Source organism: Pantoea sp. EABMAA-21 (assembly GCF_030053335.1).
Classification (GTDB): Bacteria; Pseudomonadota; Gammaproteobacteria; order Enterobacterales; family Enterobacteriaceae; genus Pantoea; species Pantoea communis.
Genome location: NZ_JASGBX010000006.1, coordinates 1 through 56,790 on the forward strand (window position 1 = coordinate 1; position 56,790 = coordinate 56,790).

General features: G+C 52.8%; 54 protein-coding genes, 3 tRNA genes and 1 other RNA gene (1 of these 58 only partly in view). 28 read left to right on the forward strand and 30 right to left on the reverse strand.

All coding sequences use genetic code 11. The features are described from left to right. The coding region (locus QMZ65_RS10360; protein ID WP_283215948.1) for a contractile injection system protein, VgrG/Pvc8 family at positions 1 to 411 on the reverse strand (411 nt) is incomplete at its 3' end. A 1,252-nt stretch (positions 412 to 1,663) separates the two neighbouring features. Between QMZ65_RS10360 and QMZ65_RS10365 the strand changes: the two genes are divergently transcribed. Then, positions 1,664 to 2,623 carry a zinc-dependent alcohol dehydrogenase family protein gene (locus QMZ65_RS10365; RefSeq protein ID WP_176505797.1) on the forward strand — a complete coding sequence of 320 codons (960 nt, stop codon included), beginning with the start codon at positions 1,664 to 1,666 and terminating at the stop codon, positions 2,621 to 2,623. Positions 2,624 to 2,655: 32 nt separating this feature from the next. Here the strand turns inward: QMZ65_RS10365 and QMZ65_RS10370 are convergent, their stop codons facing one another. Next, positions 2,656 to 3,345 (reverse strand): CTP synthase C-terminal region-related (seleno)protein, encoded by a 690-nt coding sequence (locus QMZ65_RS10370; protein ID WP_097119289.1) that lies wholly within the window; start codon positions 3,343 to 3,345, stop codon positions 2,656 to 2,658. A 652-nt stretch (positions 3,346 to 3,997) separates the two neighbouring features. On the opposite strand from QMZ65_RS10370, the gene dtpA reads away from it, so the two are divergent. The 3 genes from dtpA (at position 3,998) to gstA (ending at position 7,251) form a co-directional block, all read left to right on the forward strand. Further along, positions 3,998 to 5,506, forward strand: a complete 1,509-nt coding sequence (gene dtpA / locus QMZ65_RS10375; protein WP_097119288.1) for a dipeptide/tripeptide permease DtpA — start codon at positions 3,998 to 4,000, stop codon at positions 5,504 to 5,506. Positions 5,507 to 5,662: 156 nt separating this feature from the next. Next, positions 5,663 to 6,571 (forward strand): LysR family transcriptional regulator, encoded by a 909-nt coding sequence (locus QMZ65_RS10380; protein WP_097119287.1) that lies wholly within the window; start codon positions 5,663 to 5,665, stop codon positions 6,569 to 6,571. Between the two features lie 74 nt (positions 6,572 to 6,645). After that, positions 6,646 to 7,251 carry a glutathione transferase GstA gene (gene gstA / locus QMZ65_RS10385; RefSeq protein ID WP_283216027.1) on the forward strand — a complete coding sequence of 202 codons (606 nt, stop codon included), beginning with the start codon at positions 6,646 to 6,648 and terminating at the stop codon, positions 7,249 to 7,251. A gap of 81 nt (positions 7,252 to 7,332) precedes the next feature. On the opposite strand, the gene pdxY is transcribed toward gstA, so the two are convergent. The 5 genes from pdxY to anmK all read right to left on the reverse strand — a co-directional run bounded on the left by pdxY (position 7,333) and on the right by anmK (position 11,794). Continuing rightward, positions 7,333 to 8,193 carry a pyridoxal kinase PdxY gene (pdxY, locus tag QMZ65_RS10390; protein WP_097119285.1) on the reverse strand — a complete coding sequence of 287 codons (861 nt, stop codon included), beginning with the start codon at positions 8,191 to 8,193 and terminating at the stop codon, positions 7,333 to 7,335. A gap of 54 nt (positions 8,194 to 8,247) precedes the next feature. Further along, positions 8,248 to 9,522 carry a tyrosine--tRNA ligase gene (gene tyrS, locus QMZ65_RS10395; RefSeq protein WP_034821575.1) on the reverse strand — a complete coding sequence of 425 codons (1,275 nt, stop codon included), beginning with the start codon at positions 9,520 to 9,522 and terminating at the stop codon, positions 8,248 to 8,250. Positions 9,523 to 9,661: 139 nt separating this feature from the next. After that, a complete protein-coding gene (gene pdxH, locus QMZ65_RS10400; protein ID WP_045834198.1) occupies positions 9,662 to 10,318 on the reverse strand; it encodes a pyridoxamine 5'-phosphate oxidase in 657 nt (218 codons plus the stop codon). Positions 10,319 to 10,332: 14 nt separating this feature from the next. After that, positions 10,333 to 10,662, reverse strand: a complete 330-nt coding sequence (locus QMZ65_RS10405; protein ID WP_058959764.1) for an MliC family protein — start codon at positions 10,660 to 10,662, stop codon at positions 10,333 to 10,335. 10 nt (positions 10,663 to 10,672) lie between these two features. Then, entirely contained in the window at positions 10,673 to 11,794 is a 1,122-nt protein-coding gene (gene anmK / locus QMZ65_RS10410; protein ID WP_097119284.1) for an anhydro-N-acetylmuramic acid kinase, read from the reverse strand. 285 nt (positions 11,795 to 12,079) lie between these two features. Here anmK and slyB point away from each other — a divergent pair, with 285 nt between their 5' ends. Then, positions 12,080 to 12,547 (forward strand): outer membrane lipoprotein SlyB, encoded by a 468-nt coding sequence (gene slyB / locus QMZ65_RS10415; protein WP_034821586.1) that lies wholly within the window; start codon positions 12,080 to 12,082, stop codon positions 12,545 to 12,547. Positions 12,548 to 12,588: 41 nt separating this feature from the next. Here slyB and slyA read toward each other — a convergent pair whose 3' ends face one another. Further along, positions 12,589 to 13,026: a transcriptional regulator SlyA gene (slyA, locus tag QMZ65_RS10420; protein WP_034821588.1), complete on the reverse strand. Its 438-nt coding sequence runs from the start codon at positions 13,024 to 13,026 to the stop codon at positions 12,589 to 12,591. Positions 13,027 to 13,178: 152 nt separating this feature from the next. Here slyA and QMZ65_RS10425 point away from each other — a divergent pair, with 152 nt between their 5' ends. The 3 genes from QMZ65_RS10425 to QMZ65_RS10435 are packed head-to-tail and all read left to right on the forward strand — an operon-like array spanning position 13,179 to position 16,287. Next, complete coding sequence (locus QMZ65_RS10425) at positions 13,179 to 13,415, forward strand: DUF1656 domain-containing protein (protein ID WP_038647264.1); 237 nt, start codon at positions 13,179 to 13,181, stop codon at positions 13,413 to 13,415. A gap of 6 nt (positions 13,416 to 13,421) precedes the next feature. After that, entirely contained in the window at positions 13,422 to 14,279 is an 858-nt protein-coding gene (locus QMZ65_RS10430; RefSeq protein WP_058959762.1) for an efflux RND transporter periplasmic adaptor subunit, read from the forward strand. Positions 14,280 to 14,286: 7 nt separating this feature from the next. Continuing rightward, the gene (locus tag QMZ65_RS10435; protein ID WP_283215950.1) at positions 14,287 to 16,287 is read left to right on the forward strand and encodes an FUSC family protein; all 2,001 of its coding nucleotides are present in this window, start codon (positions 14,287 to 14,289) and stop codon (positions 16,285 to 16,287) included. On the opposite strand, the gene QMZ65_RS10440 is transcribed toward QMZ65_RS10435, so the two are convergent. From QMZ65_RS10440 to QMZ65_RS10455, 4 genes are all read right to left on the reverse strand, one after another. Further along, the gene (locus tag QMZ65_RS10440; RefSeq protein ID WP_034821596.1) at positions 16,288 to 16,755 is read right to left on the reverse strand and encodes a hypothetical protein; all 468 of its coding nucleotides are present in this window, start codon (positions 16,753 to 16,755) and stop codon (positions 16,288 to 16,290) included. 134 nt (positions 16,756 to 16,889) lie between these two features. Next, the gene (gene sodC / locus QMZ65_RS10445) at positions 16,890 to 17,408 is read right to left on the reverse strand and encodes a superoxide dismutase family protein (RefSeq protein ID WP_058959760.1); all 519 of its coding nucleotides are present in this window, start codon (positions 17,406 to 17,408) and stop codon (positions 16,890 to 16,892) included. An 81-nt stretch (positions 17,409 to 17,489) separates the two neighbouring features. Beyond that, on the reverse strand, positions 17,490 to 18,386 hold the full coding sequence (locus QMZ65_RS10450; protein WP_200578605.1) for an aldo/keto reductase: 897 nt from the start codon (positions 18,384 to 18,386) through the stop codon (positions 17,490 to 17,492). A 72-nt stretch (positions 18,387 to 18,458) separates the two neighbouring features. Then, positions 18,459 to 18,698: a DUF1289 domain-containing protein gene (locus tag QMZ65_RS10455; RefSeq protein WP_034821614.1), complete on the reverse strand. Its 240-nt coding sequence runs from the start codon at positions 18,696 to 18,698 to the stop codon at positions 18,459 to 18,461. 227 nt (positions 18,699 to 18,925) lie between these two features. Between QMZ65_RS10455 and eptA the strand changes: the two genes are divergently transcribed. The 5 genes from eptA (at position 18,926) to rnt (ending at position 23,641) form a co-directional block, all read left to right on the forward strand. Continuing rightward, entirely contained in the window at positions 18,926 to 20,563 is a 1,638-nt protein-coding gene (gene eptA, locus QMZ65_RS10460) for a phosphoethanolamine transferase EptA (protein WP_283215951.1), read from the forward strand. A 39-nt stretch (positions 20,564 to 20,602) separates the two neighbouring features. Further along, positions 20,603 to 21,199, forward strand: a complete 597-nt coding sequence (locus QMZ65_RS10465) for a TetR/AcrR family transcriptional regulator (RefSeq protein ID WP_058959757.1) — start codon at positions 20,603 to 20,605, stop codon at positions 21,197 to 21,199. Between the two features lie 50 nt (positions 21,200 to 21,249). Continuing rightward, positions 21,250 to 22,347, forward strand: coding sequence for an alkene reductase (locus tag QMZ65_RS10470; RefSeq protein WP_058959756.1), 1,098 nt, complete (start codon positions 21,250 to 21,252; stop codon positions 22,345 to 22,347). 109 nt (positions 22,348 to 22,456) lie between these two features. Beyond that, positions 22,457 to 22,864: a lactoylglutathione lyase gene (gene gloA / locus QMZ65_RS10475; protein ID WP_034821634.1), complete on the forward strand. Its 408-nt coding sequence runs from the start codon at positions 22,457 to 22,459 to the stop codon at positions 22,862 to 22,864. A 108-nt stretch (positions 22,865 to 22,972) separates the two neighbouring features. After that, positions 22,973 to 23,641, forward strand: coding sequence for a ribonuclease T (gene rnt, locus QMZ65_RS10480; RefSeq protein WP_160834601.1), 669 nt, complete (start codon positions 22,973 to 22,975; stop codon positions 23,639 to 23,641). A 74-nt stretch (positions 23,642 to 23,715) separates the two neighbouring features. On the opposite strand, the gene QMZ65_RS10485 is transcribed toward rnt, so the two are convergent. Continuing rightward, positions 23,716 to 24,051 (reverse strand): Grx4 family monothiol glutaredoxin, encoded by a 336-nt coding sequence (locus tag QMZ65_RS10485; RefSeq protein WP_176505800.1) that lies wholly within the window; start codon positions 24,049 to 24,051, stop codon positions 23,716 to 23,718. A gap of 364 nt (positions 24,052 to 24,415) precedes the next feature. On the opposite strand from QMZ65_RS10485, the gene QMZ65_RS10490 reads away from it, so the two are divergent. After that, positions 24,416 to 25,201 carry a C40 family peptidase gene (locus QMZ65_RS10490; protein WP_045834204.1) on the forward strand — a complete coding sequence of 262 codons (786 nt, stop codon included), beginning with the start codon at positions 24,416 to 24,418 and terminating at the stop codon, positions 25,199 to 25,201. A gap of 85 nt (positions 25,202 to 25,286) precedes the next feature. Here the strand turns inward: QMZ65_RS10490 and cydH are convergent, their stop codons facing one another. Continuing rightward, a complete protein-coding gene (gene cydH / locus QMZ65_RS10495; protein ID WP_097119278.1) occupies positions 25,287 to 25,376 on the reverse strand; it encodes a cytochrome bd-I oxidase subunit CydH in 90 nt (29 codons plus the stop codon). A 274-nt stretch (positions 25,377 to 25,650) separates the two neighbouring features. On the opposite strand from cydH, the gene purR reads away from it, so the two are divergent. Further along, the gene (purR, locus tag QMZ65_RS10500) at positions 25,651 to 26,676 is read left to right on the forward strand and encodes an HTH-type transcriptional repressor PurR (protein WP_283215952.1); all 1,026 of its coding nucleotides are present in this window, start codon (positions 25,651 to 25,653) and stop codon (positions 26,674 to 26,676) included. Here the strand turns inward: purR and punR are convergent. Then, positions 26,673 to 27,584, reverse strand: coding sequence for a DNA-binding transcriptional activator PunR (gene punR / locus QMZ65_RS10505; RefSeq protein WP_160834600.1), 912 nt, complete (start codon positions 27,582 to 27,584; stop codon positions 26,673 to 26,675). The two genes, purR and punR, sit on opposite strands and share 4 nt — an antisense overlap. Positions 27,585 to 27,692: 108 nt before the next feature. On the opposite strand from punR, the gene punC reads away from it, so the two are divergent. Both punC and cfa read left to right on the forward strand, forming a co-directional pair. Continuing rightward, positions 27,693 to 28,895 (forward strand): purine nucleoside transporter PunC, encoded by a 1,203-nt coding sequence (gene punC / locus QMZ65_RS10510; RefSeq protein WP_283215953.1) that lies wholly within the window; start codon positions 27,693 to 27,695, stop codon positions 28,893 to 28,895. Positions 28,896 to 29,203: 308 nt separating this feature from the next. Then, complete coding sequence (gene cfa / locus QMZ65_RS10515) at positions 29,204 to 30,352, forward strand: cyclopropane fatty acyl phospholipid synthase (RefSeq protein ID WP_034821653.1); 1,149 nt, start codon at positions 29,204 to 29,206, stop codon at positions 30,350 to 30,352. 48 nt (positions 30,353 to 30,400) lie between these two features. Here cfa and QMZ65_RS10520 read toward each other — a convergent pair whose 3' ends face one another. Beyond that, on the reverse strand, positions 30,401 to 31,051 hold the full coding sequence (locus QMZ65_RS10520; RefSeq protein ID WP_034821656.1) for a riboflavin synthase: 651 nt from the start codon (positions 31,049 to 31,051) through the stop codon (positions 30,401 to 30,403). 198 nt (positions 31,052 to 31,249) lie between these two features. On the opposite strand from QMZ65_RS10520, the gene QMZ65_RS10525 reads away from it, so the two are divergent. The 6 genes from QMZ65_RS10525 to QMZ65_RS10550 all read left to right on the forward strand — a co-directional run bounded on the left by QMZ65_RS10525 (position 31,250) and on the right by QMZ65_RS10550 (position 35,322). After that, the gene (locus tag QMZ65_RS10525) at positions 31,250 to 32,623 is read left to right on the forward strand and encodes an MATE family efflux transporter (protein ID WP_058959751.1); all 1,374 of its coding nucleotides are present in this window, start codon (positions 31,250 to 31,252) and stop codon (positions 32,621 to 32,623) included. A gap of 154 nt (positions 32,624 to 32,777) precedes the next feature. Beyond that, a tRNA-Val gene (locus QMZ65_RS10530) sits at positions 32,778 to 32,854 on the forward strand. Between the two features lie 3 nt (positions 32,855 to 32,857). Then, positions 32,858 to 32,934: transfer RNA gene (locus QMZ65_RS10535), tRNA-Val, on the forward strand. 12 nt (positions 32,935 to 32,946) lie between these two features. Then, positions 32,947 to 33,023, forward strand: a tRNA-Val gene (locus QMZ65_RS10540). 344 nt (positions 33,024 to 33,367) lie between these two features. Continuing rightward, positions 33,368 to 34,780: a pyruvate kinase PykF gene (gene pykF, locus QMZ65_RS10545; RefSeq protein WP_034821670.1), complete on the forward strand. Its 1,413-nt coding sequence runs from the start codon at positions 33,368 to 33,370 to the stop codon at positions 34,778 to 34,780. A 305-nt stretch (positions 34,781 to 35,085) separates the two neighbouring features. After that, on the forward strand, positions 35,086 to 35,322 hold the full coding sequence (locus tag QMZ65_RS10550; protein ID WP_007374746.1) for a major outer membrane lipoprotein: 237 nt from the start codon (positions 35,086 to 35,088) through the stop codon (positions 35,320 to 35,322). A gap of 65 nt (positions 35,323 to 35,387) precedes the next feature. Here the strand turns inward: QMZ65_RS10550 and QMZ65_RS10555 are convergent, their stop codons facing one another. The 7 genes from QMZ65_RS10555 to sufA form a co-directional block, all read right to left on the reverse strand. After that, the gene (locus QMZ65_RS10555) at positions 35,388 to 36,425 is read right to left on the reverse strand and encodes a L,D-transpeptidase family protein (RefSeq protein WP_160868156.1); all 1,038 of its coding nucleotides are present in this window, start codon (positions 36,423 to 36,425) and stop codon (positions 35,388 to 35,390) included. A gap of 61 nt (positions 36,426 to 36,486) precedes the next feature. Further along, positions 36,487 to 36,903, reverse strand: a complete 417-nt coding sequence (gene sufE, locus QMZ65_RS10560; RefSeq protein WP_038647304.1) for a cysteine desulfuration protein SufE — start codon at positions 36,901 to 36,903, stop codon at positions 36,487 to 36,489. 20 nt (positions 36,904 to 36,923) lie between these two features. Then, positions 36,924 to 38,147, reverse strand: coding sequence for a cysteine desulfurase SufS (gene sufS, locus QMZ65_RS10565; RefSeq protein WP_283215954.1), 1,224 nt, complete (start codon positions 38,145 to 38,147; stop codon positions 36,924 to 36,926). Beyond that, positions 38,144 to 39,421 (reverse strand): Fe-S cluster assembly protein SufD, encoded by a 1,278-nt coding sequence (gene sufD, locus QMZ65_RS10570; protein WP_283215955.1) that lies wholly within the window; start codon positions 39,419 to 39,421, stop codon positions 38,144 to 38,146. The genes sufS and sufD overlap by 4 nt, the downstream gene beginning before the upstream one ends. Beyond that, positions 39,396 to 40,142, reverse strand: a complete 747-nt coding sequence (gene sufC, locus QMZ65_RS10575) for a Fe-S cluster assembly ATPase SufC (protein ID WP_283215956.1) — start codon at positions 40,140 to 40,142, stop codon at positions 39,396 to 39,398. Before sufC ends, sufD begins: the two co-directional genes overlap by 26 nt. 39 nt (positions 40,143 to 40,181) lie before the next feature. Beyond that, a complete protein-coding gene (sufB, locus tag QMZ65_RS10580) occupies positions 40,182 to 41,675 on the reverse strand; it encodes a Fe-S cluster assembly protein SufB (protein ID WP_038647310.1) in 1,494 nt (497 codons plus the stop codon). 5 nt (positions 41,676 to 41,680) lie between these two features. Next, positions 41,681 to 42,055, reverse strand: a complete 375-nt coding sequence (gene sufA, locus QMZ65_RS10585; protein ID WP_038647312.1) for a Fe-S cluster assembly scaffold SufA — start codon at positions 42,053 to 42,055, stop codon at positions 41,681 to 41,683. A 390-nt stretch (positions 42,056 to 42,445) separates the two neighbouring features. Here sufA and QMZ65_RS10590 point away from each other — a divergent pair, with 390 nt between their 5' ends. Further along, positions 42,446 to 42,850: a hypothetical protein gene (locus tag QMZ65_RS10590; RefSeq protein ID WP_045813973.1), complete on the forward strand. Its 405-nt coding sequence runs from the start codon at positions 42,446 to 42,448 to the stop codon at positions 42,848 to 42,850. Positions 42,851 to 42,880: 30 nt separating this feature from the next. On the opposite strand, the gene ydiJ is transcribed toward QMZ65_RS10590, so the two are convergent. Next, positions 42,881 to 45,934, reverse strand: a complete 3,054-nt coding sequence (gene ydiJ, locus QMZ65_RS10595) for a D-2-hydroxyglutarate dehydrogenase YdiJ (protein WP_283215957.1) — start codon at positions 45,932 to 45,934, stop codon at positions 42,881 to 42,883. 206 nt (positions 45,935 to 46,140) lie between these two features. Here ydiJ and ydiK point away from each other — a divergent pair, with 206 nt between their 5' ends. Both ydiK and rprA read left to right on the forward strand, forming a co-directional pair. Beyond that, a complete protein-coding gene (gene ydiK, locus QMZ65_RS10600) occupies positions 46,141 to 47,253 on the forward strand; it encodes an AI-2E family transporter YdiK (protein WP_283215958.1) in 1,113 nt (370 codons plus the stop codon). Positions 47,254 to 47,569: 316 nt separating this feature from the next. Then, an RNA gene (rprA, locus tag QMZ65_RS10605) (antisense sRNA RprA) lies at positions 47,570 to 47,677 on the forward strand. Positions 47,678 to 47,775: 98 nt separating this feature from the next. Here the strand turns inward: rprA and ppsA are convergent. Then, positions 47,776 to 50,163, reverse strand: a complete 2,388-nt coding sequence (gene ppsA, locus QMZ65_RS10610) for a phosphoenolpyruvate synthase (RefSeq protein WP_283215959.1) — start codon at positions 50,161 to 50,163, stop codon at positions 47,776 to 47,778. A gap of 449 nt (positions 50,164 to 50,612) precedes the next feature. Between ppsA and ppsR the strand changes: the two genes are divergently transcribed. Both ppsR and QMZ65_RS10620 read left to right on the forward strand, forming a co-directional pair. Further along, a complete protein-coding gene (gene ppsR / locus QMZ65_RS10615; protein WP_058959746.1) occupies positions 50,613 to 51,440 on the forward strand; it encodes a posphoenolpyruvate synthetase regulatory kinase/phosphorylase PpsR in 828 nt (275 codons plus the stop codon). Between the two features lie 148 nt (positions 51,441 to 51,588). Beyond that, a complete protein-coding gene (locus QMZ65_RS10620) occupies positions 51,589 to 52,635 on the forward strand; it encodes a 3-deoxy-7-phosphoheptulonate synthase (RefSeq protein ID WP_097119269.1) in 1,047 nt (348 codons plus the stop codon). A gap of 5 nt (positions 52,636 to 52,640) precedes the next feature. On the opposite strand, the gene QMZ65_RS10625 is transcribed toward QMZ65_RS10620, so the two are convergent. The 5 genes from QMZ65_RS10625 to QMZ65_RS10645 all read right to left on the reverse strand — a co-directional run. After that, entirely contained in the window at positions 52,641 to 54,080 is a 1,440-nt protein-coding gene (locus QMZ65_RS10625) for a protein adenylyltransferase SelO (protein WP_097119268.1), read from the reverse strand. Between the two features lie 97 nt (positions 54,081 to 54,177). After that, a complete protein-coding gene (locus tag QMZ65_RS10630; protein WP_097119291.1) occupies positions 54,178 to 54,921 on the reverse strand; it encodes an EAL domain-containing protein in 744 nt (247 codons plus the stop codon). Positions 54,922 to 55,232: 311 nt separating this feature from the next. Beyond that, the gene (locus QMZ65_RS10635; protein ID WP_097119267.1) at positions 55,233 to 55,694 is read right to left on the reverse strand and encodes an NlpC/P60 family protein; all 462 of its coding nucleotides are present in this window, start codon (positions 55,692 to 55,694) and stop codon (positions 55,233 to 55,235) included. 68 nt (positions 55,695 to 55,762) lie between these two features. After that, positions 55,763 to 56,509, reverse strand: a complete 747-nt coding sequence (btuD, locus tag QMZ65_RS10640) for a vitamin B12 ABC transporter ATP-binding protein BtuD (RefSeq protein WP_211727838.1) — start codon at positions 56,507 to 56,509, stop codon at positions 55,763 to 55,765. Further along, positions 56,510 to 56,790 carry the 3' portion of a glutathione peroxidase gene (locus tag QMZ65_RS10645; protein ID WP_160834583.1) on the reverse strand. The gene runs 265 nt beyond the window's last position, so the window shows 281 of its 546 coding nt (coding positions 266–546); its start codon lies beyond the right edge, outside the window; it ends in the stop codon at positions 56,510 to 56,512.

Genomic DNA, 56,790 nt, shown 5'->3' on the forward strand with positions numbered 1-56,790 from the left:
TTCCGGAACGGATTTATTCACAAAGAAACGGTGTGAGCGGAATTGTTTATCCAGAAGCGCAAAGCGGGGTTCAATAATAATGAGATAACTAACCTGGTCTGCGGAACCCGTCAGACGGCGGAAATCGGTGATATAACCGTGAACAATCTTCTGCGATTCGAATTTCTGCAGAGGTCCAATGCCCATAATCAGCGTCACCGCTTTGCGCAGCATCCGGTCTGGTGAGATGTCATTATCCGGGCTGGTGAACATCACGCTGTAAAGGTAGTTCTCGCTCAGCGCTTCCATGCCCGTAAGATTTTCCACATCAATCGGAGAATTACAGGCTGGAATCAATAAAGAATATCGATTGAGCGTAGAGGAAATTACCGATGCTGTTTTTTCTATTAGGCCAGAGGGGATCATTGTCATTCTCTCCTTGATGACGAATTGTTATGTCTCCCACTAATTGCAGAGAGAATAACGTCAGTAATATTTTTATTTCTTGATTGCCGATAATGACTTCTTTGTCAAGCTATCAGGGATTAACGTCACCGATATCGCATGCTTTTCCATAGGGAAAAACCGCCCCCAGTGATTGTTATACGGCTGCTGCGACTACTAAATTTGATAAATTCTCACTCTGTTTCAGGCACGCTACCGCCCCTGGCCGTTAACCGAGGCCTATAAGGTTTGAGGCATCTGTAAATCGGTGTATTTTCAGAGGCGTATCTGCGCGCAGGCGAACCTCTGAAAAAGCGGACAGTGAACCACCCACACGGGCTTACGCGAAGGCGCGTTCGTGCAATGAATTGGAATGAATGATTTTGACATCCTTGTAAGTCCAGGTTTTTACTCGCTGCGCAATTCAATCTGCTTCAGGTAGTTGCGCTTCTTTTTATAAGTGCCCTTGATGTCGTGCATCACAGAGTTAACCTTCACCACCCTTGCGTTCTCCTTATGAACGAGAGAGGAAGCTCGATTGACTTATGCGCCCCTGCGGTGTGCAGGCACTGGCGTAAATTGGAACGGACTTTCAAAGCCCCTGTTTGATAATCCACACTTATGATTCAATCGTATAAATAGTGGAGAAAAGCATTAAGACCCGACTTTTCCTGTAAGTCCGTGCACGAATATAAAGTAATCAATGGACCTAAAGCAACAGCCTGACACGATCTCTTATTGCTGATTTATATAAGGAAATTCTTAAATTTGGCTTTAAGTCATTGTTAGATGGCTCATAATTTAGCCAGAAATATCTGAAAAAAATTTTTGAGAAAATTTATTCTCAGGCGGTCACTTCATTCAAATGAGGAAAAACCAGTAAGAAAATATAACAACTTTCTCCGAGGGATTATTTTGGAGGGGCGATTGCCGTGATCGTTGCGCCCGGTACACATTGCCGAGGTTGAGGGTGGGGTGAAAGCGCCACCGCTATCTCTGTTTCACAAATAGCACTCAGTTTGGGACACATTTTCCTCTCTATCAGAGATGCCGGCAGATCTGGGCTTTAACCGAAAGGATATAATCCATTGCATTAGCGGGTTGCTATTAATGGAAAAAAGCAAAAGTGGTCATGTAGAATTATAAGAAATCGTCCTTAAGCTAAAACCTCATGACATTAAATAATGGTTATTTAGGACTTCACCATCCTAATTCGACGCCAAAACCGAAGTCTGAGTCCATGCCGATAACGGATCGCAATCTCGCGCTCTGGTATCGGCAGTTTGGCGATCCTGTTGATGTACTGACGCTGGAATCCTCCTCTTTAGCCCCTTGTTCCGCTGGCCTGCTGCGCGTGCAAATGCACTATGCGCCAGTGAACGCGTCTGATCTGATCCCGATTACCGGTGCTTATCGTCACCGTGTCGCGCCGCCACAGGTCGCTGGTTACGAAGGCGTGGGCACCGTGATCTCCGCGCCCTCTGCTTACTCACATTTAGTGGGGCAACGCGTGTTACCACTGCGTGGCGTGGGCTGCTGGCAACATTATGTGGATATCGATCCACAGCTCGCTATTCCGGTACCAGAGGATATTAAGAGTACGCTGGCTGCGCGCGCCTATATCAATCCGCTAGCCGCTTTGCTGATGCTGCAGCAATGGCCGGTCAGCGGTAAAAATGTCCTGATCACTGCCGGTGGTTCCGCCTGCGCACTGTTGCTGGCCCAGTGGGCTAAGCTGCGCGGTGCACGACGCGTGGTGATGGTGTATCGCTCGTCAGCACATGCAGAAAAGTTGCACGCCCTCGGCCTGAGTGCGTTGCAGGAGACTGCGCGGGACGCGATTGAAGCAGTGAGTGCGCAAACCGATATCGTGTTTGATGCGGTCGGCGGCGATGTGGGGCAGTTGATCTGGCGAACGCTACCTGAGCACGCGCACTTTGTGGCTTACGGGGTATTAAGCGGCGCGCCGGTAAAAGTGAATGCCGCCCGTCCAGCACTGCACTGGTTTCATGTGCGGCACACCTTGGGCGATATTGGCGCGGCACCGTGGCAACAGCTTTTCTCAAAGATCTGGCCGTTGCTGCGCGACAGCGAGTGTGGTGAGGTGGAAATTTTCCCATTGAAAGAGTGGCGCGCGGCAATCGAAAGTTATCACCAGTCGGGTCGTGCGCGTAAACCCCTGCTGTGTCTGGACGAGTAAAGAGAGGCGAAGCAGCCTCTCTGTTCAATCAATTATTTAGCCGCAGCCTGCAGCCAGGCGACCACCAGCGGGGATAGCCGATTTTGCAGCGCCGCCCGTTCTGACTGGAACAGCGTCGCGACAAAGAACGGATGATCGGTCAGTTCAACACCGCGTACGTCACGATCCAAATCCCATGAAGTAATCTTCAGATTATTGGTTGCCAGCGCGTCACTGAATTCCGGGTTCACGCCGAAATTACAATGATACCCTTCATCACTTTCCAGCGCGCCGTAAGCTTGTGCAATCTTTGAACCCGCTTCGAAAGTCACCGTGCCACGCTGTTCCACCAGCGAACAGGTCAGCGGCGCAATCACCCAGCGCCCACTTTCATCGGTTTCCGCATGCCCGGCATCTTCCCAACCCAGCACATTGCGGGCGTACTCTACCACCGCATACTGGAAACCGCCACACGAACCGAGGAACGGTTTGTGGTTTTCACGCGCCCAGCGGATCGTTGCAAACACAGCTTCGTCGTTGAGATACGGGCTGCCTGGCACGACCCAAATGGCATCGTAATCGTTCCAGTTGTGTTGATGGATGTCGGGAGTGGCGATCCAGTCGGCGGTAACGTCGAGCGAGAGGGATTTTGCGGCAAACTGTACAGCAGGAGGAATGGCTTGATGTGCAACAGCATTGGCACGGAAATCGCCAACAAGGGCGACACGAACTGACTGCGTCATGGCTACGTCCTTTTAGGGAAAAAACGAGGTTACAGCAAACATCTCGACCTGTCTAAGCGCATTTCAGCGCGATATCACTCACTTTCGTTTGCGCGCATTTTGGTTATAGCCTGCTGTTTATACGGCTAAACATTCCTCTTTGTGGTGATTAACTCGACGGATGTTGACCACGCAATCGTTTACTTCTTTTACGGTTTTAATTAATTCGTAATTTTGTGCGCAGGATCAACAAATTAGCCATTTGGAAACTTTAGTCAGCCTATTACGCTCAACTATCAAGCAATTGTGCTTGGTAAATGTACATTCACGGTCTTTATATTGGTATAAATTATCATCTATAGCGTTATGTTCTGTAAAATACACCTCAAGCGGTTTATATCAGGAAAATGATCCTAAGGATCTCCAGTTAGCACGATTATTCTGATATAATGCCACACAGCAATATTTAACACTGATTTACAACTTCTTATAACGGCATTAACCCTACCTGTTACAAGTATTTCAGCGTGCAAAAAATGCTTGCCCTGTTGGCCTGATTCAGCCAAATTAGGCGCCGTTTTTCCTTTCTAATAACAATGTTGCGCGGGATTACTCAGCCCGACGCAGACTTAATTCCTGTCGTAAAACAGGCTATGTATAAACTGAGGTACACGTGTCAACTGCAAACAAACACACTGACGAGGCAGTAAGCCTCAACGCGTTCAAGCAACCGAAAGCGTTTTATCTGATCTTCTCCATCGAACTGTGGGAGCGTTTCGGCTACTACGGTCTGCAAGCCATCATGGCCGTTTACCTGGTGAAACAGCTGGGCATGTCCGAAGCGGACTCCATTACCCTGTTCACCTCGTTCAGCGCCCTGGTTTACGGCATGGTCGCGATTGGCGGCTGGCTGGGCGATAAAGTATTGGGTACCAAACGCGTGATTGTGCTCGGCGTGATCGTGCTGGCGCTCGGCTATGCGCTGATCGCCTTCTCAGGCCATGACACTGCGATGGTGTACGTCGGCATGGCAACTATCGCCGTGGGTAGTGGCTTATTTAAAGCCAACCCCTCTTCTCTGCTGTCTACCTGCTACGAGAAAGATGATCCGCGCATCGACGGTGCGTTCACCATGTTCTATATGTCGATCAACATCGGTTCTCTGTTCTCGATGATGCTGACACCGTGGTTGGCTGCACATTACGGCTGGGGCGCAGCGTTCTCGCTCTCCGTGGTGGGTCTGGTGATTACCTTACTGAACTTCCTGTTCTGCCAGCGCCTGGTGAAAAACTACGGTTCTAAACCGGACTTTGCGCCACTGAATGTCAGCAAATTGCTGATGACGCTGGTAGGTGTGGTGGCGCTGGTTGCCATTGCCGCCTGGTTGTTGCATCACCAAAGCATTGCGCGTATGGCACTGGGCGTGATTGCCGTCGGCATCGTGCTGGTGTTCGCGAAAGAAGCCTTTGCCCTGCAGGGTGCAGCACGCCGTAAAATGATTGTCGCCTTCCTGCTGATGCTCGAAGCGATTGTGTTCTTCGTGCTCTACATGCAGATGCCAACCTCACTGAACTTCTTTGCTATTCGTAACGTTGAGCATGCCATTCTGGGCATTACCTTCGAACCAGAACAGTTCCAGGCACTGAACCCTTTCTGGATCATGCTGGCCAGCCCGATTCTGGCAGCGGTTTACAACAAGCTGGGCGACAAACTGCCTATGCCACACAAGTTCGCGATTGGTATGGTGCTGTGCTCTGCTGCATTCCTGGTGCTGCCATTTGGTGCCAGGTTCGCTAATGATGCCGGTATTGTGTCTGTGAACTGGTTGATCATCAGCTATGCACTGCAGAGTGTGGGCGAACTGATGATTTCCGGTCTTGGCCTGGCAATGGTGGCACAGTTAGTCCCACAGCGTCTGATGGGCTTCATCATGGGTTCCTGGTTCCTGACCACGGCGGGTGCTGCAATGATTGCCGGTAAAGTGGCGAATCTGATGGCCGTACCGAATGATGTGACCGATCCGCATGCTTCACTGGAAGTTTACAGCCATGTGTTCCAGCAGATTGGTATTGCAACCGGTGTGATCGCTATCCTGATGTTGATCACCGCGCCACTGCTGAACCGTATGACGCAGAGTGATGCTTCACAGCCTGAACTGAAAAGCGCTAACGCCAATCAGTAATGCAGGTGATGTGAATAAGCCGGGCAAACGCCCGGCATTTTTATTTCCTATTACTCATTTCTTTCCACCGCTTTAACGTTTCCTGCTGCCAAAGCTTCGCTTTTTATCCACTTCCCCGCATGATGACGGCTTCCTGTTAAACGTGCTGGAATCATCATGGATAAATTTGAAGAACTTCAGGTATTTGTTGCGGTGATTCAGCAAGGCAGCCTGGCCAGTGCTGCACGTTTTTTACAGCGCTCCCCTCCCGTTATTACCCGCACATTGAATGCCCTCGAGTCCCGGTTGGGCACGACCCTGATTGAACGCACCACTCGTCAACTGGCGCCCACAGAAGCGGGCTGGCAGCTGTTCGAACGGGCTCAGCAAATATTAGGTGATTATCAGCACGCGCTCGATAGCGCGCATCACAGTGGCCTGCAGGGGCTGCTGCGCATCACCGCACCCGTGCCTTTCGGCCGCCGCCATATCATGCCGCTGGTGAATGCATTCTTACAGCAACATCCCGAGATGCAAATCGAAGTGGTGCTGAGTGACAGCTATCAGGATTTAATTGAGAACGGGTTGGATATCGCGCTGCGCATTGGCGAATTACAGGATTCTTCAATGGTGGCACGCAAAGTAGGCAGCGTGCGTTCGACGTTGGTGGCGAGCCCGGAATATCTTCGGCTTGCAGGTGCTCCCGCCCATCCGGCAGAGCTGCAGCAACATACGGTGATCACCAGTTTGCGTCACACACGTGAATGGCGCTTTGCCCAGGATTTACGCGTGCGCATTTTGCCTCGTCTGCGCGTAAACGATATTGAAAGCCAGCTGGAAACGCTGCGTGGCGGTCAGGGGATTGGACGTTTGCTGTCGTACCAGGTGCTGGATGATATTCGTGATGGCAAACTGATCCGTTTATTACCCGAGTGGGAGCCTGTCCCCTTGCCGGTACAACTGGTCACACAGCGGGTTAAAAACATGACGCCTAAGGTGCGGCAGTTCTGGGACTATGCGCTGGAACAATTGCCTGCGCTACCTTGTTTTACGCAGGAAAAGTTTAAAGCGGACCGTAATTCCTGATCGCGGTCACTGGTAAAAAATTTTCGCAGATTTATGCTAATTCGATCACAACCACACTTCCAGGAGAAGCCATGATGAAACTCTATTGCAAACCCGGTGCCTGTTCGTTGTCACCGCATATTGTTGCGCGTGAATGCGGGCTGGACTTTACCCAGGTCAATGTCGATCTGCAGAAAAAGGTCACCGAGCAGGGAGAAGATTACTGGCAGATTAACCCCAAAGGACAGGTTCCGGCGCTGCAGTTTGATGACGGCAGCTTGTTAACCGAAGGCGTTGCCATTGTGCAGTATCTGGCGGATCTGAAGCCGGATCGCAATTTACTGGCACCGACCGGCAGCCTGACGCGCTACCACACCCTTGAATGGCTGAGCTTTGTCAGCAGTGAACTGCATAAAACCTTCTCGCCGCTGTTCCGTCCGGACACGCCGGAAGAGTACAAAGCGATTGTGCGGGCGCAGCTAGAGAAAAAATATCAGGCGGTGAATGAAGCGCTGCAGGATAAGCAGTGGCTGATGGGATTGCGTTTCACCGTGGCCGATGTCTACCTGTTTGTGGTCACGCGTTGGGCAAAAGCCATCAAGCTGGATTTGAGCGGGTTAACGGCGCTTGAATCCTGGTTTGATCGCGTGGCGGATCGCCCTGCGGTGCAGGCAGCATTGAAGGCGGAAGGTTTGGTTTAAGCCGATTCAGGCGCACCCTGTGCGCCTGTTTTGCATCGTGTCTGCAGGCTACCGGGTGGTCACCTGCAGATTTCGCAGCCGTTACAGCTTCTCAGCAGCAAAGTGCTGAGTCGGTTGCGCAATCGCGTCCTGCGCTGCCACCAGTTGCAACTCGTACTCGCCCATCTCGTGAGTTTTCAGCATCACTTCATACACTGCAGCGGTCACGTGTTCCAGTGCATCCTGTAACGATTTGCCGTGCAGCAGATCGACCAGCAGCAAACCACTGGTGAGATCGCCCACGCCCACCGGCTGACGAACCCCGAAATCCACCAGCGGACGGCTGATATGCCAGCACTCGTCAGCGGTGACCAGCAGCATCTCGAAGCGATCGCTGCGACGTCCGGCACGCGCCAGATGTTTCACCAGCACCACTTTCGGTCCCTGCGCCACTAATGCGCGTGCCGCCACTACCGCCTGCTCAATATTCGCCACTTCGTGGCCGCTGAGCATTTCCAGCTCCAGCAGGTTCGGCGCGATGATATCGCTGGCTGGCATCGCCATCTTGCAATGAAACTCCGCGACGCCAGGCGCCACAATGCAGCCCTTTTCAGGGTGGCCCATCACCGGATCGCAGAAGAACCAGGCGTTGGGGTTAGCGGCTTTCACCTGACGCACGATCTCCAGAATCTGCTCGCCCTGCTCAGCAGACCCTAAATAGCCGCTCAGCACCGCATCACAGGTCTTCAGACGGTCAATCGCCGCAATGCCTTTGACGATGTCGGTCAAATGGGTCGCTGGCATCACGGTGCCGGTCCAGTGACCGTATTGCGTGTGATTAGAGAACTGTACGGTGTTTAACGGCCAAACGTTTGCGCCCATACGGCGCATGGGGAATTCGGCGGCGCTGTTACCGGCGTGGCCGTAAACCACATGAGACTGGATTGCGAGGATATTTTTCATTATTGCCCTGTACTGCCTTGCCATAAAAAAGGGCCGGAAACCGGCCCTCGAACCTTACTGCCAGTTAATCAGGCAGTAGTGTTTTTTACCGCGACGCAACAGCGTGAAGCGACCAAATAGTTTGTCGCTGTCGCTGAAACGATACTCGGCGTCAGATTGTTTTTCACCGTTGAGAGAAACGGCGTTGGAACCGATCATGGTACGCGCCTGACCGCGCGAAGGTACCAGTTCAGCCGCCACCAGCGCCTGCTGCAGATCGTCTTCCGCTTTCAGGTTAATCACTGGCATACCGTCCTGCGCTAACTGCTCGAAGTCCGCTTCGGTCATCTCGGTCAGGCTGCCTGAGAACAGGCTGTCGGTAATACGTTTTGCCGCCGTCAGACCCGCTTCGCCGTGCACCAGACGTGTTACCTGCTCTGCCAGCACGTATTGGGCGCGTGGCGCTTTACCGCTGTTCTTGTCTTCTTCTTCCAGCGCATTGATCTCTTCAATGCTCATAAAGGTGAAGAACTTCAGGAAGCGATACACGTCTGAGTCAGCAGTGTTAATCCAGAACTGGTAGAACTTGTATGGGCTGGTTTTCTTCGCATCGAGCCACACTGCGCCACCTTCGGTTTTACCGAATTTGGTGCCATCGGATTTGGTGATCAGCGGAACGGTCAAGCCCCACGCCTGCTGCTGATGCAGACGGCGCGTCAGATCGATACCTGACGTGATGTTGCCCCACTGGTCAGAACCGCCAATCTGCAGCACCACATCGTGACGCTTGTTCAGTTCCGCAAAGTCGTAACCCTGCAGCAGGTTGTAGGAGAACTCGGTGTAAGAAATACCCTGATCTTCACGGTTCAGACGCTGCTTCACCGCTTCGCGGTTGATCATCTGGTTCACCGAGAAGTGCTTACCGATGTCACGCAGGAAAGTCAGCACGTTCATGCCGCCAAACCAGTCGTAGTTGTTCGCTGCGATAGCACTATTATCACCGCAGTCGAAGCTGAGGAAAGGCGCCACCTGGTTGCGGATCTTCTCAACCCATTCGCCCACGGTATCCGCGGTGTTAAGTTTACGTTCTGCTGCTTTAAAGCTGGGATCGCCAATCAGACCGGTGGCACCACCCACCAGCGCGACCGGCTTGTGTCCGGCGTCCTGAAAACGTTTCAGGCAGAGCAGCGGCACCAGATGGCCCAAATGCAAGCTATCAGCGGTCGGATCGAAGCCGCAATAGAGTGCAATTGGCCCTTGCGCCAGTCGCTCTGCTAACGCTTCCTCGTCCGTTACCTGGGCGACTAAGCCCCTTTCTTGCAATTGTTGTATCAGGTTACTGCTGGTCATCACTGACTCCAAATTGATCAGACTGCACCTAGGCTGGTACACAGCTTTCCGCTGAGATGCGGATACGAAAAAAATGAGGGCTATAGCATAAAGCGCTGACGCCAACTGCGCCAGCGTTGAAAGGGGGTAAAACGCAGTTTTACGGCGCTAAACGGTCAATCGTCCAGCCGTTGCCTTCACGTTGGTAGAGGAAGCGGTCGTGCAGGCGATGTTCGCCGCCCTGCCAGAACTCCACGGTATGGAATTTGACGCGATATCCGCCCCAGAAACTGGGTAAAGGCACTTCGCCTTGCTGGAATTTTTGCTTAAGTTCAAGGAACTTGCCTTCCAGCACACCACGCGCCGAAATACGGCTTGATTGCTTTGACACCCAGGCACCGATCTGGCTGTCCCGTGGGCGGCTGCTAAAGTATTTCAGCACTTCCAGTGGCGACAGTTTTTCCACTTCTCCTAATACCATCACCTGGCGTTCAAGGAAGTGCCATGGGAAATGCAGCGAGATGCGCGGATTGTCCGCCAACTGCAGCGCTTTGCGGCTGCCCAGATTGGTGTAAAACACCATGCCTTGTTCATCGTAATGCTTCAGCAACACAATACGCTGATAAGGCTGGCCGCTGCTGTCAACGGTGGCGACGGTCATTGCTGTAGGATCGGGCAATTGGGCATCGCACGCCTGCTTGAGCCAGTGTTCAAACAACGCCAGCGGATTGTCTGGCAGATCGTTACGTCTAAGCCCGCCGCGAGTGTACTCACGGCGCAAATGGGCAATGTTTTGCAAGCTGTCACTGTCGCTCATGCTGATTCTCTTCGTTACTGGGCGGACGTATCCGCATTTTGCAATTCACAGTCATTAATCACGATTTTGTCATTACGCTCAACAAAAGCGCCATTGCCTTTCGACCAGAAGACATAAGTGCCGTCGCTGTAGCGCGCGCCGGAAGCTGATACGGTTTGGGTTAAGGTGAGCGGTTTACCATCCAGAATAAAGCTCACCTGCTGCTTCGGATTGTCCAGTGTCACCGTTAACGGTAATGTGCCGCACTGATAGCGCAATGTCTGTGGTGTAGGCTGCTCTTTGTGCATCATGCCGCAGCCACTCATCGTGACGACACAGCTCAACAGAATAACGATTTTTTTCATCTTTCACTCCTTAATGTGTCAATCGGGCATTCGCCGGATAAATGGCGCCCAATACACTCATTTCCCGTGCACCGGTGACGGCAGGCAAATTGCCTGGCAAACCGGACAAGGTGCGAAACGCCAGCCAGGCGAAGGCCAACGCTTCCATATCATCACCACTGATCCCGGCGTCATCCGTCGTCCCCACTTCAGTACCCGGCAAATGGGCCGCCAGCCGCGCCATCAGCAACGGATTACGACTGCCGCCACCACACACCAGCAGGCGATCGCAACCATCGTTGAGCTGAACTTGCTGAGCAATGGTCAATGCGGTGAGTTCGCTGAGTGTGGCCTGCACATCCTGCGGTGCCAGTGCCGGGAAACGCTGTAGTTGCCGCTCAACCCAGCCGAGATTGAAGTATTCACGACCGGTACTTTTCGGTGGTGGCAGCGCGAACCAGGGGTCGTTGAGCATTTCCTCCAGCAGTGCAGGCACCACCTGACCACTGCGCGCCCAGCTAGCATCCTTATCATAGGGCACGCCCTTATGACGCCAAATCCAGGCATCAATCAACATATTGCCAGGCCCGGTATCAAAGCCACGCACAGGCTGACCGGGGATCAATAATGACAGATTGGCAATACCGCCAATGTTGAGCACCATGCGCCGTTCAACGCTGTCCATCAGCAGCGCCTGATGGAACGCGGGAACCAGTGGCGCGCCTTGTCCGCCTAAGGCCATGTCGCGACGACGAAAATCGGCCACCACGGTAATTCCCGTGGCGGCGGCGATTTGATTGCTGTCCCCAATCTGTAGCGTATTCGGGGTGTCGCTCTGCGGCTCATGCCACACGGTCTGACCATGACAACCTATTGCCATGATGTCGCTGGCTTCCAGCGATTGCTGCTGCATTAGCGTTAACACCGCTTCGGCAAATAGCTTGCCCAGCCGTGTATCCAGTTGGCCGAGTTGCGACAGCGTCAGCGATTGCCCCTGACAGATTGCCAGCACCTGTTGCCGAATCTCCTGCGGCATCGGGTGACAATAGCTGGCCTGCTGCGCGACCATATGATTATCAATCACCGCCAGTACCACATCGACACCGTCGAGGCTGGTGCCGGACATCACACCAATATAGCGTCCTGATTTCATAGCGGTTCCTTACTCACGCGCGAGTCTTCAATTCGATTCTGTTTAGCCTGGCAAATATCAGCGGCTAATTCTATGATAAAATTCCGCTTTTCAACCGCACCGCACACGGCATTTCAGCGATAAAATATTTTCAGCACGAAATTGAATTTTTGTTGAGGGGCAATGGTCTATCCTTCGCCTCAGCCGCGTATTATTTGGACATAGAGTCAATTGCCAGCTTTCTGTCTTATACTCTTGCTGTAGAGGACGAGAACATGGCGTTTTTTTGCATTAAGGAGCTTTCTGATGATTAAGCGTTTTGTAGCCGTGGCACTGACCGGCCTGACGCTGGCAGGTTGTGTCAGCAATGACACCCTTTCCGGTGATGTGTATAGCGCCAATGAAGCCAAACAAGTACAAAGTGTCTCATACGGTACTCTGGTGTCGGTTCGCCCGGTTAAAATCCAGGGTGGCGATGAAAATAACGTGATTGGCGCGATTGGTGGTGCGGTGCTGGGTGGTTTCCTCGGTAACACCATTGGTGGTGGCACCGGTCGCAGCCTGGCCACAGCAGGCGGTGCGGTACTTGGCGGCGTAGCAGGCCAGGGCGTGCAGGGTGCGGTCAACAAGTCTGACGGTGTTGAGCTGGAAATCCGTAAAGACGACGGCAACACCATTATGGTGGTGCAGAAGCAGGCCGCAACCCGTTACTCAGTGGGTCAGCGCGTCGTCATGGCGTCGAATGGCAGCCAGGTGACCGTTTCACCACGCTAAGCGAGCAGATAAAAAAAACCGACGCCAGCGCGTCGGTTTTTTTATTTCTCGCGGTTTTGGAACTCGAGAATGTTTTTTTCCAGTCGAGCAATCAGCGTGACCATTTGATTAATCTCTTCGAGGCTGATGCCCGAAAGGATGTCATCGCGGGTCGCATCAATCACATTTTCAACCTGCTCGATAATCGGCTCGGCCTGCTTCGTCAACTTAATGCGTTTGGCACGACGGTCGTTAGCACAGGTGGCACGCGTGATGAGTCCCTTCTCTTCCAACTGATCCAGCGTACGCACCAGCGAAGGTTGTTCAATACCAATGGCTTTGGCCAGCTGGATCTGCGACTGCTCTGGCGGAAGTTGATGAATATTGTGTAACGTCACCCAATGCGTTTGTGTCAACTCAAGCGGCTTCAAACGCTGGTCAATCAAGGCACGCCAGATGCGTACCAGCCGAGACAGGTCTGTACCGAGGGGCGTATCCATTTCATCTCCTTATAATTAGCTTGCTAGCTATCAAGCCAGATTTTACACTATTCTGCGAGTTTACAGGACAAATTACAAATCCCAGGCCAGACGGCACGCTCTCTTCTACGCTAGTTTGAGAGAGAACCTGGGACAATGAAGGATGAAGACACGTGTCCATTACCGCACTTTCCGCCACCGCTCCGCTTACCGACCTGGTATTTGGTGCCTCGCTGTTCTTTCCGCCGCTGTTTAAAGCTGTGCTGCTGGGTTTCTTTTTCTGGTTACTGATTCACCCGTTGCTGCGCGGCTGGATGTACTCCGGCGACATCTGGCATCCCACCTTAATGGATCTTTCCCTGTTTGTTCTGTGCGTCACTGGCGCACTGTGGATACTGAGCCTCGGATAAATCACCATGAAATTCAACCCTTTTAAATACTTTTCAACACTGGTGGTGTTTGCCCTGGCCCTGATTGCCGGCTGGTGGATGTGGAACTACTACATGCAGTCACCGTGGACACGTGATGGCAAAGTGCGCGCTGAGCTGGTGGATATCACACCGGAAGTATCGGGCCGCATCATTGATCTCAAGGTGCATGACAACCAGTTTGTGCATAAAGGGGACATCCTTTTAAAGATCGATCCCGTGCCCTGGCAAATTGCGCTGGATAATGCGGATGCTCAACTGGCGAAGGCGCAATCCGATTTGGCCAAAGCCCAACACGAAGCCAATCGTCGTGCCAGCCTGCCACGTAATGTGATCTCAGCAGAAGATATGGATGCCGCACGACTGACAGCAAACGCCGCCGCAGCAACGGCTAAAGCGGCACAGGCGAGTCTGGATCAGGCGCGCTGGAATCTGCAACAAACCACGCTTACCGCGCCCACCGACGGTTGGATCAGCAACCTGACGCTGCGTCCCGGCAACTACGCCACCGCCGGAACACCGTTGTTCGCCCTGGTGGATAGCCACTCCTATTATGTGATGGGCTATTTCGAAGAGACCAAACTGCGTCACATTCAGCCCGGCGCCGACGCGCAAATCGTACTCTACAGTAATGGCACTCGCTTGCAGGGAAAAGTGGAGAGCATCGGGCGCGCTATTTACGATCAGAGCGTTTCAACCGATGGCGGTTTAGTGCCAGACATCAAACCCAACGTGCCTTGGGTGCGCTTGGCACAGCGTGTGCCGGTACGCATTCGTTTGGATGCGATTCCGGATGATGTTCCGCTGGTGGCGGGCACCACCTGTACGATTTCCATCGCACATTGAGGCCGTCATGAATCTGCAGTGGCTGGCCTGGCAAAATCTGCCGTGGATTAAAGCAACCGGCGGCGAATGGCGCTATGCCTTGCGTAATGCGATTGCGATGTGTCTGGCGCTTACCATCGCCTATGCGCTGCAACTGGATGAACCCTATTGGGCGATGACCTCCGCCGCCGTGGTGAGTTTTCCCACCGTGGGCGGTGCGATCAGTAAAAGTCTGGGGCGTATTGTCGGCAGCCTGCTCGGTGCCACCGCCGCGCTGCTGATTGCCGGGCATACGCTCAACGAACCCTGGCTATTTGCCTTTTTTATGGCCGGCTGGCTGGCGTTTTGTACCTGGATCGCCAACCACTATCAAAACAATGTCGCCTACGCATTCTCTCTGGCCGGGTACACCGCAGCGATCATTGCCTTTAGCAGCGTCAATATTACCGATGTGACCCAATTGTGGGTTATCACTCAGGCGCGCGTTTGCGAGGTGATTTCAGGCATTTTATGTGCCGGACTGATGATGATGGTTTTGCCCAGCACGTCGGACGGCAACACCTTGATGAATTCGCTGCGGCAAATGCACGCCCGTCTGCTCGACCATGCGGTTTTACTGCTGCAACAAAGCAGTACTGATAACGTGCGCACCGCGCATGAGAATGTCATCAGCCAGATTCTCACCATGAACTTACTGCGCATTCAGGCCTTCTGGAGCCATTACCGCTATCGCCGTCAGAACAACGTGCTTAACTATGTTTTGCACCAGCAGTTGCGCCTGACCAGCGTTCTCTCCAGCCTGCGCCGCATGCTGCTGAACTGGCCGGATGCACCACCGGAACTCTACACCGCTATTCAACAATTGTTACACGAACTCGCATTGCCGCAGTGTGATAAGTATCGTCTGGCGCGCATACTGCGCAGTGTGACACCGGACGCCACCGGCGATTATCGTCAGCGCGCGTTTGTTCAACGTTTACGTTATTTCTGCTGGGTTTACCTCAACGTTAATCGCTGGATACGTTTGATTGAGCGCGCAGACGCCGATACGCGCTTTCAACCGCCAAAAGTGCCCTCTCTGGCACGTGAAAGTGACAGCGCTGAAGCCGGCTGGAGTGCGTTGCGCACCTTTAGCGTGATCATGCTGGGCTGTGCTTTCTGGATTGGCACACAATGGGATGCAGGTGCAGCAGCCCTGACGCTGACCGCGATTGCCTGCGTGCTCTACTCTTCCGCTCCCTCCCCCAGTGGCAGCGTGTCACTGTTGCTGAAAACCCTGCTATGGCTGTCGGTGTTTAGTTTTCTGCTGCAATACGGTTTGATGGTACAAATCAGCGCCCTGTGGCAATTTCTGCTGGTGCTGTTTCCGCTGCTGATCACCTTGCAACTGTTTAAGCTGCAGCAGAAAAAACGCGCGGGGATGTGGGGACAATTTATTGTGTTTATGGGTTCATTTATTGCCGTCACCAACCCGCCAGACTGGGATTACCAAAGCTTTCTCAACGATAATCTGGCCAAAGTGTATGGCGTGCTGCTGGCATGGATGGCTTTTCAGGTACTGCGCCCCAGCTCCGATGCGCGCCGTAGCCGCAGGCATATTCGCGCGTTACGCCATGCATTTCTTGACCAGCTGCGACGCCATCCACGTCTCAGCGAGAGCCACTTTGAATCGCAGATTTACCATCACATCAGCCAACTGAGTAGTAGCCGCGATGAACAAGCGCGTGTCTGGTTGCTGCGCTGGGGCGTGGTGCTGCTCAACTGTTCCCATATTGTCTGGCAATTACGCGAATGGCGGCCAGCCTCAGCCACTTTGGCGCAAATGCGCGATAGCAGTTTGCAGGATCTGCAACGGATTATGAGCCTGCGCGGCGTGCGTCATACTTCGTTGCAGGCCACGCTGGATGAGCTGGAAGGGATGATTGCGCAACTGCAGCAGCAGCCTGATAGCGAAGCCAATACGCTGGCGGGCATTTTATGGCGCCTGCGCTGTTCGTTAGCACAGTTAAGTCAGGCGGTGCCGGATTAATTACTGGCAATATTGTGTGGTCTGGCGGTTAAAATCGTCCTGCAACTGCTGCAAGGTTTTATGTCCTTCAAAACGGGTTTTGTCTTGCTCGGTCATCGGTTCAATCACCAGGTATCGCTCCTCATACGAATAGATAAAGCGACGATCGAGAAACGTGCCGGTGAAACTTTTCCCCCGGATTGAGCCGCAAACCGTGGTTAACGTGCGGTGAAAAAACTCGGTGTGCAGGAAATTGGTTTCGGTGGCGCTGCGCAGCACATTCTGACAGCCCTGTGCCTGTAACTGTTCGAGCGTGTGCGGGGTAAGCCACTCCCGTCCGCGAGCGATATCTTCACAACTTGCACGCAGCGGGTTGGTATCAATGGTGCGCTGTAACTGGCGGCTGGTGTCTAACCTCAACTGCGTTTCGTTAGGTTGATCACATCCCGCGAGTAATACACATAACAGCAAAATCCCACGCGTTTTCATTCCTGCCCCTGAGAGGTTTTATTCCTGAATCAACATCATAGGACGGATAGCGTGCGGAGTGTAGCGGGAAAGTGGGTCAGAATTTTTCCGGCAGTGAAAAGATGCAGACGGCAGATTGCCTGCCGCCTGAGAGTTTAAATCACACCGCAGGCAAATCGCGCACCGCCTCCCCCTAACGGCTGCGGATGATCTGCATGATTATCGCCACCCACATGAACCATTAACGCCTTCCCTTTCACTTCGCTCAGCGATTTTATACGCGGCGCCACCACCGGGTAATCGGCCTTGCCATCGTCAGTGACATACAGAGCAGGCAGATCGCCCAAGTGACCCTCTGCGTAAGGCCCGAGATGTTTGCCGGTGTTTTGTGGATCCAGATGTCCACCCGCTGCGCCGGCCGCAACAGTTTTGCCATCCGATTGACCAGGCTCACAACTGCCTTTTGCATGCACGTGGAAGCCGTGAACACCCGGTTTCAGGCCGGTTAGCGCGGGGGCGAACTGCAAACCATATGGCGTTTCACTGATGGTGACTTTGCCAATGGCGGCGCCGATACCCTGTGCGGTGACCTCATGCAATGTCACCTCTTCAGAGGCGGCCTGAGCGCCAGCAGCACAGACCAGCGCCAGTGTGGCGATGAGAATTTTTTTCATAACGTCTCCTTACGGTTGAAATGCCCTGTAAGCCTGGACCGGAATAGGCCAGGCTGCCGTAATTTGACGTAGTTTTACGCTTCAGGGCACATCAAAACCGAGTGCCGCTTTGCGAATGCGGAACCACTGCTGACGATCGAGCGTCAGTTGGCAAGCGCCTGCCGCTTCGCTGACGCGCGTGGCTTTACCGGATCCGATGATTGGCAGTGGGCGGCTTGGCAATTTCATCACCCACGCATACACCACCTGTTCAATGCTGCTCGCGCCGATTTCCTGTTTTACCTGCTCAAGCTCATCACGCAGCGGCTGATAATGCGCATCGTTAAACAGACGTCCACCGCCTAAACAGGACCATGCCATCGGCCGGATGCGCACCTGCTGACACTGATCAAGCGTGCCATCGAGCAGCGTTGACTGTTCCAGCGGTGAGATTTCCAGTTGGTTGGTCACCAGGCTAAACGGCAGGCGAGATTGCAGCAGCGTGAACTGGGAAGCGGTAAAGTTTGACACGCCGAAGTGACGCACTTTGCCGCTCTGATGCAGTGCCATAAAGGCTTCGGCCATTTCATCTGCATCCATTAAAGGATCCGGGCGATGAATCAGCAGCAGATCGAGATAATCGGTGTTGAAGTAGCGCAGGGAATTTTCCGCACTGTGCAGGATGTGGCTGGCCTCGGTAATGTAATGGCCAATTTTATGTTCCGGTTTGGCGCGTGTTGCAATGCCGCATTTGGTGACAATCTGCAGTTTTTCACGCAGCCCCGGTGCCAGACGCAGCGCCTCGCCAAAAGCGGCTTCACAACCGTAGTTACCATAAATATCGGCGTGATCGACCGTGGTGATGCCCAATGACAGATGATGCTCGATAAAAGCCACTAACTGCTGCGGCGTCATGCCCCACTCCAGCAGGCGCCAGTAGCCAACGATCAGCGGTGAGAATTGAGGTCCCTGCGGGGCGATAGTTTGCGGTTGTAACATCGGTAAACTCCCTTGAACGCGAAAGCGGAAAGCGAAGCTGGGAGTATAACGGAAAGGCAAATCATCGTTTTCTTAAAACAGTGAGGGTTGTTCCGGATCATGATTCTCATCGACTTTTTGTTGTCGATGCAGGCGCAGCCAGCGTTGGCGACATAACCGCAACACATCACGTTTTTGCGCATCGGTAAACTTCATCCAGTTAAAGCGTTCCTCACGGCTACGCAGACAGCCGCGACAATAGCCGCGCGCATCACTCTGACAGATGCCGCGACACGGGCTGGGAACAGGAAAGAACTCTAATTGCTCGGCCACATCCACTCCGGTTTAACAATAAGCTTTATATTGATAACAGCTTAGTAACATTGTGCAAAGCGTATACGTAGTTCGCCCAGATTTCATCCAGCCATCACCACGGAAATGGATATTTACCATTGTTCTCAGCGCAAGAACCTTTGGTTGGGTACTGTTTAATAAGCGTTAAGGTTTTCCTCATATTGAATTCATACGATTGTCACATTCCATCCTGCTACTGAGTTTTCATGAAATTCCCGAACAAGTTACAGTGCCATGCCAGCAGTTTTAATCTGATTGCCGCCCTGTTTTTTACCCTCGTGCTCAACGCCCTGTTTCTACTGCGGGCGTGGGAAATTATCCCTTACGATCGCCTTCACGATTACCTGTTTGCTGCCAGCATTCCGGTGGTGCTGGCCTCAGCGTTCTATCTGATTTTCTCGTTGCTGGCATGGCCCTATGTTCGCAAGCCGCTGCTTATTCTGTTGGTGCTGGCCAGCGCCGCCGCTAACTACTTTATGCACAGCTTCGGTACGGTGATCGACACCAACATGATCGAAAACGTGTTTGAGTCGGATGCTCAGGAAGCTGGAGCACTGATCAGCAGTGGTTATGTGGTGTGGATGATTTTGATGGGGTTGGTGCCCGTCGCCGCCATCTGCATGGTGCGCATTAAAACGGGCCAACGCTGGTGGTGGAGCCTGCTGCAACGCCTGGCCGGGGCGCTGGGTGCGATTTTGCTGATTCTGCTGATGGCGGTGCTGTTCTACAAAGATTACGCTTCGCTGATTCGCAACAATAAAGGGCTGGTGAAGATGATCACCCCGGCCAATATTGTCAGCGGCACCGGTCATTACGTTGATCAGCGTTATCTGCAAGGCAGCCAGGCGCTGGTCAAAATTGGCCTGGATGCCAAAAAAGGCCCGCTGATCACCGCGGAACCGAAGAAAACGCTGGTGGTATTAGTGGTCGGCGAAACCGGACGTGCTGAGAACTTCTCTCTTGGCGGCTATGCGCGTGAAACCAATCCTGAACTGAAAAAACAGCAGGTTATCTACTATCCCGACGCCAGTTCCTGTGGCACGGAGACCGCCATTTCAGTGCCCTGCATGTTCTCCAACATGCCGCGAGAGCATTACGACGCCAACCTGGCGCATCATCAGGAAGGCGTGTTAGATATTCTCGCCCACGCCGGGGTCAGTGTGTTATGGCGCGAAAACGATGGCGGCTGTAAAGGCGCCTGCGATCGCATGCCGCACACCGATATGACGCAGTGGAATTTATCGCAATATTGCCACGATGGTTTCTGTCTCGATGATGTTCTGCTGCATCGTTTTGATAACTATGTGGACAGTCTGCACAATGACGGGATTATCGTGTTACATCAAATGGGCAGCCACGGTCCGGCCTATTATCAGCGTTATCCGGCGGAATTCCGTCGCTTCACGCCAACCTGCGATAGCAACCAGATTCAGGATTGCGATCATCAGGCGTTGGTGAATACCTATGATAACTCTCTGTTGTACACCGACGATATGGTGAGCCGCACCATTGATAAACTTAAAGCTTTGAGCGATCGCTTCAACGTAGCGCTGGTCTATCTCTCAGACCACGGTGAATCACTGGGTGAACACGGTATGTATCTGCACGGTGCGCCTTATATGTTTGCGCCCTCACAGCAGACACATATCCCACTGTTGATGTGGATGTCACCAGGCTATGCGTCGGCGTTCCACATTAACGAGACCTGTTTACGCCAGCAGGCCGCGAGTGAGAAAGTGTCGCAAGACAATCTTTTCCATACGGTTTTGGGCATGTTCAACATCCAAACGCAAGAGTACCAACCGCAACTGGACATGATCAGATCGTGCCAAAATGCCGGATAAGGTTTGCATTAGACCGACTGGTCTAATACTGTGTGGCCCATGAACAAGACTGTGCAACGCAACGAAACCCGTGAACATCTGCTCGCTACTGGCGAGCAGGTTTGTCTGCAACGCGGTTTTACCGGCATGGGCCTGAGCGAAATGCTGGCGCTGGCGGAAGTGCCCAAAGGATCGTTTTACCACTACTTCCGCTCCAAAGAAGCTTTTGGCGTGGCGTTGCTGGAACGCTATTTCGTTAACTACCTGCAGCAGGTCGATCAACAGTTAAATCAGCCGGGCTTGTCAGCACGGGAACGTTTGCTGGCCCACTTCCGCTATGGCGCCACGCTATTTATTGAGCAAGGCCATATCGTGGGCTGTTTGGGTGTGAAGTTATCGGCGGAAGTCTGCGATTTATCAGAACCGATGCGTGATGCCTTGCAGCATGGTGCCAGCGCTATGATCGCGACTTATGCCCGCTGTTTGAGCGAAGTCGCCGCTGAACAGCCGCTGCCGTATGGACAAACGCCCGAGCAACTGGCACAGCGCTGTTACCTGTTATGGTTAGGCGCCAGTTTGCAAAGCAAAATTTCGCGAGAGTCAGGCCCGATTACCCTGGCACTTGAAACCATTGAACAGTGGCTGAATGGCCGCTGATTTTTAAAAACCGCAGTTTCTAGACGACCGGTCTACTTATAGGAGTCATCATGGCGAGTAAACAGCTGTTTTCCCCACTCAAAGTGGGCGCGATTACCGTACCTAACCGTGTATTTATGGCACCGCTGACGCGTCTGCGCAGCATTGAGCCGGGCGACATCCCAACCCCGCTGATGGCGGAATATTATCAGCAGCGCGCCAGCGCCGGTCTGATCATTACTGAAGCAACGCAGATCTCTTTCCAGGCGAAAGGTTATGCTGGTGCACCGGGTTTGCATACTCAGCAGCAAATTGCCGCGTGGAAAGTGATCAACGAAAGCATTCATGCGGCGAAAGGTCACAGCGCGGTGCAACTGTGGCACACCGGCCGTATCTCGCATAACAGCGTTCAGCCGGAAGGCAAAGCGCCTGTTGCACCCTCAGCTCTGGCTGCGGGCACGCGTACCTCATTGCGTGCTGAAGATGGCACTGTTTACCGTGAAGATACCTCCCTGCCGCGTGAATTGAGCGTGGCGGAAATTCAGCAGATCGTAAAAGATTTCGGTCAGGCGGCGGCAAACGCGCGTGAAGCCGATTTCGACCTGCTGGAGCTGCATTCTGCCCACGGCTACCTGATGCACCAGTTCCTGGCACCGGGTTCCAACCAGCGTACCGATGAATACGGTGGTTCGATTGAGAAACGCGGTCGATTCGCGCTGGAAGTGGTGGATGCGGCGATTGCTAACTGGTCTGCCGATCGTATCGGCATTCGCATCTCGCCAATCGGAGCCTTCCAGAATCTGGAAAATGGTGCCGATGAAGAAGCTGCCGCGTTGTGGTACATCTCCGAGCTGGGCCAGCGTGGTCTCGCGTATCTGCACCTGTCTGAACCAGACTGGGCCGGTGGCCAGCCTTACAGCGATGCTTTCCGTGCAAAAGTTCGTGCGCTGTTCCCAGGCGTAATCATCGGTGCGGGTGCTTACAGCGTTGAGAAAGCTGACGACCTGATTGCACGTGGCTTGATTGATGCCGTGGCCTTTGGTCGCGACTTTATTGCTAACCCGGATCTGGTTGAGCGTCTGCAGCAAGACGCACCGCTGAATCCACAGCGTCCGGAAAGCTTCTACGGCGGCGGCGCTGAAGGCTATACGGATTATCCAAGCCTGTAAGAATCAAGCTGCCGCACCGGATGTGCGGCAGTGCTGTTTCTTCAGGGCATTAACTGGCTATACTTGCTAGTCTTTGTCATTCCCTGATGACTTTTCAAAAGAGGATGTTATGCGTTTACTTCACACCATGTTACGCGTTGGCGATCTGCAACGTTCTATCGATTTTTATACCCGTGTGCTGGGCATGCGCGTACTGCGTCAGAGCGAAAACACCGAATACAAATACACCCTGGCTTTCGTGGGTTACACCGAAGAGAGTGAAGGCGCGGTGATCGAACTGACCTACAACTGGGGCGTGGACAAGTACGACCTCGGTAATGCTTATGGTCATATCGCGCTGGGCGTCGATAACGTCGCTGAGACCTGCGAGCGCATCCGCAGTGTCGGTGGCAACGTGACGCGTGAAGCCGGTCCGGTAAAAGGCGGCACCACCATTATTGCCTTTGTTGAAGATCCCGATGGCTACAAAATCGAGCTGATCGAAAACAAACACGCTGGTCACGGCCTCGGTCACTGATGCCGTTAGTCAGTCTGCTAATTTGCAGGCTGACTTCCCTCTCCTGCTGCACCCTCCTGTAATTTTTGCCATAATGCGCGCTGCCCCATTTCTTGCTATGAGATCCTGATGTCTGAATCGAACGCCTTAAACGCTCTTCATCAACGCTTCCGTGGTTTTTATCCTGTGGTTATTGACGTCGAAACCGCCGGCTTTAACGCGCAAACCGATGCACTGCTGGAAATTGCGGCCACCACGCTCAAGATGGATGAGGACGGTTGGTTACACCGTGATGAAACCCTGCACTTTCACGTTGAGCCGTTCGAAGGCGCGATCCTGAATCCTGCGGCGCTGGCGTTTACCGGTATCGATCCCTCCAACCCTTTACGCGGCGCGGTGAGCGAATACGAAGCGCTGCATGCTATCTTCAAGATGGTGCGCAAAGGCACCAAAGATCATGGCTGTAATCGCGCCATTATCGTGGCGCACAATGCAACTTTCGATTTGAACTTTGTGATGGCCGCCGCCGAACGCGCCAGCCTGAAGCGTAATCCCTTCCATCCGTTTGCGACCTTTGATACCGCGGCACTGAGCGGTTTGGTGTTGGGACAGACGGTATTGGCAAAAGCCTGCAAAGCGGCGGGGATGGAGTTTGATAGCACGCAGGCGCACTCCGCGCTGTACGACACCGAGCAAACGGCCACGCTGTTCTGTGAGTTGGTGAATCGCTGGAAACGTTTGGGGGGTTGGCCACTGGCTTTCAGTGAAGAACAGGCTGAAGACGATGCCTCTGCCTGATTGGCTGATTGGCTGATTGGCTGATTTCCGGATGAGTACGCAAAGAAAAGGCCGACATGTGTCGGCCTTCGCAATTATTCCGCTTCTTTATACTTCTCAGCGGTTTCTTTCACCAGCGGCTGCAATTCGCCACGCTGGAACATCTCAACGATAATGTCGCAACCGCCGACCAGCTCGCCATCCACCCACAATTGCGGGAAAGTCGGCCAGTTAGCGTATTTTGGCAATTCTGCACGGATATCCGGGTTTTGCAGAATATCCACATACGCGAAGCGCTCACCACAGGCAGAAAGCGCCTGCACAGCCTGTGCAGAGAAACCGCAGCTTGGCAGTTTCGGGGAACCTTTCATGTATAACAGAATCGGGTTTTCTGCGATCTGGCGCTGAATTTTTTCAACAGTACTCATTATTGCCTTCCTTAATCCTTCACTTCGTGTTTGTTTATTGTAGCGACTTCAGCCCCGCACTGAAAACGGGATTTTGCGTTACCGACCGGCTGATCGCCATGTTTGTTAAGTGCTGAGTGTACAGATAACATTTTCCTATCATTAGTAAGCATGAACAAATTAATAATTAGCAATAATTTCGCTGCGTTAAACAGCTGAAATCGCTCAATTTAGCGACATTATTTGCCTGGTAACAGATTAATAGAAAAAGGCCTTACCTTTTAGAAAAAAAGTGGATTAGAATTGCTTCGGCGCTGATCGTTGATCAGATTTCTCTTACTCTGCCGCAGCCTGCTTTTTGCCAGACTGCTTAACCTGTAACCGGACTATGCGTTTACTGATTACGCTTTTCATACTGGCTTTTGCCCAACTGTTCTTTAACGTGGCTTCTGCTTCTCAGCATGCCCCGATTAATGCCAGTTTGCATAATGCTGAGAAAAAAAGTGCGCGTGAAGATGAGCGCCGCAAGCGACGCCCGGTTAAAACAACGGCTAAAAAGTCTCGCCTGACCACCGTGCAGAAGCTCAAGCTGAAAAAGCAGAGTAAAACCGAAACCGCCTTAAACAAATCCAGCCGCAAAAAATCCCTGCTGAAGTCGCCATTGAAAAAGTATGGCCATCAACGCCTCGCGAAAAAGTCCCCAGATGTGGACGATGAAGTTCAGGGACTCACTGGCATCAAGATGAGCAAATCCCACCGCCTGCGCTACCAAAAGGCACGCGAAACCGCGATGACGAAGTTGATGGGACAACTGGGCAAGCCTTACCAGTGGGGTGGCACCTCACCCCATACCGGTTTCGATTGCAGTGGTTTGGTCTGGTATGCCTATAAAGATCTCGTCAAATACAAATTCCCACGCACGGCGAATGAGATGTATCACCTGCACGATGCCGCGCCCATTAAGCGTGAGATGCTGGAGAAAGGGGATTTGGTATTCTTCCGCATCAATAATCGCGGGACTGCCGATCATGTGGGTGTTTACCTCGGCAACGGTAAATTCATTCAGTCACCCCGCACCGGTAAAGACATTCAGATTAGCGCATTGGGCGAAGACTACTGGCAGAAACACTATGTCGGTGCGCGCCGTATGATGACTCCAAAAACTATTCGCTAATTGTTGCGCAACATCCTGTGGCTCTCGCCACAAAAAAAGCCGGACGCTTAATCAGTGCCGGCTTTTTTTATTGATGCGCTTTGAATTAATGAAGAATGGCGGTGAAGCTAAACGCAATAATCATCAACAGTGCGCCAACCGTGGTCATTAGCGCCAGCTTTAAATCTGTACTCATCACTACTCCTTAGTCACACATTTATTAGGGTTAAAACAATTTTCGCACAGCGGTGGGCAAAAATCTCGTCTTATCCGCGCTGGCTTGCTAGAATCGCCGCCTTTCGTTGCGCAACTGATTTTGCGCATGCTGTATTTACAGCCTGCTGAAGTGATTTTCCCTGCCTGAAACGGCAGATTTGCCCCCCCTTTTAGGGCATAAAACCCTTCGCAGACGCAAACGTTTAACAATATACTTATCAGTAAGTTGCGATAAGCCGGGGAGTACCTTTTTCATGGCAACAATTAAAGATGTAGCGAAACGCGCGGGTGTATCTACCACCACCGTTTCGCATGTCATCAACAAAACGCGTTTTGTTGCAGAGGAAACGCGTAACGCCGTATGGGAAGCGATTAAAGAGCTGCACTATTCGCCGAGCGCCGTTGCGCGTAGTTTGAAGGTGAATCACACCAAAACGCTGGGACTGTTAGCCACTTCCAGCGAAGCGCCCTACTTTGCCGAAATTATCGAAGCGGTTGAGAACCACTGTTTCGAACGCGGCTATACCTTGATTCTGGGCAACGCACATAACGATTTGCAAAAGCAGCGCGCTTACCTGTCGATGATGGCGCAAAAGCGTGTGGATGGTCTGTTAGTCATGTGCTCCGAGTATCCTGACGATTTGCTGCAGATGCTGGAAGACAACCGCAACATTCCGATGGTCGTGATGGACTGGGGCGCATCTCGCGGCGACTTCACCGATACCGTACAGGATAACGCCTTCCAGGGGGGTTACCTGGCTGGACGCTACCTTATCGAGCGCGGTCACCGAGATATCGGTGCGATTCCGGGTCAAATGGAGCGCAACACCGGCGGCGGGCGCCATGCGGGCTTCCTGCAGGCGATGAGCGAAGGCGGTGTGACCGTGCGGTCTGAATGGGTTGTTCAGGGCGACTTCGAGCCAGAATCGGGTTATCAGGCGATGCAGCAGATCCTTAATCAGAAACAGCGTCCGACCGCCGTGTTCTGCGGGGGCGATATCATGGCGATGGGCGCGATCTGTGCCGCCGATGAGATGGGACTGCGCGTGCCGCAGGACATCTCCGTGATTGGCTATGATAACGTGCGCAACGCGCGCTACTTCACCCCTGCGCTCACCACAGTTCACCAGCCGAAAGCGGAGTTGGGCAAAAAAGCGCTGGAAATGCTGCTGGATCGCATCACCAGCAAACGCGAAGAGCCGCAAACCATTGAGGTCCAGCCTACACTGATTGAGCGGCGCTCCGTGGCGGACGGCCCGTTCCGTGATTACCGCCGTTAAAGCTGATTTTCGCTGAGCCACTCGTGGTTCAGCGTTTCAGCATCGCCAAGATAGACGAGTAACCACTCCAGCGCGGGTGACGCACGCTGTTCTGACCAACTGACGCAGCAGGGACTTTCCGGAAACGGCTGCGGCAGTGATAGCTCGACCAACGCACCCTTATCCAATAATGGCCGCGCCAGGTGGCCTGGCACCATGCCCACGCACAATCCCGCCTGCAAACAATCCATCCCTGTTTCCCACTCTGGCACCACCAGACGTCGCTGATTATCCAGCGTCCAGGTCATGCGTCTCGGTAATGCGCGGGACGTATCTTCCAGCACCAGCGATGGCCAGGCACGCAACACTTCTTCATTGAGGTCGGTACTCGCGGCCAGAGGATGGTCGGGACTGACCACACAACGCCAGTTGAGGGCACCCATATCCTGAAAGGCAAAACGTCCACCCACCGGAATCGCCTGGGTGGCGCCAATCGCCACATCGACCCGCCCGTCCGCTAAGGCATCCCATACACCGTTAAATACCTCGTAGCTGATGATCAATTCCATATCCGGGAAATGACGGTAAAAATCCTTTACCAGTTGTCGGGTACGCTGGGGTTTTACAATGCAATCCACGGCAATACTTAGCTGTCCGCGCCAGCCATTCGCCAGTTGCTGGCATTGCCTGCGGGTTGCCAGCATTTTTTTGATAACAGATCGCCCTTCACGCACAAAATGCTCGCCTGCAGGGGTTAACACCACCTCACGGTGCTGACGCTCAAATAACGGCACGGCCAGCCAGGTTTCCAGCTGACGCACCGTATAGCTGACGGCAGAGGGCACGCGATGTAATTCCTGCGCCGCTGCGCTGAAACTGCCATTGCGCGCGACGGCGTCCACTACTTCCAGCGCATACTCAGACCACATACTTTTGCCTTCAAAAATTTTAACAGCACTGCGCAAATATTAGCGTTTCACAAAGAATGACGCACTCTTTTACACTCCCCGACGTTCAATCTGCCAATGAGAATTACTATGTTGTCGTCAAAAGGATTTATGCCCTATCTTGCCGTGCTCAGCATGCTCGGCTTCCTCGCTACGGATATGTATCTGCCTGCTTTTGGCGATATGCAGCGTGACTTCGCCACCGCGCCGGGCACCATCAGCGCCAGCCTCAGTCTATTTCTCGGTGGTTTTGCCTGCGCCCAGGTATTCTGGGGACCGTTGTCAGATCGCTTTGGACGTAAACCCATTTTATTGGCAGGTTTGACGATTTTTGCCCTGGGTTGCCTGGGGATGTTATGGGTGACGGACGTCAATATGATGCTGGCACTGCGCTTTGTGCAGGCGGTTGGCGTGTGCGCCGCCGCGGTCAGCTGGCAGGCACTGGTGGTCGATCGCTACCCCAAAGCCCAGGCCAATAAAGTTTTTGCTACCATAATGCCACTGGTTGCCCTTTCTCCTGCGCTGGCACCTTTGTTAGGTGCATGGCTGATGGGCCATTTCCACTGGCGCAGTATCTTTGTCGTGCTGACGATCATTGCCGTGCTGCTGGTCATCGGCACGCTGCAGCTTGCTGCGCCTAAAAAAGCCAAAGCAGATAATGCTCCGCAACCCGGCTGGCTGAATCTGCTCTCCACACGTGTCTACAGCGGCAACGTGCTGATCTACTCTGCCTGTTCTGCCAGTTTCTTTGCCTGGCTAACCGGTTCGCCGTTTATCCTGGCGTCTGCGGGTTTAACTCCCGCCGATATTGGTCTGAGCTATATTCCGCAAACCATCGCGTTTTTGATTGGTGGCTTTGGTTGCCGCGCGATGCTGAGCCGATATCAAGGATCGCAACTGCTGCCGTGGCTGTTGGTGCTTTACAGCCTGAGCATATTAAGTCTGTTTGTCGTCGCGATGCTGCCTGCGCCTTCGTTGATTGCTCTGCTGCTGCCTTTCTGTGGCATGGCACTGGCCAATGGCGCCATTTACCCGATTGTGGTTTCCAGCGCATTAGCGCCTTTTCCGCACGCCACGGGCAAAGCCGCAGGTTTGCAAAATCTGCTGCAACTGGGTTTGTGCTTTATCGCCAGCCTGTTGGTCTCTGCCGGATTACAACACGCGCTATATAACACCACACTGGTGATGGTCGCCACTGTCGTGCTGGCCTGGGCTGGCTTCATCTGGCAACGCAGCTTAAACGCACAAAGTGATATTGCTCACACCTCCCGTCCCTGCGAAGATAATCACTGATGCAACGATTATCGTTAGCAAACTAACGATAACCCGTTGAATATTGACCCACGTGAGCATATACTCAGTGGGTCAGCATTTCTGCAACAAATCAATAACATAATTGCATTAATTTTAAGCGACCCTGTCGCTGGGATGGCGTCTGCACGATCTCCTCTCCTGATTGGTGCCAGACATTTCTATTCAGATTCATGCCTCTGTAAAACGTCGGATATCTGGCGCACGGATTTTCCGTGAGTTCTCTCACAGGCCTTAGGAAATTGACTATTATTTCCACAGGTTCAAATCGGAAGGGTGATGGAGAAGCTATGAGTTCATCGTGTATAGAAGAAGTGAGCCTTGAAGAAAACCACTGGTTTCGCATCGTCAACGAATTACTGGAACGCGCTGATGTTGCAGTCAATGGCACACGCCCCTGGGATATTCAGGTCAAGCATCCGGATTTTTTTAAACGTGTTTTGCAGGAAGGATCGCTAGGTCTGGGTGAAAGTTATATGGATGGCTGGTGGGATTGCGAACAATTGGATGTCTTTTTCCATCGCGTTCTGCAACAACATCTGGATAAACAACTCCCACGTCATTTTAAAGATACCTTGCGTATTGCGGCCGCGCGTTTAACCAATTTACAGTCTAAGAAACGCGCCTGGATTGTCGGGAAAGAACATTACGATCTCGGTAACGATCTTTTTTCACTGATGCTCGATCCCTTTATGCAGTACTCCTGCGGTTACTGGAAAGACGCTGAAACACTGGAACAGGCTCAGTATGCCAAGCTGGATATGATCTGCCGCAAATTGCAGCTTGAACCCGGCATGACGTTGCTGGATATCGGCTGCGGCTGGGGCGGACTGGCTGAATTTGCCGCGCGCAATTATGGTGTCAAAGTGCATGGCGTCACCATCTCGGCTGAGCAGCAGAAGTTAGCTCAGCAGCGCTGTGAAGGGCTGGACGTGACCATTTTGCTGCAGGATTACCGTGATTTGAATTTGCAGTTCGATCGCATTGTATCCGTCGGCATGTTCGAACACGTGGGGCCGAAAAACTATGCCACTTATTTTGACGTTGCCGATCGCAATCTCAAACCAGACGGCATATTTTTACTGCACACCATTGGTGCCATCACCACCGATATGAATGTGGATCCCTGGATTGATAAATATATCTTCCCCAACGGGTGTTTACCGTCTGTGCGTCAAATTGCTGATGCCAGCGAGAAGCATTTTATTATGGAAGACTGGCATAATTTTGGTGCGGATTATGACACCACCCTGATGGCATGGCATGAACGATTCCAGAAGACCTGGCCGCAACTGGAAGAAAAATACGGCGATCGCTTTAAACGGATGTTTAGTTATTATCTCAATGCTTGCGCCGGCGCTTTCCGCGCGCGTGACATCCAATTGTGGCAGGTGGTATTCAGTCGCGGTAAAGAAGGTGGTTTACGCGTTGCACGGTAATCAAAGATGAGAATTTAAAAAGGCGCCGCGGCGCCTTTTATTATTGGATTACTCAGCGTCTGCGGCTTGCGCCAGCGCGATAGCCGCGGCTTCACGTTGGGCCAAAACGCGTTCCACCGTCTCGACAATCGCCTGAGTATGGGGATCGATCTCAATGTTCACTTTGTGCCCCAGTTTTTTCGCACCCAGCGTGGTGCGCTCCAGCGTTTCCGGAATCAGGTGCACACAGAATTTGCTTTTAGTGACGTCACCCACGGTCAGGCTGATGCCATCGATACCGACGAAACCTTTATGCAGGATATATTTGATCTGAGAAGCATCCTGTAATTTAAACCACACTTCACGGTTATTTTCAGACTGGATGATTTTGCAGATTTCTGCTGTGGTCATAATATGGCCAGACATTAAATGTCCGCCAATTTCGTCACTGAACTTCGCCGCGCGCTCAATATTCACCACATCGCCCACCGCTAATTCACCCAGGTTGGTAATGCGCAGGGTTTCTTTGATAAGGTCGAAGCTCACGCGATCGCCCTCAATCGCCGTCACCGTCAGGCAGCAGCCGTTGTGCGCCACCGAGGCGCCCAACGCTAATCCCGGTAAAAGTTCTTCCGGCAGACGTACGATATGGGTACGAAACAACTCTTTTTCTTCTACGGCGATAATTTCGGCCGTGCCCTGCACAATTCCAGTAAACATACTCTCAGCCTCTGCGAAGTTTGCGCCAGTTTATCACAGCTTGAGCAGCGCGGTTTAATTTGCCGGAGTTCAAACTTTACACAATTAACTTAACAAAATGCGATCAAAGTTTGGTGGAACGCAGCGCTACCGCTACACTAGCCGCGCATTCTTTGGGGATATCTCCCCTCTTCTCTTCTTAATTTAAGCAGGTGTTACGTGCAGAAGTATTTAACAGAAGCGCGTCAATTGCTGGCCCTCGCGATTCCGGTCATCCTTGCTCAGGTGGCTCAGACGGCGATGGGTTTTGTGGATACCATTATGGCCGGTGCGGTGAGCGCCACGGATATGGCCGCCGTTGCTGTCGGCACCTCTATCTGGCTTCCCGCCATTCTGTTTGGTCATGGTCTTCTGCTGGCGTTGACGCCCACCGTTGCGCAATTCAACGGTTCAGGACGCCGCGAACGCATCGCGGAACAAGTGCGTCAGGGTTACTGGCTGGCATTGGCAGTCGCATTGCTGATCATGGTGGTGTTGTGGAATGCCGGCTATTTGATTCATGCCATGCACGATATCGATCCGCAACTGGCGGCTAAAGCCGAAGGCTATCTCCATGCATTACTGTGGGGTGCACCCGGCTACCTGTTCTTCCAGGTGGCGCGTAATCAGTGCGATGGTTTATCAAAAACCAAGCCAGCCATGCTGCTGGGCTTTTTAGGTTTGCTGGTTAACATTCCCCTGAACTACGTCTTTATTTACGGTCATTTCGGTATGCCCGCACTCGGGGGCGTAGGCTGTGGTGTTGCCACCGCTTCGGTTTACTGGGTGATGTTTATGGTGATGCGTTTCTGGCTGAAACGCATGGCAAGCATGCGCGATATTCGCATGAACAGCCGCTGGTCACCACCCTCACGCGTCATCTTGTCTCGGCTGTTTACCCTCGGGTTACCGGTGGCGCTGGCACTGTTCTTTGAGGTCACCTTGTTTGCGGTGGTGGCACTGCTGGTCTCTCCGCTGGGGATCGTCAAAGTCGCGGGTCATCAGATTGCGCTGAACTTCAGTTCGCTGATGTTCGTTCTGCCACTGTCACTCGGTGTCGCGACCACCATCCGCGTGGGCTATCGTCTTGGGCAGGGGTCAACTGAACAGGCGCGCGTGGCGGCATGGACGGGACAAGGTGTCGGTATCAGCATGGCCGCTATCACAGCGATCTTCACCATCACCTTCCGTGAACATATCGCCGCACTGTATACCGCCAATCCAGAAGTGATTACGCTGGCCGCCCAGCTGATGCTGCTCGCTGCCATCTATCAGTTCTCAGATTCCATTCAGGTCATTGGTAGCGGGATTCTGCGCGGCTACAAAGATACGCGTTCCATCTTCTTTATCACCCTGATTGCCTATTGGGTACTGGGTTTACCGGTGGGTTATATTCTGGCGCTGACCGACTGGGTGGTACCGCAACTCGGTCCGGCGGGATTCTGGTGCGGATTTATTGTCGGCCTGACGTCTGCTGCCGTGATGATGATTTGGCGTATTCTTCGGTTGCAACGTTTGCCGGCGCAGATAATTTTGGCGCGCGCGGCCCGCTAAGTCGCTGAACAGGCCGTTATTTGCCCCCGCAATGCCTAAAAAAACAGCGGGTCGCACAGATGCTGGTCAGTCGTCATGGAAAATCATTTTTTCCCTTGCCAGCATCGCGGCCTGCCGTTAATATTCGTCCCCGCTGTCGCCCTGATAGCATGTTGCGCTCTTAGCTCAGTTGGTTAGAGCACCACCTTGACATGGTGGGGGTCGATGGTTCGAGTCCATTAGAGCGCACCAAGTGCGTCCGTAGCTCAGTTGGTTAGAGCACCACCTTGACATGGTGGGGGTCGGTGGTTCGAGTCCACTCGGACGCACCAAATTTCTAAAATGCGCTCTTAGCTCAGTTGGTTAGAGCACCACCTTGACATGGTGGGGGTCGATGGTTCGAGTCCATTAGAGCGCACCACTTTTTGTTTTCTCTCTCTTTGCGCAACACCCCTTTCCTTGATCTACATCGTTTTCTCTCTCAGCTTTTATATTGGTTTTCGCATACTTAGCGTCTATACTATGCCGCGTTGTCCACCTGAAAGGTTTCAGCGCTAACGTGCCTATGCCAACAACTCAAATGATTTGCGCAACACTGCTCTGCCAGTTCCCTCGCGCACTGCATAACTTCTCTGCACGCTTAGCCTCTGTCACCTATTCTTACTCCTGTACGATCCAAACCAACACCATACACATTTTCACTTCGCTGCCAAACGCCGCGAATCCCGACCTCTATCATCCATCACAACTTACAGAAAACCTGACATGAAAAAGACCAAGATTGTTTGTACTATCGGTCCGAAAACCGAATCTGAAGAGATGCTGACTCAACTGCTGGAAGCGGGCATGAACGTCATGCGCCTGAACTTCTCACACGGGGATTATGCCGAACATGGTCAGCGCATCACTAACATGCGCGCCGTCATGGAAAAAACCGGTCGTCAGGCCGCGATTCTGCTGGACACCAAAGGTCCTGAAATTCGTACCATGAAACTGGAAGGCGGCAACGATGTTTCATTAAAAGCCGGCCAGACTTTCACTTTCACCACCGATCAGTCAGTGATTGGTAACAGCGAACGTGTTGCTGTGACCTATGCAGGCTTCACCGAAGACCTGAAAATCGGCAACACTGTGTTGGTCGATGATGGCCTGATTGGCATGCAGGTTACTGAAGTCACAGAAAACACGGTCGTTTGTAACGTGCTGAACAACGGCGACCTGGGCGAAAACAAAGGCGTTAACCTGCCTGGCGTTTCCATCCAACTGCCAGCGCTGGCTGAAAAAGACAAACGTGACCTGATCTTCGGTTGCGAGCAAGGCGTTGATTTCGTCGCGGCTTCCTTTATCCGTAAACGTTCAGATGTGCTGGAAATCCGTGAGCATCTGAAAGCCCACGGTGGCGAGCATATCCAGATCATCTCTAAAATCGAAAACCAGGAAGGCCTGAACAACTTCGACGAGATTCTGGAAGCGTCTGACGGCATCATGGTTGCACGTGGTGACCTGGGCGTTGAGATCCCGGTTGAAGAAGTGATCTTCGCGCAGAAGATGATGATCAAGAAATGTAATAAAGCACGCAAAGTGGTCATCACCGCGACGCAGATGCTGGATTCGATGATCAAGAACCCACGCCCTACCCGCGCGGAAGCAGGCGACGTGGCGAACGCCATCCTTGATGGTACTGATGCGGTTATGCTGTCGGGTGAAAGTGCTAAGGGTCGTTACCCGCTGGAATCTGTGACCATCATGGCCACTATCTGCGAGCGTACCGACCGCGTGATGAAATCTCGCATTGGCGAGCTGCAGGATTCACGCAAACTGCGCATCACCGAAGCGGTGTGCCGTGGCGCAGTGGAAACAGCAGAAAAGCTGGAAGCCCCAGTAATTGTGGTGGCGACCGAAGGCGGTAAGTCTGCCAAAGCGATTCGTAAATACTTCCCGGATGCCACCATTCTGGCGCTGACCACCAATGCGACTACCGCACGCCAGCTGATTCTGAGCAAAGGCGTTGAGACGCGTCTGGTGACTGAAATTGCCTCAACGGATGATTTCTACCGTATTGGCAAGGAAATGGCGCTGGAAAGTGGCTATGCACAGAAAGGCGACGTTGTGGTGATGGTATCAGGTGCACTGGTTCCAAGTGGCACGACCAACACCGCTTCAGTCCACGTACTCTGATTTTTGCCTGAAGTTTTATTTAAAAGCGCCTTTACGGGGCGCTTTTTTTATTCTTGCGCTAATACAAAATCCAGATTTTTCCAATCGATAATAACTATTCAATATCCCGCACAATTAAGGTTAGTCCGATTAAATCTCTCTGTTTTAGCTAAATATTTTCATCATCTTCTGCGAAACGCTGCTTCTTTGAGCGAACGATCAAATTTAAGCATGTTCTCATCAAAAATTTATTCTCAACTCAAAAAGCTTTGTGTAATACTTGTAACGCTACATGGAGATTAACTCAATTCTAGAGGGTATTAATAATGAATCGTACTAAACTGGTACTGGGCGCGGTAATTCTGGGTTCAACTCTGCTGGCTGGTTGCTCAAGCAACGCTAAAATCGACCAGCTGTCTTCAGACGTTCAGACTCTGAACGCTAAAGTTGACCAGCTGAGCAACGACGTGAACGCAATCCGTTCTGACGTTCAGGCTGCTAAAGATGACGCAGCTCGCGCTAACCAGCGTCTGGACAACCAGGCTCACTCTTACCGTAAGTAAGAGTTCTGGTTTGAAAAATGGTGCCCATGTGGCACCATTTTTTTTGTCCTGATTTTGGTTCTGAATCAGGGTTTCTCGCCGCTCTCACCCATCGCCTGACTAATGGTCGCTTGTCCTGCTCCAGCGCCACTCTGCTGTGTTTGCAGCACATCCGGCAACACCGTGTCCTGCGTGACGGGTTCGCCGCTGCTCACCAGTACAGGCATCCCTGAACGACGCGCCATCGCCTCTTTGATCAGTGCGGTATCACTCTTCTGACTATTGATAAACGCCTTTGATTTCGCAGTCAACGCAATTGGCATGGTTTGCGGATCGTCCTTCTCATTGCGCGACAACGGCTGATGCACCTCAACGTAACGCTTGCCATCCGGTTCCACCGCATACTTGATCGGCTCGTTAACGATCTGCACCCTCGTTCCCTTTGGCACGCTGTTGAACAGCGCTTCGATATCATCCGGACGCAAACGAATACAGCCTGAGCTCACGCGCATCCCAATACCGAAATCGGCGTTGGTGCCATGGATCAGATACTGGCCGGTACCGCGCGCCAGACGCATCGCAAACAGGCCCATCGGGTTGTCTGGCCCGGCCGGAACGACACCCGGTAAGGTGATGCCCTCTTTCGCGTAGCGTTTGCGGATATTGACGGTAGGCGTCCAGGTGGGATTGGGGATTTTCTGGCTGATGCTGGTGACCATACTTGGTGTCGCGGCGCCCAACTGGCCAATACCGATCGGATACACCACCACGCGATTCTCCCCTTTCGGATAGTAATACAGACGCAGTTCAGCAAGGTTGATGACGATACCTTCACGGGGTGCATCAGGCAGCAGCATTTGTAATGGAACCGTCAGTTGCGTCCCCGCTTTGGGCAGCCAGGGATCGACGCCAGGATTGGCCTCCAGCATGCCGAGCATCCCAATCTTATAATGCGCTGCGATGCTCTCTAAGGGCCGTTTGTCGTCAGGGACAGTGGTCAGGGTATTCTCGCCAATTAAACGGCTGTTATCGGCTGGCAGGGGATATTCCGTTGCAAATGCAGGTGCAGAAAGTCCGAAGCAGGACAACAGCAATGCACCGGCTAAACGTAACGCTGGTTTCATGCAATTTTCTCTTTGTCGGATGGAACAGACCCCGGTCATGCCGGGGTCTGGAGAGTGTAACTTAGCTGAGGCTTTGAGCGTTATGACGGATCGCGCGAATCATCGCTTCCAATCCTTGAGAACGTGTAGGAGTGAGGTGTTGAGTCAACTCTAATTCTGCGAACCAATGACCGACATCCAGCGCGAGAATCTCCTGCGCTTGCAAGCCCTGATAGAGGCTAAATACTACCGCAATCAAACCTTTAACAATGGCGGCATCACTGTCGCCTTCAAAGGCGATGGTGCCATCAGCTTGTGGGGTCATGCGGATCCACACCTGACTCTGACAACCCGAAATCACATACTCTGGCTGCTGTAAGCTTTCAGAGGATTCTGGTAATTTCGCACCGAGTTCAATGATGTAGAGATACTTCTCTTCCCAGTTTGCGCAACGGTTAAAGTTGCGCACCAGCTTCTCTTTTTCTGGCAAATTCGCCATGGATAACTCCTGATATCTGCTCAACCGCCCAGCAGACGATGAATACGCGTCAAACCTGCTGCCAGGCGATCGGCTTCTTCTTCACTGTTATACAGCGCAAATGAGGCACGACACATTGCGGGCACCGCATAGTGGCGCATCAGAGGCATAGCGCAATGATGTCCGGTGCGGATGGCAATGCCGTATTGATCGAGGAAACTCCCGACGTCAAAGGCATGATGCTTACCAAGGTTGAATGCCACCACGCCACTGCGTTGTGCCGGACCGTAGATAATCAGGTCGGGTACCGACGCGAGCTTATCTAATGCGTAACGCATCAGAGAGGTCTCACGTTCGTTGATGACATCCAATCCCAGCTCACTGATCCAGTTCAGCGCCGCGCCTAAGCCGATGATGCCACCGGTATTCGGTGTGCCGGCTTCAAAACGCCACGGGGCAGTGTTCCAGGTGGTGCCGGTTGGCAGCATCACCTGATCGATCATTGAACCGCCGCCTTCCCAGGGAGGCATGATCTCCTGTAGCGCTTTACGCGCATACAACACGCCGATACCGGTCGGGCCATAAATTTTATGGCCAGAGGAGACGTAGAAATCGCAATCGATATCCTGCACATCCACTTTGTGATGCATCACCGCCTGCGCACCGTCCACCAGCGTGACAACACCCGCGGCTTTCGCCTGCGCCACGATGGCTTTCACCGGATTGACTGTACCGAGCACGTTAGAAACGTGCGTCACTGCCAGCAGGCGCGTGCGGCTATCAATCAGCCCGCTCAGCTGCTCAACAGCCAGTTCGCCCTGCTCGTTAAGCGGCAGAACGCGAATTTCAGCCCCGGTGCGCTGCGCCACCATCTGCCACGGCACGATATTAGCGTGGTGCTCCATCTCCGTGATGATGATGTTATCGCCCGATTGCAGCTGACTGCCGCCCCAGCTGTTGGCCACCAGATTGATGCCTTCAGTGGTGCCTTTAACGAAGATAATCTCTTCGGGCGATGCCGCATTGAGAAAACGCGAGGCTTGGGTGCGCACGTTTTCCATATCGGTGGTGGCTTGCGCACTCAGCGAGTGAATGCCACGGTGCACGGCTGCATAGCCGTGCTGGTAAAAATAACTTTCCGCATTGATGACCGCGAGCGGGCGCTGAGCGCTGGCCGCGCTATCAAGGTAGGCCAGCGGATGTCCGTTGACCTCACGTTTCAGAATCGGAAATTCCGCTCTGATTCGTTCGAGATCGAAAGTCATAACTCAACTCCAGGGAAACGCGCACTAATGCGTTCCAGCACCAGCTGGCGCAGCGGTTCTTCTTCCAGCAGTTCGGTCAATTCAGCCGCGAACGCATGGATAATCATCTGCTGTGCGGCATCTTCAGGAATACCACGCGAGCGCAGATAGAACATCTGCTCATCGTCGATACGGCCGATGGTCGCACCATGGCTACACTTCACGTCATCCGCATAGATTTCCAGCTGCGGCTTGGTATCCACTTCCGCCAGGCGACCGAGCAACAGGTTGTTGTTGGTCATCTGTCCGTCGGTTTTCAGTGCATGCTTCGCCACTTTAATGTGACCGTTGAAAATCGAACGGCCTTTATCGCGCGAGATGGTTTTGTGCAGCTGACGACTCAGGCAGTAGCCTTTGTTGTGTTCCAGATAGCTGCGGGTATCCGCCACTTCTGCGTTGATCGGCAGCACCAGACTGTTCAGTGACAGCTGGGTGTTTTCACCGTTGAGCTGCACGCTGGTGTTGTGACGAGACAAGCCAGCACCCAGCAGGAAGCTGGTGCTGCTGACCTGCGCATCACGACCAATCACAATATCATTGTGCGCAAAGTGATAGCTGCTGCTCTCTTCAAACGCCAGCTTGATGTGTTTCAGCTGAGCATTGTCGGCGACAGCAAAGGTAAAGCGTGCACCGGTAAAGTGGGCCGCACCGTTCAGCGTCACGTAATGCTCAATCACTTCAGCTTCGGCGCTCTGCTCCAGCTCAAGATGATGGCGGTGATGAACGGTGTTCAGCGCATCGGCTTTGCCGCTGGTGATGTGCAGTAAATACAGCGGACGTGCCGCCGATTTGCCGCGCGCCAGACGAATGGAAGTCACTTCTTCCGCCAGGCTTTCGGTGAGATGCAGGAACACTTCTGGCTGCACCGCAGCCGGCAACGGGCGGCGTTCAGCCGCACGGCTGTGCTGCACGTCAAACAGATCGGTGTCGCGCGCGCTCAGCTCAGGCTGGAAGCGGCCATCAACAAACACCAGACGCACCGCATCCACCGGTAGCGCCAGCTCAGCAACCTGTTCCGCCGTCACGGTCTGCGTTTCTGGCAACACGAACTGGTTGGCGAACAGGCCATCCAGCGCGGTGTATTTCCAGTTTTCATGCTTACGGGTCGGCAAGCCGACACGCATTAATTGCTGCCAGTGCTGCTGTGCCTGCAGAGAACGCACCTCACCGCGCGATTCAAACAGGTGATGCCACTGTTGCAGGGCGTTATCACTCTTCGTCGGTAAGCCAGCCATAGCCTTGCTCCTCCAGCTGTTTAACCAGCGAGAAATCGCCAGACTTAACGATTTTGCCCTGATACAGCACGTGCACGTGATCTGGCTTGATGTAATCCAGGATGCGCTGGTAGTGGGTCACGATAATGAATGAACGCTTACCGTCACGCAGGCTGTTAACGCCTTCAGCGACGATTTTCAGCGCATCGATATCCAGACCGGAGTCGGTTTCATCCAGGATGCACAGTTCTGGCTCAAGAGCAGCCATCTGCAGGATGTCGTTACGCTTCTTCTCACCCCCGGAGAAGCCGACGTTCACTGAACGGGTCAGCAGATCTTCAGGCATCTTCAGCAGTTTAATTTTGTCTTCGATGAAGTCCTGGAAATCAAAACGATCCAGCTCTTCCTGCTCACGGTATTTGCGCACCGCATTCACAGAGGTCTGCAGGAAAAATTGGTTGCTGACGCCCGGGATTTCAACCGGATACTGGAACGCCATGAAGATGCCTTCGCCCGAGCGCTCTTCTGGCTCCAGCTCAAGCAGGTCTTTGCCATGGAAGCTGACAGAACCACCGGTCACTTCGTAATCTTCACGACCTGCCAGCGTTGCAGACAGGGTACTTTTACCTGAGCCGTTAGGGCCCATGATGGCGTGGACTTCGCCTGGTTTCACTTCAAGGTTCAGACCGCGCAAAATCTCTTTGTCTTCAACGCTAACCTGTAAATCTTTAATGCTTAACATACTCTTTCCTTCACATTGCTTCCGGCAACGCGTGTGGCATCAGCCCACACTGTGCTCAAGGCTGATAGCCAACAGTTTTTGCGCTTCCACGGCGAATTCCAGTGGCAGCTCGGAGAAAACGTCTTTGCAGAAGCCGTTGACGATCATTGAGATCGCATCTTCTTCGCTAATGCCGCGCTGAAGGCAGTAGAACATCTGGTCTTCACCAATACGCGAGGTCGTGGCTTCATGTTCCAGCTGTGCCGTGTTGTTGCGCGTTTCCACATATGGGAAGGTGTGCGCACCGCATTCGGCACCAATCAGCATCGAGTCACACTGGGTGAAGTTACGCGCGTTGGTCGCGGTTGGCATGATTTTCACCAGACCACGATAGGTGTTCTCACTCTTACCGGCAGAGATCCCTTTCGAGATGATGGTCGACTTGGTGTTCTTACCAATGTGGATCATCTTGGTGCCGGTATCCGCCTGCTGACGGCCGCTGGTCAGCGCCACGGAGTAGAACTCACCCACGGAATAGTCACCGCGCAAAATGCAGCTTGGGTATTTCCAGGTGATGGCTGAACCGGTCTCAGACTGCGTCCAGGACATCTTGCTGTGGTCGCCTTCACACAGCGCACGCTTGGTCACGAAGTTGAGGATACCGCCCTCGCCTTCACCGCCCGGGAACCAGTTCTGTACGGTGGAGTATTTCACTTCGGCATTTTTGTGGATGATCACCTCAACCACTGCGGCGTGCAGCTGGTAGGTGTCACGCACCGGGGCTGAGCAGCCTTCGATATAGCTGACATAGCTGTCTTCATCGGCGATCAGAATGGTACGTTCGAACTGACCGGTTTTTGCCGCGTTGATACGGAAATAAGTCGACAGCTCCATCGGGCAACGCACGCCTTTAGGAATGTAGACAAAAGTCCCGTCTGAAGCCACAGCAGAGTTCAATGCCGCGAAGAAGTTATCGTTGTGGGGAACCACAGTACCGAGATACTTCTGCACCAGCTCTGGATGATCGTGAATCGCTTCGCCGAATGAGCAGAAGATAATGCCTTGCTCAGCCAGTTTGTCACGGTAGGTGGTGGAAACGGATACGGAGTCAAAAATCGCATCAACCGCGACTTCACGTCCTTCACGTACCGGAACACCTAACTGATTGAAAGCGTCTTCCACTTCTTTGGTCAGGTAATCGCTTGACGCGACGCTGCCAGAGGTTTGCTTCGCACCCGGTTCAGACGCGCAGCTATCATCGCAATTGCCGCAAGACGGCGCGGAATAGTAGCTGTAGTCCTGATAATCGAGTGAGGCGTAGTTAGCTTTCAACCAGTGTGGCTCTTCCATCTCTAACCAGGCACGGAAAGCCTTGAGGCGGAATTCCAGCATCCACTCAGGTTCGTTACGTTTGGCCGAAATCGCACGCACCACATCTTCATTGATACCGTGTGCCAATTCGTCGGTTTGCAACTGGGTAAAGAAGCCTTCTTTATAATTCAGGCTACCTTCCCACGTTTGTACATCGTCAGATGCTTCGCTGTGTCGTGACATTTTACTTACTCGACGCCAAAGCTCTCACCGCACCCGCAGGCGTGCTGAGCTTTAGGGTTGTTGAATTTAAAAATCTGGTTCAGGCCTTCACGGACATAATCCAGTTCGGTACCGTCAACAAACGGCATAGCCTGAAGAGGCACAAATAATTTTGCGCCGAATTGCTCAAACGTCAGGTCGTCATCGGCTGGCTCTTTTGTCAGATCCATAACGTACCCAAAACCGGCACAGCCGGACTGCTTCACACCCAATCTAAGGCCCTTAACTTCAGGATCCGCCTCAACCAGGTTAAGAATCTGTTTCGCTGCCGATTCGGTCAGCGTAAGCCCTTTCCAGACGAAATCGTCGGGTGAAAAGGAAGCTGCATTTACTGATGACATAGTGCTACCTCGTAAGTCTGGGCCTTTTCAGGCTATCCCCCTATGGTAGTGATATCAGATACCACTTCAACCTCTTGTTTTGCAGGGATAATCATCTCGTGCTGTTTTTTACTGTTGCTTTATTAAGCATAGTCTCTTCAATCGAGCTTGTGAGCGGCATTCCCGTGCGCGCCACACCCGCGTAACCCGTTAAAATGACGTAAAATTTAGAAATTCAACTTTACGACATCGTCATGATTGATAGGTTACGCCTTTCTTGAATGTAAAGAGATTATTATTGCCGATTTTAGTAACAGGCAAAGGAAATCAATAAAATTTCATTGCGGGAATTGCATTCCTGACGCGGTTGAATATGATAATGATTATCATTAACCCATTTAAGGTAGCGACATGACGCTTACCGTCTCAGCCTGGTTACAACACAAAATCGATGAATATAAGTTTTCAGTGCGTGATATCACCGTCGACTTCTACATGGCTCAGGCTAAGCTCAACCGCACCGATTGTACTATTGACCAACTGCGTCGCTTTAACGACACCTGTCTCGACATGGCAGAAATCTGCGAGCTTAACGGCGACGACCAAAGCTATCTGCATGCCATGGGCAAGCTCCATCACCGCTTAGTGCAGGAGATGGGCAATGCCGATCGCGACCGTTTATTCCGTATTCAGGCCTATCAACTGGCGCGCCTGTCGTTGACTCGCTTGTGTCATCAACTGGCGCTCAGCGGCGAGTGGGATAAAGCCACCAGCCTGCAGAGTGATTTCGTCCGTCACGCAGGCTGGATATTCTAATCCAGCTTTGTGACGACTCCTACAATTTGTTTACATCATTTCCAGTAATGCCTGCAGCGGATGGCGCATGCCATTGCCCTCGGCGCGTTTAACCTGGCTGCGACAGGAGAAACCTGTCGCCAGACAACGCTGACGTGGCAGTTTCTGTAGCTGCGGATGCCATGAGAGTTCGTAGATGCCGAGCGAATTTTCGAGGTTCTTGCTCTCATGTCCGTACGTCCCCGCCATACCGCAACACCCGACGTTGACGTTCTCCAGCTTCGCACCGAAACGCGCAAAGATGTCCTGCCACTGATTCGGCGTTGAGGGCAGCGCAGTGACTTCAGTGCAGTGGGCAAACAGATACCAGGCCTCGCCGCTGGCAGTTTGAACCGCACGCGCATCTAAGGCCTGCTGCAACCATTCGTGGACCAGTTGCACCTTGAACTCACCGCGCTGCTCACCCAGCACTTCCTGATATTCATCGCGATAACACAGTACCGTTGCGGGATCGACCCCAACCATCGGCATTCCCAATTGGGCGACACGATTAAGAAACTCGGCGGTTTTGCCGGCAGTGCGCGCAAAGCGCTGCAGGAAGCCTTTCACATGTTGTGCTTTGCCATTAGGTGAGAAGGGTAATAACACCGGGCGGTAACCCAGCTTCTCAATCAATTTGACGAAATCGGTCACCAGCTGCGCTTCGTAATAGCTGGTGAACGGATCCTGCACCACCAGTACACAGTTTTCACGTTGCGCCATATCCATCGCTTCCAGCTGTTCCAGCGTCAAACTCATCGCCGGATGGCCGCCGAGCTGCTGTTTCAGGCTTGGAGAGGAGAGCAATGGCAGATCGACCATACCAATGTGGGTTTTACTCAGATCGCGCACCCACGGCTGCTTGAGGAAGAAGTTGAACACCTTTGGCGCTTTGGCCATCAAAGGCGCATAACTCTCTACCGTTGCCACCAGATGATCGCTCATCGGACGCAAATAGCGCGTGTGATAAAGCTGCAGGAAGCGCGAGCGGAAGCCCGGTACATCAATCTTAATCGGGCACTGCGTCGAACAGGCTTTGCAGGCTAAACAGCCTGACATCGCCTCTTTCACTTCATGAGAAAAGTCATACTCGCCCTGCTTCGCGTGCCAGGAGTTACGCGTGCGTTGGATCAGTGTGCGCAGGCTGGCACCCTGTTTAGGCAGCGCCTGTTCCAACTGCGAGGGATCAACGCCCTGCTCTGACAGCAAACGCAACCATTCACGCGTTAGCGTCGCGCGGCCTTTCGGCGAATGGATACGGTTGCGGGTAATCTTCATCGACGGGCACATCGGGCTGCGCGCATCAAAGTTGAAGCATAAGCCGTTGCCGTTGCACTCCATGGCACCGCGCCAGTCAGTTCGCACCGTGACCGGAATCTGACGATCGTAAGTGCCGCGTTTCACCGCATCCACCTGCATCATCGGCTCGTTGCTGCCCAGCGGGGTGCAAATCTTGCCGGGGTTCAGGCGATTATCAGGATCGAAGGCGGCTTTAATTGCGCGCAGTTCGTTGAACAGCGTCTCGCCAAAAAATTCCGGGCTGTACTGCGCGCGGAATCCTTTACCGTGTTCACCCCACAGTAATCCGCCGTAGCGTGCGGTCAGCGCCACCACCTCGTCGGAGATTTGCTTCATCAGCATCTCTTGCTGCGGATCGCACATGTCGAGCGCAGGACGGACGTGCAGAACACCGGCGTCCACGTGGCCAAACATGCCGTAACTCAGGCCATGGCTATCGAGCAAGGCGCGGAAATCGACGATATAATCCGCCAGTTGTTCTGGCGGAACTGCCGTGTCTTCCACAAACGGAATCGGCTTGGCGCGCCCTTTGGCGTTACCCAGCAAGCCCACCGCTTTTTTGCGCATATTATAGATGCGCTCGATACCGCCTAAATCATTACACAGTTGATAGCCGATCACACCGCCCTGCTGCTGCGCCATCAGCTCATCCAGTCGACCGCACAGGCTGTTGACCTGCTGTTCAATCAATTCGCCGTTGTCACCGGCAAATTCAACAATATTCAGGCCGAGCATTTCCTTGTCCGGCACATCGGTAATCAGCTCTTTTACCGAATGCCAGACAATATCCTCACGTGCCAGATTCAACACCTTAGAGTCCACGGTTTCCACTGACAGCGCTTTGGCTTCCACCATGAAAGGGGCATTACGCAGTGCAGAGTCAAAGGAGTCGTACTTGATGTTCACCAGACGACGCACTTTCGGGATCGGCGTGATGTCCAGACGCGCTTCCGTAATAAAGGCCAGCGTCCCTTCTGCACCGCATAACAAACGTGTCAGATCGAAGGTTTGCATGTCATCGCTGAACACATGACGCAAGTCATAACCGGTCAGGAAGCGGTTAAGCTTAGGGAATTTATCCAGAATCAGATCACGCTGATCACGACAGCGATTCAGCACCTGATGATAGATACGCCCTTCTGCTGTCGGTGTTGTTGCTAATTGCTCAGCCAGTTCGGTGGGCATCGCGCGGGTATCCAGGATATCGCCGCCGAGCAGAACCGCCCGCAATCCCTCCACGTGATCCGAGGTTTTACCATACACCAGCGAACCCTGCCCGGATGCATCGGTATTGATCATGCCGCCTAAGGTAGCGCGATTACTGGTGGAGAGCTCCGGCGAGAAGAAGAATCCATAAGGCTTCAACCAGGCATTGAGCTGATCTTTCACCACGCCCGCTTCCACACGCACCCAGCCCTGTTCAGGATTGATTTCAAGGATGCGATTCATGTAGCGCGACATGTCGACCACAATGCCCTGATTGAGTGACTGACCGTTGGTACCCGTTCCGCCGCCGCGTGGGGTAAACACCAGGCTGTTAAACCGCGTTTCGCCCGCCAGACGAGCGATTAACGCCACGTCCGCCGTCGAACGCGGAAACAGCGCGGCATCGGGTAACAGCTGATAAATGCTGTTATCGGTAGCAAGCGAGAGACGATCGGCATAACTGGTGGCGACATCGCCGGTAAAGCCTTGTTCTTTTAATGACTGCAGGAATGTCAGCACCAGTTGAACGAGGCCTGGCGCCTGGGAAATCTGTGGGATCATTATTGCGTGACCGAGATGTTGTAAACGTTTGCGTGGTTATTTTTTTCAACCACTGGTTTTATCATACTTTTTTAATGGCTGCTGTTTTTTCAGGAAAGACCTCCGCGACACCTGCTTTTTTCTGTTTAATTTTCAGGAAATAGCTCATCATTTATCAGGGCCCACGCGGTCCACCACGAAGGATTAAATGAGGTCAAAACGTTGTGATGAAAAGCCTGCAACGCGGTATGGATCTACCGCAACTGCTGTTCTCGTTGATGTTCATTCTCATCATGATCATCGCCTGCCTGTGGGTGGTACAACCCTTTATTCTGGGCTTTGCCTGGGCCAGCATGGTGGTGATTGCGACCTGGCCATTGATGATCCGTTTGCAGCATTTGCTGTGGGGACGACGATCGCTGGCGGTGATCGCCATGACCATTCTATTACTGCTGCTGTTCATTATTCCCATTGCCCTGCTGGTGAGTAGCCTGATCGACAACAGCGCGCCGGTGATTGCCTGGGCCACGCAGCGTCATCTGGTTTTCCCGGATTTTGTCTGGCTGCGCGAAATTCCGTATGTCGGCAACAAAACCTACTCCAGCTATCACAAAATGGTCGATGGCGGCGGGACGGCGATTTTAAATCAGCTACAACCTTACATTGGCCGCACCACCGGCTTCTTTGTGGCGCAGGCCGGCCACTTCGGCCGCTTTATGATCCACCTCGCCGTCATGCTGCTATTTAGCGTATTGCTCTATTGGCGCGGTGAGCAGGTCGGCCACGGCATTCGCCACTTTGCTTATCGCATGGGCGGACGTCGCGGCGATGCGGCGGTGCTGCTGGCTGGGCAAGCGATTCGTGCCGTGGCGCTGGGTGTGGTGGTGACGGCGCTGGTGCAGGGTGTGCTGGGCGGCATTGGCCTGGCGATTTCCGGCATCCGTTATGCCACCTTGCTCACCGTGCTAATGATTCTGACGTGCCTGGTGCAGTTGGGGCCCTTGGTGGTGCTAGTACCGGCTATCATCTGGCTCTACTGGAGTGGCGATACCACTTGGGGCACGATATTACTGGTGTGGAGTTGTGTAGTCGGTACGCTCGATAGCGTGTTGCGTCCGATGCTGATTCGCATGGGTGCGGATCTGCCGATGATTCTGATCCTTTCCGGAGTTATCGGGGGATTGATCGCCTTTGGCATGATCGGACTGTTTATTGGCCCGGTGGTGCTAGCGGTATCTTATCGTTTGGTTTCCGTGTGGATGCATGAAGCACCTGCCCCGGATGATGACCCGCAAACGGCCATCGAAGCTCTTGCCGAACATGAGGAAGAGCAACCTTAAAGCTGACCTTTTCCGCGAGCGGTGCAGATAAATGCACCGCCTTCTTCTCCCACGTCTGATTTGCCTTACCTACTGCGCTGAAAGCAACTTAATCGCTGTCACATAATTGCCTACACCACCCTTTATTTTTCATAAGCGATTTTTAAGAAAAAACGCAGATTTAGGCGCTTTAGGTGGATTTCGCTAACGGAATGATTATTTTTCGAACTGAATCATCAGGCGCAACCGTTAAAAATGCTCAGAAAAGATTATCAGCTTTAAACTAATAAGAGGATTCTTAAAGACGCCAGCAAGCCTGATGAATAACATGAATCCTATGTTTGAGATCAAACCACTGATTTTTAAACAACCTTTTTCCCCTGAGTAAAGTGAAGAATTGCTGTGTGTAGTCTTTGCCCATCCCCTGTGATGGGCTTTTTTTTGTATTTTTTATGGATAAAAAAAAGGCCAGCAGCGCTGGCCTTAATGATTTCGTCAGGGACGCTTCAGATTTACCCCGAACGCGCCCTAATTGATGTCTGATTACTGCTTAGCAGCATCCAATTCCGCCAGATTTAACCAGGTTTGCACCACGGTATCTGGGTTCAATGACAGGCTATCAATACCCTGCTCCATCAACCACGCAGCGAAGTCTTGATGATCTGAAGGACCCTGGCCACAAATTCCAACATATTTGCCTTGTTTCTTGGCGGCCTGAATCGACATCGACAGCAGCGCCTTCACCGCTTCGTTGCGCTCATCAAACAGTGCAGACACCACGCCAGAATCGCGGTCCAGACCCAACGCCAGCTGTGTCATGTCGTTCGAACCGATAGAGAAGCCGTCGAAATACTGCAGGAACTGTTCAGCCAGCAAGGCGTTTGACGGGATCTCACACATCATGATCACCTTCAAGCCGTTCTCACCGCGCTTCAGACCTTGCTTGCCCAGTTCTTCCACCACGGCAGCCGCCTGGTCAACAGTGCGCACAAATGGAATCATAATCTCGACGTTAGTCAGACCCATTTCATTACGCACACGTTTCACGGCTTCACACTCCAGCGCGAAGCAGTCGCGGAAGCTGTCTGCCACATAGCGCCCCGCGCCACGGAAGCCCAGCATCGGGTTCTCTTCTTCTGGCTCGTAACGCTCGCCGCCCACCAGATTGGCGTATTCGTTCGATTTAAAATCAGAGAGACGCACAATCACGCGCTTCGGCGCAAAGGCCGCGCCCAGGGTGGCGATGCCTTCGGTCAGACGCGCAATGTAAAACTCAACCGGATCATCGAAGCCCTTCATCATTTGACGAATCTGCTGCTGCAATTCTGGCGTCTGCTGGTCAAACTCCAGCAGCGCTTTCGGGTGCACACCGATCATACGGTTGATGATGAACTCCAGACGCGCCAGACCAACACCTTCATTTGGCAGACAGGCGAAGTCAAAGGCGCGATCCGGGTTACCGACGTTCATCATGATTTTCAGTGGCAGGTCCGGCATGGTATCCACTTGCGAACTGGTCACTTCAAAGTCCAGCAGATCCTGATACACATAACCGGTGTCGCCTTCAGCACAGGAAACGGTCACCTTATGCCCATCTTTCAGGTAATCGGTGGCATCGCCACAGCCAACGACGGCAGGAATGCCCAGCTCACGTGCGATGATCGCCGCATGGCAGGTACGGCCACCACGGTTGGTCACAATCGCGGAGGCCTTCTTCATAATCGGTTCCCAATCCGGGTCGGTCATGTCGGTGACCAGCACGTCACCTTTCTCGATGCGATGCATTTCGCTGATGTCATGAATCACTTTCACTTCACCCGCGCCAATGCGATGGCCGATGGCACGGCCTTCGACCAGCACCTTGCCTTTCCCTTGCAGGTTATAGCGCTCCATCACCTGACCGTTAGAGCGCACGGTTTCCGGACGCGCCTGCACAATGAACAATTTGCCGGTGTGACCATCTTTCGCCCACTCGATATCCATTGGGCGCTTGTAGTGCTGCTCAATCAACACCGCCTGGCGCGCCAGATCCTGCACTTCGTCATCGGTCAGGCTAAAGCGGTCACGCTGCTCCTGATCGACATCTTCAATGCGCACCTGCTCACCGTGCTCCTGAGAATCGGCATACACCATGCGGATCTTTTTGGAACCCATAGTGCGACGCACGATGGCCGGGCGATTGGCTGCCAGTGTGGGTTTGTGCACGTAGAATTCATCCGGGTTCACCGCACCTTGCACCACCATCTCACCAAGACCGAACGCCGAGGTGATAAAGACCACCTGGTCGAAACCGGATTCGGTATCAATGGTAAACATCACGCCAGAAGACGCGAGATCGGATCGCACCATGCGCTGAATACCCGCTGACAGGGCAACGCCACGATGGTCGTAGCCCTGGTGCACGCGGTAAGAGATCGCACGATCGTTAAATAAAGAAGCGTACACGTGCTTCACGGCCACCAGCACCGCATCAAAGCCCTGCACGTTAAGGAAGGTCTCCTGTTGCCCCGCGAACGAGGCATCGGGCATGTCCTCAGCGGTGGCGGATGAGCGCACCGCAAAGGAAGCGTCGGCATCATCAGAGGAGAGTTGCTCATAGGCAGTACGCATCGCCTCTTCCAGCTCAGGCAGGAATGGCGTGTCCACAACCCATTGACGAATTTGTTTACCGGCCTTAGCCAGCTCTTCAACATCATCAATATCCGTTTTGTCCAGCAAATCATAAATGCGCTGGTTCAGTCCGCTTTGATCGAGAAACAGATTAAAGGCGTAAGATGTCGTGGCATAGCCGTTAGGCACGGAGACGCCCAGTGACGACAAGTTAGTAATCATTTCTCCCAGGGAAGCATTCTTGCCCCCCACCCGATCAACATCATGCATGCCAAGCTGGTTGTACCAGAGCACTAGCGACTGTTGGTCTTGATTGGACATTGAGATTATCCTTCATTTAAATGATTGGAGCACATGGAACATTTTGCTATTCGCCAAAACAGCCTGGCACAATCAATAAATAAAGACTAAGTGTTGAATCGTTAAAGCAGAAAAAGAAACGCAAATTCGGACTAGTTCCCGCTGGCATCAAAGTTGCGCAACAGGCTTATTTAACGCCGACACATTGCCGCAACGATATTTTTCCCCTTTTCAGAGGGTTAGCCATTGCTTTTTGTTGCGCAACAGATTCAGACTTTATTTTTACCTTGTGATAAAAATTGCGGGGAAATAGCGGTTTTCAAAACAGCATTTCATCTAATATTGTTCATCACAAAATAAAATTCCAGCAGAAAGCACTCACGATATGGATATTTCATTTTATTTTTAATTAAAATGAAACATCGGCAATGACATTGTTACGCAAAAGTAAATAAGAGGGGATTTCGCCTATGAGCACTGAGCGCAGTGTGTTCTACATTTCAGACGGTACCGCCATTACCGCGGAGGTATTGGGGCATGCCGTGCTGTCGCAATTCCCCGTGAATATCAACAGCGTGACCCTGCCCTTTGTTGAGAATGTTCAGCGAGCTCAGGCGGTGAAGGCGCAGATTAACGCGCTGTATCAGCAAAGCGGCGTACGTCCGATTGTGTTCTTTTCCATCGTCACCCCGGATGTGCGCGAAATTATTTTGGAAAGCGAAGGATTTTGCCAGGACATCGTGCAGGCATTGGTGGGTCCGCTGCAAAGTGAGCTTGGCGTATCTTCAATGCCAGTGGCGCACCGAACCCATGGTCTGACGGCGAGCAATCTCGGCAAATATGATGCGCGTATTGCCGCGATTGATTACACGCTTGCGCACGATGATGGTATCTCACTGCGTGGTCTGGAGGATGCACAGGTCATTTTGCTCGGCGTCTCTCGATGTGGCAAAACACCCACCAGCCTCTATCTGGCGATGCAGTTTGGTGTTCGTGCGGCAAACTATCCCTTTATCGCCGATGACATGGATAACCTGAAATTGCCGCCGGCGTTACGCGCCCATCAACATAAGCTGTTTGGATTAACCATCGATCCTGAACGTCTGGCGGCGATTCGGCAGGAGCGTGCAGAGAATACCCGTTATGCCTCGATGCGCCAGTGCCGCCTGGAAGTGGGGGAAGTGGAAGCGCTCTTCCGCACGCATCAGATTCGTTACCTTAACAGTACCAACTATTCGGTAGAGGAGATTGCCACCAAAATCCTCGACATCATGGGTCTGCGCCGCAGCATGTATTGATCTGTACGCCAGGCCGTAAAGCCTGGCTTCCGTCTTGTTTCGCTCACCTTTCTTTTTAGCGGGTTGAATTCGCGGCCTATTGGTTTATTGTGACCACCATCACTTCCCGGTATTTCACCGTTGCGAAGAACAGATTTTGAGAATCTCAATGAACAAGACTGATGAACTGCGTACCGCGCGCATCGGCAGCCTGCTAACGCCCGCTGTGCTTGCGCAAGAACACCCCATTTCACCGGAGGTGGCGGCCACCGTCACCGCTGCGCGCCAGCGTATTGCACGCATTTTGACCGGTGAAGATCCACGCCTGTTGGTGATTATCGGCCCGTGCTCGCTACACGACCCTAAAGCCGCGCTGGACTATGCCGAACGCCTCAACGTGTTACGCGAACGTTACCAGGATCGTCTGGAAATCGTGATGCGCGCTTACTTCGAAAAACCGCGCACGGTGGTCGGCTGGAAAGGATTGATCTCAGATCCGGATCTGGATGGCAGTTTCGACGTTAATCGCGGCATCGCCATTGCTCGTAAACTGTTGCTGAATATCAACGCCACTGGTATGCCGACCGCCACCGAGTTCCTTGATATGGTGATCGGCCAGTTTATTGCTGACCTGATCAGCTGGGGCGCCATTGGTGCACGCACCACTGAGAGTCAGATCCACCGTGAAATGGCATCGGCGCTGTCGTGCCCGGTCGGATTCAAAAACGGTACAGACGGCAATGTGCAAATCGCAGTGGATGCGATTCGCGCGTCACGCGTCAGTCATATGTTCCTGTCTCCGGATAAACACGGTCAAATGACGATTTACCAGACCAGCGGCAATCCGCATGGTCATGTGATTCTGCGCGGTGGCCGTCAGCCTAACTATCACGCCGAAGATGTCGCGGCCGCAGCCGCAAATTTGCGTGATTTCAATTTGCCGGAACAGCTGATCATCGACTTTAGCCATGGTAACTGTCTGAAGCAGCATCGCCGCCAGCGCGACGTCGCAGATGATGTGGCAGCACAAATTCGTGCGGGATCACGTGCGGTGGCGGGTGTGATGATTGAGAGTTTCCTGCAGGAAGGTAATCAGAAAGTGGTGAGCGGCGAGCCGTTAAACTACGGTCAGTCTATTACCGATCCCTGCCTGAGCTGGGAAGATAGCGCCGAAGTGCTGGAGAAACTGGCTGCCGCGGTCGACAGCCGTTTTTAATCACCTTAGCTGGAGCAACTCACCTCCAGCGTTTTGCCCCACTCTGGCGGCCGTTGGCGTAACTCTGCGCTGACGGCCGCATCATCAAATGGCTGTTGTAAAGCCAGATGGAGCCGCTCCAGCGCCGCCTTCTCACCCTGCTCGACTTCTTCGATCACCTGCTGTGCCAGATAATTGCGCAACACCAGCGCTGGGTTGGCCGCCTTCATGACCTGCTGGCGTTGTTCATCTGATGCCTCATCCTGCAGCAGACGTTGACGATAGCCGTCGTACCAGTGGTCAAACGCCTCGCGGTCGATAAATTCATCACGCAGCGGCGAACGCTGTTGATGCTGCTGTGTCTCACTCAGTAAGCGAAAGGTCAACGTGTAATCGCTTCGCTCTTGTGTCATCAGCGACAGCAGTTGCGTCAGAATCGCGTTGTCATTGGCATCAGCGGTCAGAAGGCCCAGTTTAGCGCGCATCTTCTCACCCCAGACCCGCATAAGTTCCGTTTCATAATGGCTGAGCGCCTGTTTTAACTGATCCGTGCTCATCAACCCTGACAATGCATGCGCCAGACGATTGAGGTTCCACAAACCAATCATCGGCTGATTCTCAAAGGAATAACGCCCCTGATAATCGCTGTGATTGCAGATGAATCCGGGTTGGTAATCATCAAGGAAGCCATAGGGACCATAATCCAGCGTCAGTCCGAGGATCGACATGTTGTCGGTGTTCATCACGCCATGCGCAAAGCCCACGCTCTGCCAGTGGGCGATCAGGCTGGCAGTGCGTTTCACGATATCGGTAAACCACAGCACATAGCGGTCAGCGTCATCGCTTAATTCTGGCCAGTGATGATGAATGGCGTAATCTGCCAGTTGCCGGACCTTATCCTGCTCGCCGCCATAGTAAAAATGTTCAAAGTGACCAAAACGCAGATGACTCTCAGCGATGCGCATCAGCATTGCCCCGCGTTCCTGCGTTTCACGCAGCACTGGCTCATCGCCAATCGCCAGAGCCAGCGCGCGAGTGGTGGGAATCCCCAAATGGTGCAACGCTTCCGAAGCCAGGAACTCACGCACGCTGGAACGAATCACCGCCCGGCCATCACCCATACGCGAATAGGGTGTCAATCCCGCCCCTTTCAAATGCCAGTCGAGTTTACGTCCGTTCGTCAGTTGCTGTTCACCCAGCAGAATGCCCCGCCCATCGCCCAGCTGGCCGGCCCACACACCAAATTGATGTCCGCTGTAAACCTGCGCCAGCGGGGCCATACCTGGCAATAGCTCACGACCACTCCAGACGCCGTGCCCCTGCCCAGTGAAGAGCCCGGCATCCAGTTCCATTTCTGCCGCCAGCGGCGCGTTATGATAGAACAGGCGCCCGCCTTCCAACGGCGTTGGCATCAGCGCCGTATAGCATCCCGGCAGCTCTTGCTGCCAGCTATTAATAAATTGCATCACCACTCCAGAAGGTGCACACAAAAAGCACCAACAGTGAGTTTAAAGAATAGGGTTCAGTGTAACGCTGGGCGTCAGCGGATGACAGTTGAAAGGACTACTGCTGTGAAGGGGTGTGCGAAGTCACATCAGGATAAATAAGATCACCTAACCGTTCCGCTTTGACAACCGGGAACAAATTGCCTTGCAGTTGAGCTCCGCTCAGCGTGCTGACTTTCTCCAGCATGAGGTTATCGTCAACACCACATATTATGAGCTGATCGGCATAATCTGAGAAATTATCGATGACCGTTTGGATAAATGGTGTAAAAGATGCACGTTTAGCCAGGCCTTGTATAAAGGTTTTATCCAGTTTCAGTACACTAAAGAGATTATCGTAAACTGCGGTTGCAGGTGCTTTACCTGCACCAAATTGGGAAAGTGATAAACGGAATTCCTGCTGTAATGTTGCCAGAAGTGGCTGCGCTTTTCCGCGCGCTAATTGCGGAAACGTTTCGCTAATATCGAGAATAATAAAAGGAAGTTGTTTAAATTTCCTTAACAGAAATTCACTTTCAAGCAGCGTTAACGCCATCGAATCATCAATACGAACCAAAGCGGTAATTTGATGTAGCTCAAAAAAGTCACGGTACTTTTCCAGTAAAGAAAGCTGGCTCTGCATTAACCGTAATTGCTGCGCATCGTCTAATTGCGGCAACAGCAAATCCTGCGGCAGCGTAATAGGTGCGCTGTCGTGGACGAATTGCGTCACCAGCTCGACCGCAGTCAGCTGGCCCGCCAGTGTATAAACTGGATAGAACCAGGTTTCCGACTGATAGTCGGCAGATAAATGGACTTTCATTTTAGCAGCCAGAAGCAGTGGCAATTGGCGCATCGTATATCAATGAAAACGGTCAGGCAATAGGACCAAACGTTAGAAGAGACGCAATTTTGTGCCTGATTAAACCGTTTTAAGCCATAAATAAAACTTAAGCCAAATAGCCGAGGTGGTTGTCCATACTCATTAAATAAATTCAGTCTTATTTTTAGTATTTATGCGAGCACAGGTAAAGTGCCATTTTAAATGAGAGTTAAATTTGAGGGGAATTCAATAATAAACCGGCTGAAAAACCATGAAGAGAATAGGTCATTCAGCACTGGTATGGTAATCATTCAGATACGACGTGCCTGCCAAAATACCTTGCGCCAATAGACATTATCCAGTGAAGAGCGAATCACGCCCTGGCTGGTAGAAGCGTGGATGAAGGTGTTATCGGTATCATAAATACCCACATGCAGGCCATTCTCTCCGCTGCCCGTTTTGAAGAAGACCAGATCACCGGGCAGCAAATCGCGTTTATCAATGCGAGTGCCAATATCCGTCTGGTCAACGGTAGAACGCGGCAGTTGCATATCGAATTTATCGCGGAAGGTCAGATAAACAAAACCAGAGCAATCCACACCGCCTCGACTTAACCCGCCGTAGCGATAAGGCGTGCCACGCCAGCGACCTAACTGATCGTTGAGTTGAGCAATCACGGTGATGGAATCAGAAAGGCGGCCATTCGGCGGCGGCGCGTGATGGCTACTACACCCAACCAGCAGCAGCATCAGAAGAAATACCGTTATTCGCATCAGAATGTCCCTAAATCCGTCGCCCGGATGACACTTTAGCGGCAAATCTGCTTAACAGGCAATGTTATTCAGGGAATAAACAGCAGAGGGCCTTGCGGTGTATCTAATTGTTGAAACTCGGTTTGGTATAACGGAGAGAGATTGGCGGCGGTTAATACATCCCGCGCACGCCCCTGCATCACCACTTCCCCCTGATGCATCAATCCTACGCGGTCGGCATGGCGCAGACTGTGGTTAAGATCATGGCCGCTGGCAATCACCGCAATACCGGCGTGGCACAGCTGGAGCAGCAATTTATCCACGGCTCGCTGCTGCGCGACATCCAATGCCGTCATCGGCTCATCCAGAATTAAAAGCTTGCCGTGAGGATTGCTCGCCGGATGGATTTGCATCACTACTGCCGCCAGCCGCACACGCTGCCATTCGCCACCAGAGAGCTGCGTCAGTTGACGGGTTAATTTGTCGTGTATGCTGAGTTGCGTCAGCACATCATTGAGTGTGACATCTACCTGCGGCGACGCCGAAGAGAAATGCAGACGCAGATAGTGCCAGACGGGCATGGTCCCTAACGCGGCCTGTTGTTGCGGTAACCAGGCACGCCATTGAGCCAGTGCAGCCCCGCTTAAGCGGCTCAACGACGTTCCTGCAAGCTGAATCACGCCTTGAGCCGGCAATAATCCCGACAGCGCACAGAGTAAAGTACTTTTTCCCGCGCCATTCGGGCCTACCAAATGTATCCATTCACCTGCATTGACGCTGAGATCAACCGGAGCCAGACGTCCCGCGACGCTGACTCCCTGACACTGCAACAGCATTTACTCTGCCAGCGCCTGCTCAACGCGTTTCAGGATGATCGGATCATCAGGCGTCATATCCGGAGAGAAACGCGCAATCACCTTACCCTGTTTGTTGATGAGGAATTTTTCGAAGTTCCACAAAATGTCGCCCTCGGCTTTTGGTGTACGTCCTTTGCTCACCATACGCTCGAGGAAACCGCTGCCTTCAGGACGTTCGGCTTCAGGCTGTGCCGCCGTTAACTGCGCATACAGCGGATGACGATTGGCACCGTTCACATCGGTTTTATCGAACATCGGGA

Excerpts from the sequence above, each read along its gene's own strand:
- QMZ65_RS10365 (WP_176505797.1), top strand. The coding sequence starts at position 1,664 with ATGCCGATAACGGATCGCAATCTCGCGCTCTGGTATCGGCAGTTTGGC.
- QMZ65_RS10370 (WP_097119289.1), bottom strand. The coding sequence starts at position 3,345 with ATGACGCAGTCAGTTCGTGTCGCCCTTGTTGGCGATTTCCGTGCCAAT.
- QMZ65_RS10380 (WP_097119287.1), top strand. The coding sequence starts at position 5,663 with ATGGATAAATTTGAAGAACTTCAGGTATTTGTTGCGGTGATTCAGCAA.
- gstA (WP_283216027.1), top strand. The coding sequence starts at position 6,646 with ATGAAACTCTATTGCAAACCCGGTGCCTGTTCGTTGTCACCGCATATT.
- pdxY (WP_097119285.1), bottom strand. The coding sequence starts at position 8,193 with ATGAAAAATATCCTCGCAATCCAGTCTCATGTGGTTTACGGCCACGCC.
- tyrS (WP_034821575.1), bottom strand. The coding sequence starts at position 9,522 with ATGACCAGCAGTAACCTGATACAACAATTGCAAGAAAGGGGCTTAGTC.
- pdxH (WP_045834198.1), bottom strand. The coding sequence starts at position 10,318 with ATGAGCGACAGTGACAGCTTGCAAAACATTGCCCATTTGCGCCGTGAG.
- QMZ65_RS10405 (WP_058959764.1), bottom strand. The coding sequence starts at position 10,662 with ATGAAAAAAATCGTTATTCTGTTGAGCTGTGTCGTCACGATGAGTGGC.
- anmK (WP_097119284.1), bottom strand. The coding sequence starts at position 11,794 with ATGAAATCAGGACGCTATATTGGTGTGATGTCCGGCACCAGCCTCGAC.
- slyB (WP_034821586.1), top strand. The coding sequence starts at position 12,080 with ATGATTAAGCGTTTTGTAGCCGTGGCACTGACCGGCCTGACGCTGGCA.
- slyA (WP_034821588.1), bottom strand. The coding sequence starts at position 13,026 with ATGGATACGCCCCTCGGTACAGACCTGTCTCGGCTGGTACGCATCTGG.
- QMZ65_RS10430 (WP_058959762.1), top strand. The coding sequence starts at position 13,422 with ATGAAATTCAACCCTTTTAAATACTTTTCAACACTGGTGGTGTTTGCC.
- QMZ65_RS10435 (WP_283215950.1), top strand. The coding sequence starts at position 14,287 with ATGAATCTGCAGTGGCTGGCCTGGCAAAATCTGCCGTGGATTAAAGCA.
- QMZ65_RS10440 (WP_034821596.1), bottom strand. The coding sequence starts at position 16,755 with ATGAAAACGCGTGGGATTTTGCTGTTATGTGTATTACTCGCGGGATGT.
- sodC (WP_058959760.1), bottom strand. The coding sequence starts at position 17,408 with ATGAAAAAAATTCTCATCGCCACACTGGCGCTGGTCTGTGCTGCTGGC.
- QMZ65_RS10450 (WP_200578605.1), bottom strand. The coding sequence starts at position 18,386 with ATGTTACAACCGCAAACTATCGCCCCGCAGGGACCTCAATTCTCACCG.
- eptA (WP_283215951.1), top strand. The coding sequence starts at position 18,926 with ATGAAATTCCCGAACAAGTTACAGTGCCATGCCAGCAGTTTTAATCTG.
- QMZ65_RS10465 (WP_058959757.1), top strand. The coding sequence starts at position 20,603 with ATGAACAAGACTGTGCAACGCAACGAAACCCGTGAACATCTGCTCGCT.
- QMZ65_RS10470 (WP_058959756.1), top strand. The coding sequence starts at position 21,250 with ATGGCGAGTAAACAGCTGTTTTCCCCACTCAAAGTGGGCGCGATTACC.
- gloA (WP_034821634.1), top strand. The coding sequence starts at position 22,457 with ATGCGTTTACTTCACACCATGTTACGCGTTGGCGATCTGCAACGTTCT.
- rnt (WP_160834601.1), top strand. The coding sequence starts at position 22,973 with ATGTCTGAATCGAACGCCTTAAACGCTCTTCATCAACGCTTCCGTGGT.
- QMZ65_RS10490 (WP_045834204.1), top strand. The coding sequence starts at position 24,416 with ATGCGTTTACTGATTACGCTTTTCATACTGGCTTTTGCCCAACTGTTC.
- cydH (WP_097119278.1), bottom strand. The coding sequence starts at position 25,376 with ATGAGTACAGATTTAAAGCTGGCGCTAATGACCACGGTTGGCGCACTG.
- purR (WP_283215952.1), top strand. The coding sequence starts at position 25,651 with ATGGCAACAATTAAAGATGTAGCGAAACGCGCGGGTGTATCTACCACC.
- punR (WP_160834600.1), bottom strand. The coding sequence starts at position 27,584 with ATGTGGTCTGAGTATGCGCTGGAAGTAGTGGACGCCGTCGCGCGCAAT.
- punC (WP_283215953.1), top strand. The coding sequence starts at position 27,693 with ATGTTGTCGTCAAAAGGATTTATGCCCTATCTTGCCGTGCTCAGCATG.
- cfa (WP_034821653.1), top strand. The coding sequence starts at position 29,204 with ATGAGTTCATCGTGTATAGAAGAAGTGAGCCTTGAAGAAAACCACTGG.
- QMZ65_RS10520 (WP_034821656.1), bottom strand. The coding sequence starts at position 31,051 with ATGTTTACTGGAATTGTGCAGGGCACGGCCGAAATTATCGCCGTAGAA.
- pykF (WP_034821670.1), top strand. The coding sequence starts at position 33,368 with ATGAAAAAGACCAAGATTGTTTGTACTATCGGTCCGAAAACCGAATCT.
- QMZ65_RS10550 (WP_007374746.1), top strand. The coding sequence starts at position 35,086 with ATGAATCGTACTAAACTGGTACTGGGCGCGGTAATTCTGGGTTCAACT.
- QMZ65_RS10555 (WP_160868156.1), bottom strand. The coding sequence starts at position 36,425 with ATGAAACCAGCGTTACGTTTAGCCGGTGCATTGCTGTTGTCCTGCTTC.
- sufE (WP_038647304.1), bottom strand. The coding sequence starts at position 36,903 with ATGGCGAATTTGCCAGAAAAAGAGAAGCTGGTGCGCAACTTTAACCGT.
- sufS (WP_283215954.1), bottom strand. The coding sequence starts at position 38,147 with ATGACTTTCGATCTCGAACGAATCAGAGCGGAATTTCCGATTCTGAAA.
- sufD (WP_283215955.1), bottom strand. The coding sequence starts at position 39,421 with ATGGCTGGCTTACCGACGAAGAGTGATAACGCCCTGCAACAGTGGCAT.
- sufC (WP_283215956.1), bottom strand. The coding sequence starts at position 40,142 with ATGTTAAGCATTAAAGATTTACAGGTTAGCGTTGAAGACAAAGAGATT.
- sufB (WP_038647310.1), bottom strand. The coding sequence starts at position 41,675 with ATGTCACGACACAGCGAAGCATCTGACGATGTACAAACGTGGGAAGGT.
- sufA (WP_038647312.1), bottom strand. The coding sequence starts at position 42,055 with ATGTCATCAGTAAATGCAGCTTCCTTTTCACCCGACGATTTCGTCTGG.
- QMZ65_RS10590 (WP_045813973.1), top strand. The coding sequence starts at position 42,446 with ATGACGCTTACCGTCTCAGCCTGGTTACAACACAAAATCGATGAATAT.
- ydiJ (WP_283215957.1), bottom strand. The coding sequence starts at position 45,934 with ATGATCCCACAGATTTCCCAGGCGCCAGGCCTCGTTCAACTGGTGCTG.
- ydiK (WP_283215958.1), top strand. The coding sequence starts at position 46,141 with ATGAAAAGCCTGCAACGCGGTATGGATCTACCGCAACTGCTGTTCTCG.
- ppsA (WP_283215959.1), bottom strand. The coding sequence starts at position 50,163 with ATGTCCAATCAAGACCAACAGTCGCTAGTGCTCTGGTACAACCAGCTT.
- ppsR (WP_058959746.1), top strand. The coding sequence starts at position 50,613 with ATGAGCACTGAGCGCAGTGTGTTCTACATTTCAGACGGTACCGCCATT.
- QMZ65_RS10620 (WP_097119269.1), top strand. The coding sequence starts at position 51,589 with ATGAACAAGACTGATGAACTGCGTACCGCGCGCATCGGCAGCCTGCTA.
- QMZ65_RS10625 (WP_097119268.1), bottom strand. The coding sequence starts at position 54,080 with ATGCAATTTATTAATAGCTGGCAGCAAGAGCTGCCGGGATGCTATACG.
- QMZ65_RS10630 (WP_097119291.1), bottom strand. The coding sequence starts at position 54,921 with ATGAAAGTCCATTTATCTGCCGACTATCAGTCGGAAACCTGGTTCTAT.
- QMZ65_RS10635 (WP_097119267.1), bottom strand. The coding sequence starts at position 55,694 with ATGCGAATAACGGTATTTCTTCTGATGCTGCTGCTGGTTGGGTGTAGT.
- btuD (WP_211727838.1), bottom strand. The coding sequence starts at position 56,509 with ATGCTGTTGCAGTGTCAGGGAGTCAGCGTCGCGGGACGTCTGGCTCCG.